The organism is Parabacteroides sp. AD58 (assembly GCF_023744375.2).
In the GTDB taxonomy this organism is placed as follows: Bacteria; Bacteroidota; Bacteroidia; order Bacteroidales; family Tannerellaceae; genus Parabacteroides; species Parabacteroides absconsus.
This window is the reverse complement of the sequence record NZ_CP146284.1, coordinates 2537672-2595342: the sequence shown is the minus strand read 5'-3', so window position 1 is coordinate 2595342 and position 57671 is coordinate 2537672. Positions and strand designations below refer to the sequence as shown.

The 57671-nt window shown below is 42.4% G+C and carries 49 protein-coding genes, 1 tRNA gene and 1 pseudogene (1 of these 51 cut by a window edge); 33 read left to right on the top strand and 18 right to left on the bottom strand.

Annotated elements, in window-relative coordinates:
• Positions 1 to 96: 96 nt before the first annotated feature.
• The 6 genes from NEE14_RS11205 to NEE14_RS11180 all read left to right on the top strand — a co-directional run bounded on the left by NEE14_RS11205 (position 97) and on the right by NEE14_RS11180 (position 6832).
• Complete coding sequence (locus NEE14_RS11205; RefSeq protein WP_251967816.1) at positions 97 to 1413, top strand: TolC family protein; 1317 nt, start codon at positions 97 to 99, stop codon at positions 1411 to 1413.
• 174 nt (positions 1414 to 1587) lie between these two features.
• Positions 1588 to 2817, top strand: coding sequence for an efflux RND transporter periplasmic adaptor subunit (locus tag NEE14_RS11200; protein ID WP_251967817.1), 1230 nt, complete (start codon positions 1588 to 1590; stop codon positions 2815 to 2817).
• Positions 2818 to 2854: 37 nt separating this feature from the next.
• Positions 2855 to 3595 (top strand): ABC transporter ATP-binding protein, encoded by a 741-nt coding sequence (locus tag NEE14_RS11195; RefSeq protein ID WP_251967818.1) that lies wholly within the window; start codon positions 2855 to 2857, stop codon positions 3593 to 3595.
• A gap of 21 nt (positions 3596 to 3616) precedes the next feature.
• Positions 3617 to 4837, top strand: a complete 1221-nt coding sequence (locus tag NEE14_RS11190; protein WP_251967819.1) for an ABC transporter permease — start codon at positions 3617 to 3619, stop codon at positions 4835 to 4837.
• Between the two features lie 157 nt (positions 4838 to 4994).
• Positions 4995 to 6089 carry a sensor histidine kinase gene (locus NEE14_RS11185; RefSeq protein ID WP_251967820.1) on the top strand — a complete coding sequence of 365 codons (1095 nt, stop codon included), beginning with the start codon at positions 4995 to 4997 and terminating at the stop codon, positions 6087 to 6089.
• Complete coding sequence (locus tag NEE14_RS11180; protein WP_251967821.1) at positions 6086 to 6832, top strand: LytR/AlgR family response regulator transcription factor; 747 nt, start codon at positions 6086 to 6088, stop codon at positions 6830 to 6832. The genes NEE14_RS11185 and NEE14_RS11180 overlap by 4 nt, the downstream gene beginning before the upstream one ends.
• On the opposite strand, the gene dacB is transcribed toward NEE14_RS11180, so the two are convergent.
• Complete coding sequence (gene dacB / locus NEE14_RS11175) at positions 6818 to 8275, bottom strand: D-alanyl-D-alanine carboxypeptidase/D-alanyl-D-alanine endopeptidase (RefSeq protein WP_251967822.1); 1458 nt, start codon at positions 8273 to 8275, stop codon at positions 6818 to 6820. The two genes, NEE14_RS11180 and dacB, sit on opposite strands and share 15 nt — an antisense overlap.
• 54 nt (positions 8276 to 8329) lie before the next feature.
• Here dacB and NEE14_RS11170 point away from each other — a divergent pair, with 54 nt between their 5' ends.
• Both NEE14_RS11170 and NEE14_RS11165 read left to right on the top strand, forming a co-directional pair.
• Positions 8330 to 9496 (top strand): AI-2E family transporter, encoded by a 1167-nt coding sequence (locus tag NEE14_RS11170; protein ID WP_251967823.1) that lies wholly within the window; start codon positions 8330 to 8332, stop codon positions 9494 to 9496.
• 94 nt (positions 9497 to 9590) lie between these two features.
• A tRNA-Lys gene (locus NEE14_RS11165) sits at positions 9591 to 9666 on the top strand.
• A 475-nt stretch (positions 9667 to 10141) separates the two neighbouring features.
• On the opposite strand, the pseudogene NEE14_RS11160 reads toward NEE14_RS11165, so the two are convergent.
• From NEE14_RS11160 to NEE14_RS11150, 3 genes and pseudogenes are all read right to left on the bottom strand, one after another.
• Positions 10142 to 10327, bottom strand: a pseudogene (locus NEE14_RS11160) (arsenate reductase ArsC); the annotation flags it as partial.
• Between the two features lie 100 nt (positions 10328 to 10427).
• Positions 10428 to 10757, bottom strand: coding sequence for an ArsR/SmtB family transcription factor (locus tag NEE14_RS11155; RefSeq protein WP_251967824.1), 330 nt, complete (start codon positions 10755 to 10757; stop codon positions 10428 to 10430).
• Between the two features lie 239 nt (positions 10758 to 10996).
• Positions 10997 to 11653, bottom strand: coding sequence for a TatD family hydrolase (locus NEE14_RS11150; RefSeq protein ID WP_251967825.1), 657 nt, complete (start codon positions 11651 to 11653; stop codon positions 10997 to 10999).
• 102 nt (positions 11654 to 11755) lie between these two features.
• On the opposite strand from NEE14_RS11150, the gene NEE14_RS11145 reads away from it, so the two are divergent.
• The gene (locus NEE14_RS11145) at positions 11756 to 13933 is read left to right on the top strand and encodes a DUF4838 domain-containing protein (RefSeq protein WP_422394706.1); all 2178 of its coding nucleotides are present in this window, start codon (positions 11756 to 11758) and stop codon (positions 13931 to 13933) included.
• A 130-nt stretch (positions 13934 to 14063) separates the two neighbouring features.
• On the opposite strand, the gene NEE14_RS11140 is transcribed toward NEE14_RS11145, so the two are convergent.
• A complete protein-coding gene (locus NEE14_RS11140) occupies positions 14064 to 16499 on the bottom strand; it encodes a hypothetical protein (protein WP_251967827.1) in 2436 nt (811 codons plus the stop codon).
• 59 nt (positions 16500 to 16558) lie between these two features.
• Between NEE14_RS11140 and NEE14_RS11135 the strand changes: the two genes are divergently transcribed.
• The gene (locus tag NEE14_RS11135; RefSeq protein ID WP_251967828.1) at positions 16559 to 16723 is read left to right on the top strand and encodes a hypothetical protein; all 165 of its coding nucleotides are present in this window, start codon (positions 16559 to 16561) and stop codon (positions 16721 to 16723) included.
• A gap of 141 nt (positions 16724 to 16864) precedes the next feature.
• The gene (locus NEE14_RS11130) at positions 16865 to 17641 is read left to right on the top strand and encodes a DUF6261 family protein (RefSeq protein WP_251967829.1); all 777 of its coding nucleotides are present in this window, start codon (positions 16865 to 16867) and stop codon (positions 17639 to 17641) included.
• 81 nt (positions 17642 to 17722) lie between these two features.
• Here the strand turns inward: NEE14_RS11130 and NEE14_RS11125 are convergent, their stop codons facing one another.
• A complete protein-coding gene (locus NEE14_RS11125; RefSeq protein ID WP_251967830.1) occupies positions 17723 to 19159 on the bottom strand; it encodes a Gfo/Idh/MocA family oxidoreductase in 1437 nt (478 codons plus the stop codon).
• Positions 19160 to 19339: 180 nt separating this feature from the next.
• Between NEE14_RS11125 and NEE14_RS11120 the strand changes: the two genes are divergently transcribed.
• Both NEE14_RS11120 and NEE14_RS11115 read left to right on the top strand, forming a co-directional pair.
• Positions 19340 to 20887 carry a glycine--tRNA ligase gene (locus NEE14_RS11120; protein WP_251967831.1) on the top strand — a complete coding sequence of 516 codons (1548 nt, stop codon included), beginning with the start codon at positions 19340 to 19342 and terminating at the stop codon, positions 20885 to 20887.
• 1 nt (position 20888) lies between these two features.
• A complete protein-coding gene (locus NEE14_RS11115) occupies positions 20889 to 21461 on the top strand; it encodes an FKBP-type peptidyl-prolyl cis-trans isomerase (protein WP_251967832.1) in 573 nt (190 codons plus the stop codon).
• 130 nt (positions 21462 to 21591) lie between these two features.
• On the opposite strand, the gene NEE14_RS11110 is transcribed toward NEE14_RS11115, so the two are convergent.
• Positions 21592 to 22650, bottom strand: coding sequence for a PDDEXK nuclease domain-containing protein (locus NEE14_RS11110; protein ID WP_251967833.1), 1059 nt, complete (start codon positions 22648 to 22650; stop codon positions 21592 to 21594).
• Positions 22651 to 23165: 515 nt separating this feature from the next.
• On the opposite strand from NEE14_RS11110, the gene NEE14_RS11105 reads away from it, so the two are divergent.
• The 8 genes from NEE14_RS11105 to NEE14_RS11070 all read left to right on the top strand — a co-directional run bounded on the left by NEE14_RS11105 (position 23166) and on the right by NEE14_RS11070 (position 33188).
• A complete protein-coding gene (locus NEE14_RS11105; RefSeq protein ID WP_251967834.1) occupies positions 23166 to 24413 on the top strand; it encodes an efflux RND transporter periplasmic adaptor subunit in 1248 nt (415 codons plus the stop codon).
• Positions 24414 to 24510: 97 nt separating this feature from the next.
• Positions 24511 to 25782, top strand: a complete 1272-nt coding sequence (locus NEE14_RS11100; RefSeq protein ID WP_251967835.1) for an ABC transporter permease — start codon at positions 24511 to 24513, stop codon at positions 25780 to 25782.
• 18 nt (positions 25783 to 25800) lie between these two features.
• The gene (locus NEE14_RS11095) at positions 25801 to 27060 is read left to right on the top strand and encodes an ABC transporter permease (RefSeq protein WP_251967836.1); all 1260 of its coding nucleotides are present in this window, start codon (positions 25801 to 25803) and stop codon (positions 27058 to 27060) included.
• Between the two features lie 120 nt (positions 27061 to 27180).
• Positions 27181 to 27849 carry an ABC transporter ATP-binding protein gene (locus NEE14_RS11090; protein ID WP_022454595.1) on the top strand — a complete coding sequence of 223 codons (669 nt, stop codon included), beginning with the start codon at positions 27181 to 27183 and terminating at the stop codon, positions 27847 to 27849.
• A gap of 105 nt (positions 27850 to 27954) precedes the next feature.
• Positions 27955 to 29223, top strand: a complete 1269-nt coding sequence (locus NEE14_RS11085) for an ABC transporter permease (RefSeq protein ID WP_251967837.1) — start codon at positions 27955 to 27957, stop codon at positions 29221 to 29223.
• Positions 29224 to 29227: 4 nt separating this feature from the next.
• Positions 29228 to 30505, top strand: a complete 1278-nt coding sequence (locus NEE14_RS11080; protein WP_251967838.1) for an ABC transporter permease — start codon at positions 29228 to 29230, stop codon at positions 30503 to 30505.
• A 97-nt stretch (positions 30506 to 30602) separates the two neighbouring features.
• Positions 30603 to 31904, top strand: a complete 1302-nt coding sequence (locus NEE14_RS11075; protein WP_251967839.1) for an ABC transporter permease — start codon at positions 30603 to 30605, stop codon at positions 31902 to 31904.
• Positions 31905 to 31931: 27 nt separating this feature from the next.
• Positions 31932 to 33188, top strand: a complete 1257-nt coding sequence (locus NEE14_RS11070; RefSeq protein WP_251967840.1) for an ABC transporter permease — start codon at positions 31932 to 31934, stop codon at positions 33186 to 33188.
• A gap of 258 nt (positions 33189 to 33446) precedes the next feature.
• Here NEE14_RS11070 and NEE14_RS11065 read toward each other — a convergent pair whose 3' ends face one another.
• Both NEE14_RS11065 and NEE14_RS11060 read right to left on the bottom strand, forming a co-directional pair.
• Positions 33447 to 33902, bottom strand: a complete 456-nt coding sequence (locus NEE14_RS11065) for a hypothetical protein (protein WP_243325782.1) — start codon at positions 33900 to 33902, stop codon at positions 33447 to 33449.
• Positions 33899 to 34354 (bottom strand): DUF3990 domain-containing protein, encoded by a 456-nt coding sequence (locus NEE14_RS11060; protein WP_251967841.1) that lies wholly within the window; start codon positions 34352 to 34354, stop codon positions 33899 to 33901. Before NEE14_RS11060 ends, NEE14_RS11065 begins: the two co-directional genes overlap by 4 nt.
• 237 nt (positions 34355 to 34591) lie before the next feature.
• Here NEE14_RS11060 and NEE14_RS11055 point away from each other — a divergent pair, with 237 nt between their 5' ends.
• Genes NEE14_RS11055 through NEE14_RS11040 form a run of 4 tightly spaced genes read left to right on the top strand, consistent with a single transcriptional unit; the run spans position 34592 to position 39650 of the window.
• The gene (locus NEE14_RS11055; RefSeq protein ID WP_251967842.1) at positions 34592 to 36079 is read left to right on the top strand and encodes a TolC family protein; all 1488 of its coding nucleotides are present in this window, start codon (positions 34592 to 34594) and stop codon (positions 36077 to 36079) included.
• A 12-nt stretch (positions 36080 to 36091) separates the two neighbouring features.
• Positions 36092 to 36994: a virulence RhuM family protein gene (gene rhuM, locus NEE14_RS11050; RefSeq protein ID WP_251967843.1), complete on the top strand. Its 903-nt coding sequence runs from the start codon at positions 36092 to 36094 to the stop codon at positions 36992 to 36994.
• The gene (locus NEE14_RS11045; RefSeq protein WP_251967844.1) at positions 36991 to 38361 is read left to right on the top strand and encodes a sigma-54-dependent transcriptional regulator; all 1371 of its coding nucleotides are present in this window, start codon (positions 36991 to 36993) and stop codon (positions 38359 to 38361) included. Before rhuM ends, NEE14_RS11045 begins: the two co-directional genes overlap by 4 nt.
• Complete coding sequence (locus NEE14_RS11040) at positions 38352 to 39650, top strand: sensor histidine kinase (RefSeq protein WP_251967845.1); 1299 nt, start codon at positions 38352 to 38354, stop codon at positions 39648 to 39650. Before NEE14_RS11045 ends, NEE14_RS11040 begins: the two co-directional genes overlap by 10 nt.
• A gap of 68 nt (positions 39651 to 39718) precedes the next feature.
• On the opposite strand, the gene nadB is transcribed toward NEE14_RS11040, so the two are convergent.
• The 8 genes from nadB to gpmI all read right to left on the bottom strand — a co-directional run bounded on the left by nadB (position 39719) and on the right by gpmI (position 50825).
• A complete protein-coding gene (gene nadB / locus NEE14_RS11035) occupies positions 39719 to 41302 on the bottom strand; it encodes an L-aspartate oxidase (protein ID WP_251967846.1) in 1584 nt (527 codons plus the stop codon).
• Positions 41303 to 41361: 59 nt separating this feature from the next.
• A complete protein-coding gene (gene ychF / locus NEE14_RS11030) occupies positions 41362 to 42465 on the bottom strand; it encodes a redox-regulated ATPase YchF (protein ID WP_251967847.1) in 1104 nt (367 codons plus the stop codon).
• A gap of 136 nt (positions 42466 to 42601) precedes the next feature.
• On the bottom strand, positions 42602 to 44584 hold the full coding sequence (locus NEE14_RS11025; RefSeq protein ID WP_251967848.1) for a glycoside hydrolase family 97 protein: 1983 nt from the start codon (positions 44582 to 44584) through the stop codon (positions 42602 to 42604).
• A gap of 198 nt (positions 44585 to 44782) precedes the next feature.
• Positions 44783 to 47059 carry a GH92 family glycosyl hydrolase gene (locus NEE14_RS11020; protein WP_251967849.1) on the bottom strand — a complete coding sequence of 759 codons (2277 nt, stop codon included), beginning with the start codon at positions 47057 to 47059 and terminating at the stop codon, positions 44783 to 44785.
• Between the two features lie 110 nt (positions 47060 to 47169).
• Positions 47170 to 48240: an S-methyl-5-thioribose-1-phosphate isomerase gene (gene mtnA / locus NEE14_RS11015; protein ID WP_422394705.1), complete on the bottom strand. Its 1071-nt coding sequence runs from the start codon at positions 48238 to 48240 to the stop codon at positions 47170 to 47172.
• 37 nt (positions 48241 to 48277) lie between these two features.
• Positions 48278 to 48877 (bottom strand): DUF3109 family protein, encoded by a 600-nt coding sequence (locus NEE14_RS11010; protein ID WP_251967873.1) that lies wholly within the window; start codon positions 48875 to 48877, stop codon positions 48278 to 48280.
• A gap of 41 nt (positions 48878 to 48918) precedes the next feature.
• Positions 48919 to 49227, bottom strand: a complete 309-nt coding sequence (locus NEE14_RS11005) for a four helix bundle protein (protein WP_251967851.1) — start codon at positions 49225 to 49227, stop codon at positions 48919 to 48921.
• 74 nt (positions 49228 to 49301) lie between these two features.
• A complete protein-coding gene (gene gpmI, locus NEE14_RS11000; RefSeq protein WP_251967852.1) occupies positions 49302 to 50825 on the bottom strand; it encodes a 2,3-bisphosphoglycerate-independent phosphoglycerate mutase in 1524 nt (507 codons plus the stop codon).
• 211 nt (positions 50826 to 51036) lie between these two features.
• On the opposite strand from gpmI, the gene NEE14_RS10995 reads away from it, so the two are divergent.
• Positions 51037 to 51738 (top strand): M48 family metallopeptidase, encoded by a 702-nt coding sequence (locus tag NEE14_RS10995; protein ID WP_251967853.1) that lies wholly within the window; start codon positions 51037 to 51039, stop codon positions 51736 to 51738.
• Between the two features lie 403 nt (positions 51739 to 52141).
• Here the strand turns inward: NEE14_RS10995 and NEE14_RS10990 are convergent, their stop codons facing one another.
• A complete protein-coding gene (locus tag NEE14_RS10990) occupies positions 52142 to 53587 on the bottom strand; it encodes a hypothetical protein (RefSeq protein ID WP_251967854.1) in 1446 nt (481 codons plus the stop codon).
• Positions 53588 to 54472: 885 nt separating this feature from the next.
• On the opposite strand from NEE14_RS10990, the gene NEE14_RS10985 reads away from it, so the two are divergent.
• The 7 genes from NEE14_RS10985 to NEE14_RS10955 form a co-directional block, all read left to right on the top strand.
• Positions 54473 to 55192, top strand: coding sequence for a hypothetical protein (locus NEE14_RS10985; RefSeq protein WP_251967855.1), 720 nt, complete (start codon positions 54473 to 54475; stop codon positions 55190 to 55192).
• Between the two features lie 20 nt (positions 55193 to 55212).
• A complete protein-coding gene (locus tag NEE14_RS10980) occupies positions 55213 to 55593 on the top strand; it encodes a YkvA family protein (protein WP_251967856.1) in 381 nt (126 codons plus the stop codon).
• Between the two features lie 2 nt (positions 55594 to 55595).
• On the top strand, positions 55596 to 55964 hold the full coding sequence (locus NEE14_RS10975; protein WP_251967857.1) for a hypothetical protein: 369 nt from the start codon (positions 55596 to 55598) through the stop codon (positions 55962 to 55964).
• A 343-nt stretch (positions 55965 to 56307) separates the two neighbouring features.
• Positions 56308 to 56532, top strand: coding sequence for a DUF6140 family protein (locus tag NEE14_RS10970; protein ID WP_251967858.1), 225 nt, complete (start codon positions 56308 to 56310; stop codon positions 56530 to 56532).
• Between the two features lie 241 nt (positions 56533 to 56773).
• On the top strand, positions 56774 to 57073 hold the full coding sequence (locus tag NEE14_RS10965; RefSeq protein ID WP_251967859.1) for a nucleotidyltransferase family protein: 300 nt from the start codon (positions 56774 to 56776) through the stop codon (positions 57071 to 57073).
• Between the two features lie 62 nt (positions 57074 to 57135).
• On the top strand, positions 57136 to 57525 hold the full coding sequence (locus NEE14_RS10960) for a hypothetical protein (RefSeq protein WP_251967860.1): 390 nt from the start codon (positions 57136 to 57138) through the stop codon (positions 57523 to 57525).
• Positions 57522 to 57671, top strand: partial view of a hypothetical protein gene (locus NEE14_RS10955; RefSeq protein WP_251967861.1) — the 5' portion only. The gene runs 138 nt beyond the window's last position; only the first 150 of its 288 coding nucleotides appear in the window; the start codon lies at positions 57522 to 57524; its stop codon lies off the right edge, out of view. The genes NEE14_RS10960 and NEE14_RS10955 overlap by 4 nt, the downstream gene beginning before the upstream one ends.

Here is a 57671-nt window from a genome sequence, read left to right as displayed (position 1 = left end):
ATCGGGAGTTTGTCGATAGAAAAAACGCCTCTTTCTATATTAATTGGTTAGGAAATGAGTGGCTTGTACTTTTGCTTTCGTAAAAAGAAAACAGATATGATGCGGACATTAATAATAGGTTTATCAATTGGACTGTTGGCGGCGGGTGTACAAGCCCAAGAAAAACCGGCAGAATGGACGCTCCGTTCGTGTTTGGATTATGCGTTGGCAAACAATATCCAAATTAAGAAGAGTCGGGTGAATGAATTATCGGGACTGGAAGATACGGAGCTGGCTAAGGCTCAGTTATTCCCTTCTTTATCGGCTTCGGTAACACAAGGTTTTGTAAACTATCCTTCGTCGGATGCAGAGAGTAACAATAGTTATACAGGTAATTATGCTGTCAATGCAAACTGGACGCTTTTTGATGGGGGACAACGATCGAAGACGATCAAGCAACAGAAACTGCAGAATGAAGTGGATAAGTTGTCGACAGAACAAAGTGAGGATGACATCCAGATAGCAATTGTCCAGACATATCTGCAAGTGATGTATGCGATGGAATCTGTAAAGATCAACGAAAATACAGTAGAGACTTCGAAGGCAGAGCGTGATCGGGCAGAAGAGCTGTATAAGGCGGGTTCGATTTCTTCGGTCGATCTGGCTCAACTGGAAAGTCAGTACAGTACAGATAAATATCAGCTGGTGGTTGCTCAGACGAACTTAGATAATTATAAGCTGCAGCTGAAGCAATTGCTTGAACTGGATATTACAGAAGATATTTCATTGAATATGCCGGATGTGGATGAATCGGAAGTAGTGACTCCTTTACCGGATAAAGAATCTATCTATCAGACGTCGCTGGCTGTCATGCCGCAGATCCGGAGCAGTGAGCTTTCTATTGAAGTAGCTGAATTGGAAAAGCAAAAGGCAAAAGCAGCTTATTGGCCTACCTTATCCATGAATGCGGGTATCGGAACAGGACATCTTTCTGGCACAAACTACACTTTTGGTAGTCAAATATGGAATAAATTCAACGAGAGTGTTGGATTAACAATTAATATTCCTATATTTGCGAATCGGGAAAAGAAGACAGCTTATAATAAAGCGCAGCTGGCCATTACAACCAGTCAGCTGGATTTGTTGAACGCTCAGAAAGATTTGCTTCAGACGGTTGAAGGCATTTATTTGGACGCCACATCTGCTCAGAGTCAATATGTATCAGCCGTTGAACGATTATCGTATATCGAACAAAGTTTTAAACTAACTGAAGAACAGTTTTTCCTGGGAATGAAGAATACACTGGAGATGCTGACGGAAAAAAACAACCTGTTGAGTGCTCAGCAGGAAGTTCTTCAGTCAAAATATATGGCAATCATGAGTATACAACTTTTAAACATTTATCAGAAGAAGCCCGTCGATATCAATATTTAGACGGGATATTCACTCCACTCTCTTTTATGGGGTTTCCTGCGACGTGAGTCGCGGGAACCTTTTTACCAAAATAAGTTTATAAGTTGATCAAGGTATGAGTTTTTGAGTTGACAGATTAAAATTGTCAGACTTGGAAACAAGCCTCATGTTCGGATAAAAAAGTAATCAAACAATATGAATAAGAAAAAAGTTATGATCGGCCTGGCCGGAATTGTGATTATCGCAGGAGGATTTTTCCTCTTTTCCGGGAAAAAGGCTGGAGGAAGAATGGTTTTGGAAACAGAAAAGGTAGGTCGCACGTCTATCACGAATGTGGTGACCGCTACAGGAACTGTCGAGCCGGTAACAGAGGTTGATGTAGGTACACAGGTTTCTGGTATTATTGACAAACTGTATGTTGATTATAATGATGTAGTAACTGCCGGACAGTTGATTGCAGAAATGGATAAGGTGACATTGGAGGCTGAACTGCAATCGGCTACCGCGCAGTTGGATAAAAGTAAATCGGAGTACGAATATCAGCAGAAGAATTATGCACGTAGCAAGGTGTTGTTCGAGAAGAAGTTGATCAGTGACACGGAGTATGAGACAGCAACCTATAACTACGAGCAGGCGAAAGCCAATTATGAAGAGAGCCAGGCCTCAATGGTTAAGGTTCGGCGAAACCTGGAGTATGCTACGATCACAAGCCCTATTAATGGTGTGGTGATCAATAAGGCGGTTGAAGAAGGGCAGACCGTAGCTGCCGGTTTCGAAACTCCGACTTTGTTTACCATTGCAGCCGATTTGACAAAGATGCAGATCATTGCAGATGTAGATGAAGCAGATATAGGTAGTGTTCAGGACGGACAGCGGGTTTCGTTTACTGTAGATGCTTATCCGAATGATGTCTTTGAGGGAAAGGTTGAACAGATCCGTTTGGGAGAAAGTAGCGATAGTAGTACCTCTTCTTCAAGTTCGTCATCGTCATCGACGGTTGTAACGTATGAGGTAGTGATTTCCGCTGATAATCCCGACCTGAAATTGAAACCGCGTCTGACAGCAAACATCACAATTTATACGATGGAACGGAATGACGTGTTATCAATACCGAATAAGGCTTTGCGCTTTATTGCTGATGCTAGTATGCTGGAGCCGTTGGGATTGACGGTAGAAAATCCAACCATGCAGGCACCCGAAGGAAAGCGCCTGGTATGGGTAGAAGAAGGAAATCAGTTGAAGCCAAAGGCTATTACGGTTGGTTCAAGCAATAATAATGTAACGGAAGTTGTTGATGGTCTGCAGGAAGGCGAAGTCGTTGCTGTTGATTTGTCAGCGGAAGCGCCTGCAGTTGAAACGGTTGGTGGACAAGAAAGAAGTCCGTTCATGCCGGGACCGCCTGATAGCAAGAAAAATAAGAAATAATATTCCATATCGGAGTAATTTAAAATGTACGTACGTCATGAAAGAGATTATAAGACTGGAAAACATAAAGCGTAATTTTATCGTGGGCGATGAAGTGGTTCATGCATTGCGAGGTATTAGTTTTACGATATATGAAGGCGAATTTGTTACCATAATGGGAACTTCCGGATCAGGCAAAAGTACATTGTTGAATACATTAGGTTGTCTGGATACACCGACAAGTGGTGAATATTACCTGGATGGTGTGTCTGTTCGTACGATGGGGAAGAACGCAAGAGCCACGCTTCGTAACCGGAAAATTGGGTTTGTTTTCCAGAATTATAATCTGTTGCCAAAAACGACCGCGATTGAAAATGTTGAACTTCCGTTGATGTATAATTCGGCATATAATGCAGCGCAGCGACGGGAAAAAGCGATCAAGGCACTGATTGCTGTCGGTCTGGGTGAACGTCTGAACCATAAGAGCAATCAGATGTCGGGTGGACAGATGCAGCGTGTGGCGATTGCCCGGGCGCTGGTGAATGATCCGGCAGTAATCTTGGCTGATGAGGCTACCGGAAACCTGGATACGCGTACCAGCTTTGAGATTCTGGTATTGTTTCAGAAGCTTCATGCGGAAGGACGTACCATTATCTTCGTAACGCACAATCCGGAGATAGCCCAGTATAGCAGCCGGAATATAATGCTGCGCGACGGGCATATTACATCGGATGTAAAGAATGAGAATATATTGGATGCAGCCGAGGCTTTGGCTAAATTGCCGAAGACAGACGACTGATAACAGATAGCTTATACAGATATGAATCTAACGAATTTATTCAAGATAGCCCTCCGGGCCTTGGCCAACAATAAGATGCGTGGTTTCTTGACGATGCTGGGTATTATTATTGGTGTGGCTTCGGTCATTACGATGCTGGCCATCGGACAGGGTTCTAAAAAGAGCATCCAGGCAGAAATCAGTGAGATGGGTTCAAATATGATCATGATTCAGCCGGGTGGTGATATTCGGGGCGGTGTACGCCAGGAAGCTTCCAGTATGGAAACCCTGAAGCTTCAGGATTATCAGAACATCGTAGATGAGACGCGGTATGTAGCTGCTGTTTCACCGTCGGTCAACAGTAGTGGGCAAGTCATTTACGGTGCCAATAATGCGCCGACGACTATCTACGGTATCAGTCCGGATTATATGGAGATTCGCCGTTATAAGGTAGAAGACGGAGAAATGTTCACGGAACAGGATATCGCTGTCGCAGCGAAAGTCTGTGTCGTTGGAAAGACAGTTGTCGATAATTTGTTCCCGGGCGGCGAGAATCCGGTCGGGAAAGTAATCCGTTTCCAGAAACTGCCGTTCAAAATCGTGGGTGTATTGGAAAGCAAAGGATATAATAGTATGGGAATGGACCAGGACGACTTGATTTTAGCTCCATATACAACAATACAAAAGAAAGTCTTGGCCATTACCCATTTGCAAGGCATTACCTGCTCGGCTCTGAAAGAGGAATATACCGAACAGGCCATTGATGAGATTTCAGAAATACTGCGTCGCAACCATAAGCTCAAAGCGGATGAAGAGGATGATTTTACAATCCGTAGTCAGCAGGAGTTGAGTTCGATGTTGACAAGTACTACGGACATGATGACCGTTTTGCTTGCGGCTGTGGCGGGTATTTCATTATTGGTAGGTGGTATCGGTATTATGAATATCATGTATGTTTCGGTTACGGAGCGTACCCGCGAGATAGGTCTGCGTATGAGTATTGGTGCTAAAGGAATCGATATTTTGTCGCAATTCCTGATTGAATCTATTCTGATCAGTGTGACGGGAGGATTGATTGGTGTGATTTTCGGAGTAGGTTCAGCTATTGTAGTCAATCAAGTGGCGCATTTCCCGATTTACATTCAGCCTTGGAGCGTACTTCTTTCTTTTCTTGTCTGTACGGCAACGGGTATATTCTTTGGATGGTATCCGGCAAAGAAAGCTGCCCAGCTTGATCCGATTGAGGCGATCCGGTATGAATAGCGGGAATGTAAATCAGATTCGTCCGAAGTCTTGTCTGGTACTTTCCTTTGCGGGTTGATATCGGCCAGGATTTCGGACAAATCTTTTTCATGTGGTGTTAACCTTGTATAGAATTATTATTATGATTATTTTTGACTATCTGATAACAGGCAGAATTATGACAGAAGAAACAAAGAAAGAAATCATATCAGCTTTTATCATGCCGAAAGGATTGGGCAAGGTAATTCATATTGTGGCGTGGGGAATCTTGTTCGGTATTCCATTCTTTTTTACCGGACGTGAGTCTGAAACGGTTTCAATCGAAAGTTATATGCGTTTCGTCATTGTTCCTCTTTCTTTTATGTTTGTCTTCTATATCAATTATTGCATTCTGATTCCCAAATATCTTTTTACACGGCGTCTTGCGGAATTCTTTATAGCTAATGTGGTATTAATAGCCTTTGTGATGATGACTGTACATTTTTTGATGGGCTTATTGCCCGAACCCGAACATATTCATCATCGGGATCCACATATGAAAGAAGAACCACCTTTGCGGAATATTATCGGTTTCTTCATGGGAAATGCCATGTTGTATGTGCTGGTATCAGGATTAAGCGTTGCCATACGGGTCACAGGAAACTGGTATCATACAGAATCCATGCGGCGGGATCTGGAGAAAAGCCGGGTTGAGGCCGAGCTTCAGAACCTGAAGAGTCAGCTGAACCCTCATTTCCTGTTTAATACACTGAATAATATTTATTGCCTGATAGCTTTTAGTCCGGATCGTGCTCAGGGTGCAGTTCATGACTTGAGCCGTCTGTTGCGCTATGTCTTGTATGACAGTAATCAGAAATATGTTCCCTTGGAAAAGGAATTGGATTTCATTCGTAATTATGTAGAGTTGATGCGTATCCGCTTGCCTGAACATGTATCACTTGATTTACAGATTGATGAGCAGGTCAAAGGTGGCAGGATGATTGCTCCGTTGTTATTTATTTCCTTGATCGAGAATGCGTTCAAGCATGGAGTTAGCAATAATCAGCAGTCGTTTATCCATATTTATATTACTTGTGCAGAAAGTTTGATACATTGTCGGATAGAGAACAGCTTCTTCCCAAAGAATAAATTGGATAAGAGTGGCTCAGGAATCGGACTGGTTAATCTGGAAAAGCGGCTCCAGCTGATTTATCCTTCAGCTTATTCATTCCGGTACGGACAAGAAGGAAATATGTATATTGCCGATTTACAAATTAAAACCAGTGAACCATGAAATTGACTTGTGCGATTATCGACGACGAACCGCTGGCTGCCAGTCTGTTGGAAAGCTACGCCATGAAAACTCCTTTTCTGGAAGTTAAGGGAAAATATAACAGTGCGCTGAATGCGATGAATTCTTTGCACAACGAGCCGGTGCAGGTTTTGTTTCTTGATATACAGATGCCGGAGCTGAGCGGAATGGAATTTTCGAAGATGCTTCCTCCGGAAACAAAAGTTATCTTTACAACGGCATTCGAGCAATATGCTGTCGACAGTTACCGGGTCAATGCGTTGGATTATCTGTTGAAACCGATCAGTTATTCCGATTTCCTGAAGGCTGCGCAAAAAGCTTATCAATGGTTTGAATTGCTTCAGCGGAAAAATGAAGAACCGGCAATGACTTCCGGCACTGAGAATGAAGTGGAACGTATCTTTGTCAAGACGGAATATAAACTGGTACAGATCGAATTGAATCGTATCTTGTATATTGAAGGATTGAAAGATTACGTGAAGATTTACCTGGAAGGCGAAACGCATCCGGTTCTTTCTCTGATCAGCATGAAAATGGTAGAAGATATGCTTCCGTCAAGCCGTTTTGTCCGTGTCCATCGTTCGTATATTATCCAGCTGGAGAAAATCAAGGTGATCGAGCGCAATCGTATTGTGTTCGGAAAGGAATATATTCCGATTTCTGATAATTATAAACAGAAATTCTTCGATTTCCTGGCACAACATAGCATTCTACTGGCCAAATAAGCCTAACAGGACTTGTTCAAGCCGTCGGCTGATGCTCCAGCTGTTCATCGAATAGTTGTTGGTGAGCAAGACGACGCTATAGATCTTTCCCTGATTTTTTACATAGCCGGCATAGCATCTGACGCCGCTCATACTTCCACTTTTCAGGAAGGCTTTCCCGGAAAGAGCTGTATCTTTCAGAAAATTGCGGACCGATCCTTCTACTCCGGCCTGGGGCAATGACGCTATAAAGGTATTGGCGTGTTTGGATTTTGCCATATAAACAAGAAGATCGTTCAGGAAATGAGCGGTCACTTTATTGGCCGGTGCAAGGCCGCTTCCGTCGGTGATGCGAAGAGATGAGATATCCAGTCCTTTGCTTTTCCAATAGCTTTTCATGACTTCTATACCTTTCTCGAAAGAGGAGATGACACGTTTCTGCGGATTCTTATAACGTAATCCGATAGTTTTCAGCAAGGCATCGGCAAACAGATTATGACTGACATGATTGGTCTTTTCTACAATCTGCTGTAACGTGGGGGAATAGGTCGTGATTATCTCTGTCCGTTTACCGGGTTTCCAGGCATTCTTTTCATACAGAATTCGGTAGCAGGTTGCTTCTTTCTGTATGGATATGCCGTCTTTCTCTAATTCTTTCTGAACATATTGGGCTAAATATAGGGCCGGTTCCGGAATATCTCCTTTGAGCCGGTAGGAAGTCCGGTTGGCCGGGACAACTCCGTACAAATACCGTTCGTCCGAAAATGGCATACCGACAATATAGCTGCTGTCGCTCTTAACAGTTGCAGCTTTGAGATAATTATGAAAGTCCAGGTCGATATCCGGTTCAGTCCGTATGATGTTCGGACGTGTTCCGGCAGCGCCACTCTTCAGATAAAGGGCATACAGATTATCGTGAAACGAAAGTCCGTAACTTCCGGCACCATAATAGCTGCCCAGGTCCTCGCGCACCCATTTCATGGATATGCCTTCATTGTCGAAGATGCTTTCGTCGGCAATTATCGCTCCTTTGATTTCCCGAATGCCTTTTTCCCGGATGGCTTCTTTCCATTGATTGATGAATGTTTCCGATTCAGGGGCGAAATGTGATGAGCCTAAGGTCGGGTCTCCGTGACCTTGAATATAGATATTCCCATTCAGTACCCCATTGGTTATTGTACCCTCATAGCTGATTGTCGTCGGAAAGCGATAGGATTCTCCCAACAGTTCCAGCGCTGTGGCGGTAGTCAGCAGCTTAAGAACGGAAGCCGGAGTGAGTTGCAGGTCCGGCTGGTATTTTCCGATTGTTTTTCCATTGGATATGTCTGTTGCTAGACAGGCAAACGAAGCATGTTCCATGCCCGGCTGGTTCAGGAAACGCTCGATGACATTTGCCTTTTGCCCGAATCCTGGAGTAAAGCATAAAATAAATGCTGCCAGAATAAATATTTTTGAAAGTTTCATTATGAAGTTTTAACCTTTATGTTACCTTTGTGAAAAACAAAGATAGAAATAATTATGGATTCCATGTTTGATAAACCGTTTACATTTGATCGTGTCGTACGCATTGGAATAGGCGTTTTGCTGGTCGGTGCGATATTATATTTGATTGTCACCCTGCGAAATGCCCTTTTACCTTTCTTAATTGCTTGGCTGATGGCTTATATGTGCCAGCCTTTTGTGAAGTTCTTCCAGTATAAATTGAAATTAAAGAGCCGGATTTTGTCTATTTTAGCGGTTCTGATATCAATTGCTTTGGTAATAACCCTGATTACCGTCATGGTTGTGCCGTCTATTTCGGAAGAAAGTGAACGTTTGTTGCAACTCTTGAATAACCGGCAGGCTGCTCCTGGTTATATTCCACTGATACCTAACAGTTGGGTGGAGTATTTGGAAAACAGTATTGATCCTGAAGCTTTGCGGGAATTTGTCAATCGGGAAAACATATTGCAGGCAATCAAACAGATTGCTCCGAAAGCCTGGAATTTGCTGACGAGTACTTTCTCGGTATTAGTCAGTGTGACGATTATATTTGTTATTTTCCTGTATTTTATCTTTATCTTGTTGGATTATGAAAAGATAGCGAGCGGTTGGCTTCGGTTGATTCCAGAACGCTATCGTCCGTTTATCAGTCAGCTGGCAGATGATGTAGAACTTAGTATGAACCGTTATTTCCGCGGGCAGTCGCTGATTGCCTTATGTGTAGGTATTTTATTGGCCATCGGATTTAAGATTATCAATTTCCCTTTGGCTGTTACCTTGGGCCTGTTTATCGGCTGTTTGAATTTGATTCCTTATTTGCAGACGATCGGATTGATTCCGATGGCATTGCTCAGTCTGCTCCGTTCGGCCGAGACAGGAGAGAATTTCTGGATCTTGTTTGGCTTATCGTTATTGGTATTGGGCATTGTGCAGGCCATACAGGATCTGTATCTGACGCCCCGTATTATGGGAAAGGCCATGGGGTTGAATCCGGCCATTATTTTACTTTCCTTATCCATTTGGGGTACATTGTTAGGTTTTATCGGCCTGATTATCGCTTTACCGCTGACAACGCTCTGCTTGTCGTATTATAAACGGTTTATTTTGATGGAAAATTTAGATATATCTCCAGAAAATGAGGCTACCGATTCTGAAAATAAGCCCGAAAAGCCGGTTCAGACGAAAGAAATAGAAGAAAAATAGGAGAGAAGAAGAAAAAAATCCCCTAAAAACTTGCAGAGTCAAAAATTATGACTACCTTTGCACTCGCAATCGGGAAACGATGCAATATAGGTTTGATTCGCTAGCTCAGCTGGTAGAGCACAACACTTTTAATGTTGGGGTCTTGGGTTCGAACCCCAAGCGGATCACCAAAATAAGCTCTTTAATCCATTTGGGTTAAAGAGCTTATTTTTTATATATGTATTAAGTCCTAATAAAACAGCATCACGGGCTTGAATCACCGCATCTTTCAGTTTTACAAAAAGATAGATAAAAGGTGAAAGATGATTTTTTAAACTGAATGTCTGGTTTGGTACGAAAATAAAACTAACGGGAATCAAAAACAGAAGTAACGAAGATTAAAAACGAACCTCGTTACTTCTGTTTTAATTCATGCCTACCTTTTGATCAAAAGCCGGCGTATTTTCATCAAAAGCTAGGCATGAATGGATTAAAAGCTAGGCACCTTTATAAGACGATGTTGAACAGGTAACCTAAGAAGATGATAAACAGTGTGATCACGCCACAGGCGCTAGGTCATGACTTCCTTGAGAAGAGTCGCTTCGGGAAGTGACAATCCTACTCCTGCCATCATGATTATAAGCGGATTAATGGTTAGACTGCTGGCATGTACACGTCGGGATATGTTGGTATGTGATGACTGATGTCTATGCCGGCTTCTTGCATAACTTCGACAGCCATGGGATATACTTTCTCGGCCGGCTTGGTTCCAGCCGAAAATACTTCTAAACTCGGGTCAAACGATTGAAGGAAGCCATGCGCCATCTGACTGCGGCAGCTGTTTCCCGTACAAGTTGGCGCAGCCTGTTCCTAAAATTTTAATTTCCATTGTATTGTATATTGTATATGCAATTCGTAAAACAACGAATAAAATGAAGAAAAAAAAGGGCTGTTATTCACAGCAACCCTTTGATTTGCATATATCCTGACTGAAGAAATCGGAAAAGAGCTGTCTTGCTAATTTCCAGTTTTCCTGATTAATGCAGTATTTTACTTTTGGGGTTTCCACTTCTCCCTGTATCAAACCGGCATCTTTCAGTTCTTTCAAGTGTTGGGAAACGGTCGCTTTGGCTATGGGTAATTCTTCATGAATATCGCCAAAGTAGCAGGTTTCCTGTTTGGCTAAAAAGTGCATAATGGCAATTCTTGCCGGATGACCTAAAGCCTTGGCAAAGCGTGCCAGCTGTCCTTGAGTTGCTGTATATTCCTTTTTTTCTCCCATATTCTTATTTGTTGTTCGCGAATGTATGAATAGCCGGCCATATTTCCAACTTTTCTGCCTGATTTTTGGGTTGATTGGTTAAATGTGGTTAAAATAGGCCGATTTTAGAAGAAAAAGTATTGACGAGCTATGTTACATAACATAAAATGTCTATATTTGCATCGTGTTTTTCATGGTATTAGATTTAAGGTTAACAATGGAAATTGGCTGTCTGTGAAGATAGCCTTTTTTTGTGCCCTTTACTCACCTGAAAAGAGCAAAGAAAGATTCTGCTCAATTTGTCCTGCTAATATCTCTATCGGAACGGATAAGGCTGCCGCAGCCTTTTCATATATTTCCCGTATGTCCAGTTTTGATTCGTCTGTTTCCAGAAAAAGATGAGTTGGCCAGGCTGTTTGTAGGGCTGCCGGCTGGAATTGTTCGCCGAACGAAAGATAGATGTTTTCTTTCAGCAGTTGTTCGGCTAATTCTCTTTTCCCGCGGAAGCCATGAATGAGCCAGGGCGAAAGCGGGCGGATTTTCTTCCGTAAGGCAATCAGTTCACTCCAGGCTTTTACACAATGGATGATAAGTGGCTTATGGAGTTCTTCGGCCAGCAGGACTTGTTGTTCAAACAGATCGAGCTGTCGTTCGAGTGGAGTCTCATGGAGTTTGTCGAGTCCGGCTTCTCCGATCATCCAGACTTCCGGTTGCTTGGCCTTTTCCCACAGCAGCTTGAGTAATTGATCATTGTTTTCTCCGGAAGGAATAAACCACGGATGGATACCAACCGAAAACATTTCTAAATGGGATAAATCGTCCAACGTTTCTTGTCCGATGATCCGGTTGTAAAAAGAGATACGGTTTTCCTGGGCTTTGGGAATAACTGTATGCGTATGTATATCGATATATTTCATCTTCCTGTTGTTTGAATGGGGCAAAAGTACTAATATTGTATGCAAGTTAAACGGAGAAATTTAGAAAACACAAAAACGAATTACATGAAACGAATAGGAAGAATGTGGGGCTTGGCAGCCCTTTCAGCTTTTTTATGGATGGCGGATGCCTCGGCTCAACTGACACTTGTCAAAGACGGAAAGGCGGTTTCGCGGATTGTCTTAAGCGAGAAGAACGATATAAATCATCAGGCTGCTGATCTGTTGCAGGACTTCGTGCAGCGGATCAGCGGGGCTTCGTTGCCGATTGTGGAAGGAAAAGCGAAAGCCGGCGATGTCGTGATCGGTGGAAAATCGGCAGAAGCTGGCGAAGATGGTTTTACTATTTGTACCGAACAGAACCAGTTGCGGATTACAAGCGGCGGAGATAAAGGCTCGATCTATGGCGTGGTAACTTTATTGGAAAAATACATGGGTGTTTCGTATTATGCCTACAAAGCCTATACATTGACGCCTTCGAAGACGATTACCTTGCCGGAGATCCATTTGTCGGAGACACCGGCTTTCCGCTATCGCCAGTCGTTTAGTTACGGTTGTGATGATCCGATTTACAAGATGTGGTTCCGCCTGGAAGAACCGGATGAAGTTTTCATCGACAATATGTGGGTACATACATTCGACCGCCTGATGCCTTCGGATGTGTATGGAAAGGAACATCCCGAATATTATTCGTATATCAACGGCGAGCATCGTCCGGGTAACCATAGCCAGTGGTGTCTGACGAATCCGGATGTCTATAATTTCGTGGTGCAGAAACTGGATTCTATATTCAAGGCGAACCCGGATAAGAAACTGATTTCAGTCAGTCAGAACGACGGAAACAATACCTTCTGTACGTGTGAGAATTGCCGTAAGGTGTACGAGGAAGAAGGTTCTCCGGCTGGTGCCTATATCCGTTTCATGAACAAGCTGGCCGAACGCTTCCCCGATAAGGAGATTTCTACCTTGGCTTATCTCTTTACCATGCATCCGCCCAAGAAGGTGAAGCCGCTGCCGAATGTAAACATCATGTTGTGCGATATCGACTGCAAGCGGGAAGTGCCACTGACCGACAATGCTTCTGGCCGTGAGTTTGTAGAGGCGCTCGAAGGCTGGTCGGCTATCTCCGATAATATTTTCGTGTGGGATTATGGCATTAACTTCGACAACATGGTATCGTGTTTCCCTAATTTCCATGTCTTGCAGAAGAATATCCAGTTGTTCAAGAAGAATCACGCAACGATGCACTTTGCGCAAGTGAACGGTACGAAAGGAACAGACTTCTCGGAAATGCGTGCTTATATGATCGGGAAACTGATGTGGGATCCTTATCAGAATGCCGATTCGCTGATGCGCAGTTTTATGAATGGTTATTACGGGGCAGCGGCTCCTTATCTGTATCAGTATCAGAAGATCATGCAGGGTGGACTGTTGGCCAGCGGTATCGATTTGTGGATTTATGATTCGCCGGTATCCCATAAGAACGGGATGCTGAACGACCGGCTTTGCAAGACCTACGATGAGCTGTTCGATCAGGCTGAGGCGGCCGTGGCTTCGGATACGACTCTGCTCAACCGGGTACAGCTGTCTCGTTTGTCATTGATTTATTCTGAGCTGGAAATAGCCCGTACCAAAACGAATCAGGATGTGGCCAAGGTTCGTCAGCAGTTGGATTATTTCCGTCAGCAATGCCGTAAGTTCGGTATCAAGTCGCTGAACGAACGCAACAATGCCCCCGTAGATTATTGTGATCTGTACGAAAAACGCTTCTTGCCTCAGGCCGAGAAGAGCAAGGCGCTGGGCTCGAAGGTGATCTGGCTGCAAAAACCGGGCGAACGCTATCAGCAAATGGCTGAGACGGCATTGACCGACGGCCTGTTTGGCGGTACGACTTTCGTAGAGAGCTGGGTCGGCTGGGAAGGCGTGGACGGTTCGTTCATTCTCGATCTGGGCGAAGAAAAAGAATTCAGCACTGTGGAAGCCGACTTCCTTCATCAGTTGGGGCAATGGATTCTTCTCCCCGAAAAGGTGACTTATTCGATTTCGGCCGACAACCAGACCTATCAGCCTTTCGGTTCATTCTCGTTTGCCGAAGACCGGGATCCACAAGTCAAGTTCGTAGGCGGGAAAGTTACTTCCGATAAGCCTGTCAAAGCGTGTTATATCAAAGTAGAAGTCGATGCCATCGGGATGTGTCCGACTTGGCACTATGGCGTAGGTCATCCTGCTTGGTTCTTTATGGATGAAGTAACAGTGTTGTAACGTATTTGTATAGTTTTCATATGGAAAAAGAAAAGCGTAGAAATGCCCACCTATCAGCGGGTAGCCGGGAAGTTTCGGGGGTAATTATTTTGCTAACCTATAAGTAGCATCGCCGTTTTTATAAGCGATGCTATTTTTTTAGGAAACCATATTCATATACTTTAGGCTCTATTTTTTGAGCAAGTGTTTTGAGGTTCTCTCGTAAAGTGGCGATCAATTGGGTATAGCGAGCATCATTACTGCTATTGTTCATCTTACCTTTCTCGTTTTTCCCTTGAAAATACAACCGGATATCATAGAGGGCTGCGTTTGGATTGGCGTCTGGTTGTGCATGATAATAACGCCACAATTCCCGTCCGGCATCCATCACCTCTTGTGCTTCTTCTGAAAATACCAAAGGGGTTATTTCGTTTTTAGTCTGATCGAATAGTTCAATCTGAGTATGCTCTTTTTTGCTGCACTTTCCTTGAATATAATTACTCATGAAATTGCTTTGGAATTTTTCTTTGGCATTTACCTCTTGTTCTGTAAAAGGAATCCAGTGGTTTATGCCGAATTCGCTTTGAATATTGTTGTTGAATAGTGTATAGGCCAAACAATCTGCTTGAAATTCGTTGTCTGTCTGCCATCCATCGTTCGGATAGAGGAACTGATCACGGTCGTTGAGCCATGTGGCTTCGATACTTTTACGAACAGCAAAATAAACAGCCGCCAACCCTACATTATCATAGTTGATGTAAAATTGTCCTGCTTCTTTGTTATAGATCATGTTCTGATGAACGATTTGGACCATATTCTGATTTTGAAAATCATTTCCTTTAAAAGGAAACTTTCCAATGATATTTGTTGCATCCTTTTTCCCTCTAAAAGGTTTTATCCATTCGTTCATATAGAGAGCCAGATCATAGGCTTGATATGTTTTTTTTGTAATAAAATCCCCTTTTCTATTATAAACATCGGCTTCGGCAGAGATAAAAGGTATTTTAATTTTTGTATCCCAAACCATGAAACCAATAGGGAATTGTCCTTTTACATTATCGAATGTGTTGGCCGGAATCACAAAAAATTGACCGAGCTTCGCTCGAAAAAATTTCCGGAAATCGGCGAAGTGTGGTCCTTGCAGAATTTTCAACTTTGAAAATTCTGCAAGGACCACTGAGGGGATTTCGAGGTATATTCGCGTGAAAAATTGTACGAATAGCTCTGCATTTCCTTGTCCAAGCAATGATTTATATTTTTTATTCACCATGCTTTGTTCTACTGCATTTTTACCTTTTCCTCCTTTTAACGTCTTGGTATCGCTTGCCTCCGCATACGGAGGATTGATATAGATGACAAGTTTCTTTCGTTTTTCTTCATCGTTGATAATATCCTGCAAGGGTTGTGGCAATTTAGTAAACGGGTCATTCAAGAAGTCGAATTGAAAGACATGGTTATGTAAAAGATTGGCTCCGTTTTCAATGCGGTCGTGCATCACATCCACATCTGCCTGATCGAGCGTTGATGCCCAAATGTTATATTTGTTGCTAAGCCCGTTCAGCAAATTACCTGTTCCTGCCGCACAATCCCATATATAATACTCGTCTTGCCAGTCTTCACCCAATTCGGCGGCCAGATATTCTTGTGATAACTCTACCCATTGTTGGGGCGTGAAGTATGAGCCTTTACGCTCGCGCACATCTTGGGGGACGAGGCGGTCGCGGCGGGTGACGATACTTTCCCAATATTCTTTCTTGGGCGGTCGGACATAATGATTCCAAAACTGGGTATGAGCTACGCCGCCGTCCATAAATTCAGCTATCTGCTGTTCTGTCAGTCCTGCATCGTTTATTTTCCGGTCTAATATATACCGGTTGTTTTTCAACAAAACAAATAGTTTGTCTTTCAGGGTCAGGTTATCTTTCGACAAGACATCTGCTAAGAAGAAATCCGCATCTAATATACCGCTGGCTTTTGCCGTATCCCAACTGATGTTGATCGACGGTTTTACCAATTTACACCAATGCTGGTAGATATGTGTCAGGTTTGAGAGATTGATACGCTTTTTGGTGACCCGTTTGATGTTTTTTTTGAAGTTGGCCCGGATAAAAGCGCGCAGTTCTTTGTTGTTATCTTTAAAATGGTAGAAGAGCAGGTTCTTTTCGATCGTTTCTTTTACCATGTTATATAATTGGCGGAATTCTTTGCTGTCGTGGTTGCTGGGCGTGACGTTCCAATTAAAATCATTCTGATAAAATACTTCGCTTACATTTTCGTAAGGCAGGAAAGCTATTTTTTCCGCATCAAATGCTCCTAAGAAGAAAGGCGGCTGGTAATGGTCGAAAGTACGGGCTTTGCCGATCGTCAGGATCAGTTGAACGAATGACTCGTAGATGTCTTTCTTCGTTCCGGCCTTCGCTTCTGCCCAAAGTAAATATTCCGTTTCGAACAAAGCTGCGCTATCGTGTGGCATAGCAATACAGAAATCTATTTTCCCGATGATTTGTGTGCTGTCGAATTCGGCAAAATAATCGTGTGCCACTTTGTTTTTCAATTCTTCCTCTTGCAAATGAATGTCGTATGCCATGTTTTTCCCTTTCCCTATTGTTATTTTGCAAATGTAATAAATGTGTAGGATAAAAAAAGATGAAAGAAATAGAGGTTTTAGTGTTGGGAAAGGTTTTTTGGGGAAAAAACACCGGGAACTCTGTCGCTAACCCATTTCCTCGTAAAAAAGGGCTTCCGAGCCCGTCGATTGCCTATTTTTTAGAAAAAATCGGCTTGCGATTGCGTCGACAGGGCTTTTTTTGAAAAAAATGGGGTGTCGACGGAGTTTCTGGTGCTTTTTTTCGGAAGAATGGATTATCGACGGAAAATAAGCCTTACAATCCTTTCTTTTGTAGGAATAATCTGTATATTTGCCTCAGTGTTAATTTAAAAAAGGAGAATATTATGGTAAAGATCATAACTTTTAATTTGGCTCACCTCCGCATCGAAGAAGACTTCGCTTTCCACCAACGTGTTCAGCAATATGCCGAAGAATTGCCTACGACCGGGGCTTTGATTGCCGAAGGTTTGCCGGAAACATCGGTTACTTTCCTGACGACGGGCGTGGATACGCACAAAACGGCGGTGGATGGTTTGGACAGTGCGTTGAAGGTCTCTACTACAGTGCCTTCGGCCAAACGGGTAGCGGAAAAGGATGCGGAGCGCGATTATGCGTGGACGGGATTATACAACTATATCAAGGCGATGACTGCCCATCCGGAAGAATCGGTGGCGGTTGCTGCCGAGAAAGCGTTGGTTATTTTGGATAAATACGGGAATCCGACAGCCAAGCCACAACTCGAGGAAAGTGGTATCTTGCATAATTTGTTGCAGGAATTGAACCAGACGAAAGAGATGGGCGATTTCACAGACCTGGATATCGAACCGTGGTTGACTCGCTTGGAAAATGCGGAAACTTCATTCTTAAACGCTACGGATGCCAAGGTGCAGGAAGAGGCTGCCCGCGAAGTGGGGCTTTCGAAGCAGGCGCGCCAAGCTGCCGACGATGCTTATCGGAAGTTGGTAGATATTGTCAATATGTTGGCAGCCATGCACGGCGATGAGAAATTCGCGACCTTCATCGGCAACGTGAATGCCCTCGTCGAACAACAACGGACGAAATTGAAAGCCCGTGCTACAAACAGCGCGAAGAAAGAAGACGAAGGCATGATCAAGTTCTAAACGGACAGATACATCTGCAAACAAGGTTTCAGACATATCAATGGAAGATGATCTGAAACCTTGTTTTCTTATAATAAGACCTTATACATTATAATACTGTTCCCAGCCTTTACGTGGCGGTTCGCCTACGAGCATCTGGTTGGCAAATGGATCGTTGGTGATCTGTTTAGTATCACGGTCGAATACCAGCTTGCGGTTCAGTCGCTGCGCCAAAACACCGAGGCAGAATACCTGACTTAACGGACCGGCGATCTCGAACGGCGAGCGGGTCTTTTCTTTTCCTTGGCAAGCCAGCAGGAAGTTGGCATAATGGTTCGACGGACTCTTCGGAACTTCCGGTAATTTGGATGCCATTTCTTTTGCCTTTTCTTCCGGAATGATCGACAACGTGCTGCCGTGTGAACCACCTTTGAAGGTCAATGTCTTCGAATAGATCTCTTTACCCGGATTCAACTTGGCGGGTTGTATCTTTCCACCGGCTACGGTCGGGATGTTCGGATCGATTTCCGAAACGCCGTAACCTTCAGGTACAGCCGGAATATTATCCAGTCCGTCGTACCAGGTAACATCTACAGCCGGCATGTTGCCGCGTTCGGGGAAGCGGAACAACAGCGTAGAAGACATCGGGTAGAAGAACGGATTATGATCTTTCAGATAAAGCGGATTGACTTCTGTAGGTAATCCTAAGTCGAGGAACTCGTGGGCTGTATCCAAAATATGTGCACCCCAGTCGCCCAAAGCTCCCATACCGAAATCATACCAGCAGCGCCATTGTCCTAAATGATAATCGTGGTTATAAGCATGATACTGGCAAACGCCCAGCCAGGTATCCCAGTCCATCGTTTCCGGAACAGGCTCGCCCATTGGCATGTGTTTGATATTCGGGTTCCAGCCGTGCCAGCGGCGCGGACTGTTCATGTGTGCCGTAATGGCTGTCACATCTTTGATGATACCCGCTTCTTTCCAGGCTTTAAACTGGAAATAATTGGCTTCGGAGTGGCCTTGGTTACCCATCTGGGTGACTACTCCGTATTTCTTGGCGGCACGCATCATAACTTCGATCTCATTGAAAGTACGTGCCATTGGTTTCTCTACATACACGTGTTTGCCGTGTGCCATGGCTTCAATGGTGATCGGGAAGTGTGAATGGTCGGGAACACCCACTGTAACGGCATCGATTTTGTCTGCCATCTGGTCGAACATCTGCCGGAAGTCCTGGAAACGGGGAACTTTCGGGAACATCGAGATGATTTCCTGGGTATGTTTGGCTCCCATATCCACATCACAGAGGGCAACTACGTTACACAGTCCGGTATTATACAATTCTTTGGCAATTTCACCACCACGGTTTCCGATACCGATAAAGGCAATATTTACTCGGTCATTGGCACTGACAAAGGGATTCTTAGGCATGGTATTAGCTTTTGCCGGAATCCAGAAGGAAGGAATCACTGAAGCAGCCGATAGTGCCAGCGCGCTCTTCAGGAACTTTCTACGGGATATTTCTGAATGCATCATGATTAAAGGAATGATTTAAGTCAACTATTATAGATAATTTTGTCGTAAAGATAGCATTTTTATGGAAGATTCATTATGTTTTCCAACAAATTACAGAAAGAAGTGATAAAATATTTTGAAAAAATCGCTTACTTTGCAAGCTGATAAATCAAGCTAGAAAAGATTATTAAAAGATTCGATATGGCACAAGAAGATGTTTTTAAGAAATTAGTATCGCACTGTAAAGAATACGGTTTCGTATTCCCTTCATCCGAAATTTATGATGGCCTGGGTGCTGTTTATGATTATGGACAGAACGGTGTAGAGTTGAAGAACAACATTAAGAAATACTGGTGGGATAGCATGACTTTGCTGCATGAGAATGTAGTGGGCATTGATTCGGCTATCTTTATGCACCCGACAATCTGGAAAGCTTCCGGCCATGTGGATGCTTTCAATGATCCGTTGATCGATAATAAAGATTCCAAGAAACGCTATCGTGCCGATGTCCTGATTGAAGATCATTTGGCTAAGATAGAAGAAAAGATAAATAAGGAAGTTGCCAAGGCAGCCAAGAAGTTTGGCGATGCTTTTGACGAGGCTCAGTTCCGTGCAACCAATCCGCGTGTGTTGGAGCACCAGGCAAAGTGGAACGAAATCCACGAACGCTATTCAAAGGATATGAACGAATCGAACTTCGAGGACTTGCGCCAGCTGATTCTGGATTGCGACATCGTTTGTCCGATTTCAGGTACGCGTAACTGGACAGACGTTCGTCAGTTCAACCTGATGTTCTCTACTGAAATGGGTTCAACAGCCGATGGTTCGATGAAGGTTTATCTGCGTCCGGAAACGGCTCAGGGTATCTTTGTAAACTTCCTGAATGTACAAAAGACAGGCCGTATGAAGGTTCCGTTCGGTATTGCCCAGATCGGTAAAGCTTTCCGTAACGAGATCGTTGCCCGTCAGTTTATCTTCCGTATGCGTGAATTCGAACAGATGGAAATGCAGTTCTTTGTTCGTCCGGGTGAAGAAATGGAATGGTTCAAGAAATGGAAAGCTACTCGTTTGAAATGGCATCAGGCTTTGGGGTTGGGTAATGAGAAATATCGTTTCCATGACCATGAGAAGTTGGCTCACTATGCGAATGCTGCTACTGATATCGAATTCGAAATGCCGTTCGGTTTCAAGGAAGTGGAAGGTATTCACAGTCGTACTAACTTCGACTTGAGCCAGCATGAGAAATTCTCAGGAAAGAAAATCCAATATTTTGATCCGGAATTGAACCAGAGCTATACTCCGTACGTCATCGAAACTTCTATTGGTGTTGACCGTATGTTCTTGAGTGTGATGGCCGGTTCTTATTGCGAAGAGACTTTGGAAAACGGCGAAACACGCGTCGTCCTGAAGTTACCGGCAGCATTGGCTCCGATCAAATTGGCTGTTCTCCCATTGGTAAAGAAAGACGGTCTGCCTGAAAAAGCAGAAGAAATCATGCAGATGCTGCGTTTGGATTTCCGTTGCCAGTATGATGAAAAGGATTCAATTGGTAAGCGTTATCGTCGTCAGGATGCTATCGGTACTCCGTACTGCATCACTGTCGATCATGATACATTGAAAGATAATTGCGTAACCATCCGTTTCCGTGATACGATGGAACAGGAACGTGTCAGCATCGACCAGTTGCATGACATTATCTCTGAGAAAGTAAGCATGAGAAGTTTGTTGAAGAAAATAGTAGAAGAATAACATGAAAAAGTATTGGCACATTACATGGATGTTGGTAGTCATGCTGTTCACTTTGGCGGCATGCAGTGATGATGATGATAAAATAGTAATTGATGAGGCTTGGAAAGAAATAAATCTGGCCGCCTTCGATGCCCGTTTACAGGATGCAAAGACTGATACGACCTTGTTTACCATCAATTCGGAAAGTGGTAACGGACAAATCATCTGCAAGATTCTGAAGAAAGGCGAAGGTACGGAGACGATTTATTACACCAGTAAGGTTAAATGTTACTACAAAGGCTGTTTTGTGACCAATGAAGATGGAAATGTTATTAGCGACCGGAATAATGTACTGGCACAAGGCGAAGTTTTTGACTCAGCTTTGAGAGAGAACAGCGACGATCCGTTAGAAACGTCGGTCAGTGGTGTGGTAGATGGTTGGACAACCGCTTTGCAGCACATGCACGAAGGAGATATCTGGGAAGTCTGGGTTCCTTATCAATTGGGATATGGCGTTTCTGGATACGGTGACAATATCAAGCCTTATACGACATTGGTATTCCAGGTCGAAGTAAAGGAAATCGTTGAACAATAACAACATTTGTAAAATAGCCGGTTTTTCCCCGGCAAAAGGTTATTCCTAAAAAAGGAGAGCCTTCACCTCAAAGAGTTTATACTTTCGGGGTGGAGGCTTTTTCATATACGATACAAGCGCTTCTCTGGATTTAAAGATTTTCATTTTGTAAATAGTAAATCATTTTCTGATTCTCTATTTCTGCCCTCAGTTCTTCTTCACTCGGAAGATAGAGTTTATATTTACTTGCAAATAGCTGTTCGTTTCCATGTAAAATGGAATATCTTGCTATATCCTCATCTGTATCTGCACAAAGCACAATCCCTAATGTTGGATTATCTCCTTCGGTACGTTTTAATTCATCATACATCCGAATATACATATCCATTTGTCCTACATCCTGATGAGTTATTTTGTTTGTTTTTAAATCAATTAGGACAAAACATTTCAAAATGTAGTTATAAAAGACAAGATCAATATAATAATCTTGTTTCTCTGTATGAATATGTTGTTGGCGAGCTACAAAAGCATATCCTTTCCCCATTTCCATGAGGAACTTTTGTAGATTATCGATAATTGCTCTTTCAAGGTTAGATTCAGTAAAATCCTGTAAATCTGTTGTTATCCCTAAAAATTCAGCGATAATAGGATTCTTGATGAATTCTAATTTATTAGATTGTGGGAGTGGTTTCGTATTTTGTATTATTTCCTGTTTCACCAGTTCTTTATGTTGTGATAAGAGCAATCTATGATAATATTGAGATGAAATGTTTCGTTGTAATGTTCGTACATTCCATGTTTGGATTAACGCTTCATTCGCATACCAATTTCTTACATGGGTGTCATTTATCTGTAATAATACACGGTAATGAGTCCATGAAAGAAGGTTTGTAGATGATTTTCCACTCAGCGAGTGGAAAATTTCTGGAAACTTTCTGAAAAAGTCCATGAATTGATAGAGATTTGTTTTCGTAAACCCTTTACCATATAATTTCGTTAGTTGTTCAGATAATTGTTTTATTAATTCAGAACCGTATTTAGCGCGTTCATCTCCTTGTAATATTTCTTCAGCTATACGTTTACCAAGTAGCCAATTACGTTTCACTAATGCTATATTGATAGATTGATAGGCAAACGACTGGGCTGTCTCGATGATTTGTTTTGTATCGTCAAGAATGCTATTGGTTTTATTATATTGTATATCCTTCATTTCTTAATGCAAATACTTGTTTTTATTATGTATTCTTCCCTTCACAAATATAGTAATTTCCAAAATCTGCGTTTGAAGCTTTAGCTCGAAAAGCAAAAATTATTACGTAACGAACCGTTATGTGTGTTGTATAAATTCATGCCTATGTTTTCATCATTTTGTGCCTACCTTTTTATCAAAACACGCCGGCTTTTTTCAGTATCCATATTATCACTGCTGAAATCCTCATTTGCGCAGCTAAAACTTCGATTTTAACCGTGAAAAGTGCACAAAGTAAAGTATAGTAAAGTATATTTATTATTGAGAGAGAGAGTAGCGCGCCCGCGCGCGAAAACAATCAATCATGTAGATTGAAAATTGATGGTTCTTTGTTGTCCATTGTCCATTCTCAATTGGTTATTGTCCGTTTCCGAACACTTGTTAGAAAAGCCTGTCTTGTAAATCAATGATTTATCTTTTTGGCACGGCTTTTGCCTCGTAGGTTGGCAAATAAGATCAGTTAAGAAGAAAGTCGTATGGATAGAGAAATATCAAAAGAACAGCGGAATCGGGAGAAACGCCGGATGTGGATGAAATGGGGCGGAATGGTTGTGGTTGGTATAGCAGCCGTGATAGCCTTGATGCAGCTGATGCAGGAAAGTCTGCATGAGCGGGATATTGTCTTTTCGGTGGTAGATGAGGGCAGTATCGATGTGTCGGTGAGTGCTTCGGGCAAGGTCGTTCCGGCATTCGAGGAGATTATCAATTCGCCCATTAATTCCCGTATTTTGGAAGTGTATAAGAAAGGGGGAGATTCGGTGGAAGTAGGGACACCGATCTTACGCCTGGATTTGCTGAGTGCGGAAACGGATTATAAGAAGCAGCTCGATGAAGTGCAGATGAATGAACTGAAGTTGGAACAGCTGCGCATCCAGAACCGGAGCAAACTGTCGGAAATGGAAATGCAGTTGAAAGTCTCTCGGATGGAACTGAACCGGAAAGCGGTGGAACTGCGCAACGAACAATACTTGGATAGTCTGGGTGCCGGAACGACTGATAAAGTGCGTCAGGTGGAATTGGATTACAATGTGAGCAAGCTGAAACTGGAAGAGGATGAACAGAAGTTTATCAACGAACAGGCAACAGCAGATGCCGACCTTAAAGTGAAAGAACTGGAATTGAATATTGCCCGCAAGACTTTGGCGGAAACCAAACGGACCCTCGATGATGCCCGGATCAAAGCGCCGCGGAAAGCAATTCTGACATATGTGAATACAGATATCGGTGCACAGGTGGCACAAGGAGAGAAGGTGGCGATTGTATCGGATTTGTCGCATTTCAAGATAGAAGGCGAGATTGCGGATACGTATGGCGACCGTATTGCTGCCGGCAGCCGGGCTATCGTGAAAGTCGGAAAGGAAGAATTGGCGGGAACTGTGACGGATGTTACTCCGTTGTCGAAGAATGGCGTGATGTCTTTCTCAGTCCGTTTGGAGCAAGACAATCACAAGCGGCTTCGTTCGGGCTTGAAAACGGATGTGTATGTCCTGACAGCCGTGAAGGATTCGGTGATGCGTATTGCCAACGGCAGTTATTACGTCGGTCCGGGTGAATACGAACTGTTTGTCCGCTCAGGAAATGAGTTGCTGAAACGGAAAGTCCAGTTGGGCGACAGTAATTATGAACTGGTAGAAGTCGTCAGCGGACTGAAGCCCGGCGATCAGGTCGTTGTTTCAGACATGAGCAATTATAAGAATAAGAGAAAGATGAAATTGGAGAAATAGAGGAAACAAGTTGACAAGTTAACAAGGTCATGGAAAGGTGTTCAAAACCTTGTCAACTCGTCAACGGGTTAACTTATTAACTATAAACCTAACATATATGCTTAAACAATACATCAAACAGGCATTTCAGATGCTGAAAGAGAACCGGCTGGTGAGTACGATCTCGATTATAGGAACGGCCATTTCCATTACGATGATCATGATGGTCGTGCTGGTGCTGCAAGTTCAGGTAGTCAATTATTATCCGGAAGAACATCGTGACCGGATGCTTTATGTGGAAGATGGAACTTGTGTTAAAAGTGAGGAGTCACAAAATAACGGTAATATGTCTGACGAAGCTGTGAAGGAATGTTTCTATTCCCTGAAAATTCCAGAGGCTGTAACTGCTTATGTGAAGGAGACGGAACCCGTCTCTACTTTGGATAAGCGTAATTATACAGCTTATACCGTGAAGATGGTGGATCTTAATTTCTGGAAAATCTTTTCCTTCCATTTCATCAAAGGTGGACCTTTCACAGAAGCTGACTTTGAGTCTGGTATCCGACAGGTGATTGTTTCGGAATGGATGGCCAGAGAGTTGTTTGGAACGGTTGATGTTGTCGGAAAAGAAGTAAAGCTTAATGCGGGTATAGGACGTATTTGTGGAGTTGTGGAGAATGTCAGTAAAGCTGCTGCGACTGCCTATGCAGATGTTTGGTATCCTTATACTGCCTGGCCTTTATTGAAGACTTCGCAGGACTTGGAGAATATGATTGGAAATTTCAATGTTGTTCTGTTAGCAAAGAAGTCGAGTGACTTTGATGCTATCCGGAAAGAGTTACAACAGCAGATTGCCCGGTATAATGCCACTAAAGAGAAATATTCAATCTCGTTCTTTGAGAATCCCATTACGCAATGGGACAAGGCAATGGGGTCAATTGGACAGATTTATGTGGATTGGAAAGACTTTTGGTTGGAAACAGGTGGGGCAATGCTCTTCTTGTTGCTTGTTCCGGTATTGAACTTGTTGGGCGTGACGCAATCGTCCATCCGAAAGCGGCAGGCGGAAATTGGAGTCCGTAAAGCTTTCGGAGCCACGAGTGTACAAATTGTGCGCCAGGTCCTATATGAGAACGGATTGATGTCATTACTGGGCGGTATGTTGGGATTGGTATTTTCCTGGGCCTTGTTTCCTTTGTGTAAAGACTTCTTGCTTAAGGCAAGCAACACGGAGTTGAGAGCCGAAATGCTGTTCCGCCCCGAGGCTTTCGTCCTTGCTTTGCTCTTTTGTATGTTGATCAATCTGCTTTCGGCAGGATTACCTGCTTGGTGGATTTCGCGTAAGCCAATTTGTGAGGCCTTGAAGAATGGAGAAGAAACGAATAAATAACGATAAAACAGGATTTATATGATAAAGCATCTTTTGACTTTGATTTGGAACCAACGAAGCGGGAATGTTTGGATCTTCCTGGAATTACTATTGGTAACGGCTATGTTGTGGGTGATGGCCGATTCTTTATTGGTTGATGCGTATACCTATCGGCAACCTTTGGGATATGACATCACGAATACGTATAGTGTTGAATTTAACAAGGAGTTCGACTCCTCATCACCTGATTCTTTACAAGACGCGGAAAGTGATTCCGAAAATTTTCTTCGTTTACTGGATAATCTACGACATTGTCCGGAAGTGGAGGCTGTTGGTTTATCGGCTGCAGCCATTCCTTATACCTACAGTCGTAGATTCAGAAATGGGTTGATATCGGAGAATGATACAGCCTATAATTCGCAAGTGTGGAGATGGTATGTCGCTACACCGGATTATTGTCGGGTATTTCGGATGAAAACGCCTGACGGGAAACCTTTATACGACGAAATTATGCGTCATCCGGGAAATGTAGTTCTTCCTGAGAATGTAGTGGAAGGATTGTTTGGTACATCCATGGCTGTTGGTAAGAAAATAAAGACAGATCCGGAATCTAACCCGATGGAAGTAGCTGCCGTGATGCAGCCAATGAGGGAGAGAGAATTTGATAAAGCCATTGGTCATTATTTGACTTGTCTAAAGACCGATCAGGAAGTGAGCGATCTGATCACTGAACAAGGTGTTTATTATATCCAATGTCTTCTTCGGATGAAAGACGGCTTCAAAGCAGAAGATATGAATGCATTCCTGCAAGCGCAAGGAGATCGGTTACAAGTTGGGGATTTGTATGTTTCCACCCTGAAACCCATCAGTGAATACCGGGCTGATATGTTGAAGCCTCGTTTGGACAATCAGAAGAAAAAGATTGCCATGGTCGGGTTCATGCTGGTGAATATCTTCTTTGGGATTGTCGGTACCTTCTGGTTACGCACGCAGTCACGGCGGGCAGAAATCGGGTTGCGGGCAGCTGTCGGTGCCTCAAAAGCACAGTTACGCCGGGAATTATTCCTCGAAGGGCTTTTCCTGTTGGCGCTGACTTTACCTTTCCTGCTGATCTTCTTGGTAAATATGTTGTATCTGGATATGCCCGATACGTATCGGCTGGCTTATACCTGGTGGCGCTTCCTGATTACCTTATCGGTTTCTTATCTGTTGATGGGCGGTATGATTTACCTGGGTATTCGCATTCCAGCCAATAAGATTACCCGAATGAATCCGGCAGAAACATTGCATTATGAATAGAAGAAACAAGGGTACGAGTTGACAAGGGGACAAGGTCAGAAAGGTGTTCAAAACCTTGTCAACTCGTCAACTGGTTAACTTGTCAACTTATAAACTAACAAACTTTAAAACTTAAATAATATGATCACATTAACAAATTTAGAGAAAGTATATCGGACAAAAGAGATTGAAACCGTAGCCTTGGAAAATGTAAATCTGACAGTAGATAAAGGTGAATTCCTGAGTATTATGGGACCATCCGGTTGTGGAAAGTCAACCCTGCTGAATATTATGGGATTGCTTGATCAGCCAACGCGCGGAACGGTAGAGATTGCCGGTGTACAAACCGCATCGATGGACGATAAGCAACTGGCGGCCTTCCGTAACAAGACACTGGGCTTTGTCTTCCAGTCTTTCCATCTGATCAATTCCCTCAATGTATTGGACAATGTAGAGCTGCCGCTTTTGTACCGGCCGCATGTATCAGCCAAAGAACGCCGGGAAGCAGCCATCGCCGTCTTGGAGAAAGTCGGTCTGTCACATCGTATGCGTCATTTCCCGACACAGCTTTCCGGAGGTCAGTGTCAGCGTGTCGCTATTGCCCGTGCCATTATCGGGAATCCGGAAATCATCCTGGCCGATGAGCCGACCGGTAACTTGGATTCCAAGATGGGAGCGGAAGTAATGGAAATCTTGCATAAGCTGAATCAGGAAGACGGGCGTACCATTGTCATGGTAACACACAATGAAAACCAGGCAAAGCAGACTTCACGCATTGTGCATTTCTTTGATGGACGTCAGATTCAATAACGGAGGTACAAGTTGACGAGTTGACAAGGATACAAGCTATCGGATAAAGTGCCTTCTTGTTAACGGATAAACTAACAAACTGACAAACTTAAAAACTTACCAAGTATGCCAAGCATAAACTCATATATCAAACAATCCTGGCGGTTGCTGCGGCAAAATCGGCTGGCGGCCTTGCTTTCCATCTTAGGAACGGCTTTGGCGATTTGTATGATCATGGTCTTTGTGATCTTGTTCATAGCCAATACAGCAGCCTTTAAGCCGGAAAGCCACCGTGCGGATACCTATTACGTCACGTATGTAAAGACGGAAGGAAAAGCTGACGGGCGACGCATCGCCATGACGGGCTTAGGTTTACCTTTTATCAAAGAATGCTTTTATCCGTTGCAATCAGCCGAAGCTGTCACGGCAGTGGTGCGTGACATCTGGCAGAAACAAATCTTGCTGTCGATGGATGGAAGGAATACAGTTACTGCCTCTATTCTGGAAACTGATACGGCTTTCTGGCATGTGTATAACTTTGACTTTGTTACAGGAAATCCTTTCTCGAAAGCTACTTTTGAGAGTGGGTTGCACGAGGCTGTTATCAGTGAAAAAGTGGCCCGTTCCATATTCGGCACCGAACAGGTAGTGGGAAAAGAGCTGAAGATTAACTTCCAAGTGTATCGGGTGTGTGGCGTGGTGAAAGATGTATCGCGCTTTGCCGACAAAGCCTGGGCAGATGTGTGGATTCCTTATACAGCCGGAACGCATCTGTTTTATAACATGGAAGGAATAGGAGGATCCTTCGAATGCTATATGCTCTTGAAGAAAGGACATAACCGGGAAGATTTGCGGCAGGAACTACTGAAGCGTATTGACAACTTTAATGCCGGTCTCTCGGATGTGCAGGCCAATATCCTGCATCAGCCTTTCTCTCATCTGGAAAAGTGGATGGGTGGAGAAAATTCGGAAGTATCGGTAGGAAAAGTGTTTCTGCGGTTTGGGGTGATCGCGTTTATCATCCTGTTGGTGCCGGCATTGAATATTTCCGGTATTATCCTGGCATGGACACGTAAACGGATTCCAGAGTTTGCCTTGCGACAAGCTTATGGAGCCACACGGCAGCGTATTATGTCGCAAGTTCTGCTGGAGAATCTGTTAGTGACATTGATTGGCGGCTTGTTGGGATTTATACTTTCGTATGTTGCTCTTGCCTGCATGAGCGACTGGCTGATGATTACCTCGTTGGGACAGGAACAGCTTTCGCTCCAGATGGTAAACGGCTGGGTATTTATTGCCGTTTTTATTCTTTGTCTATTGTTAAACCTGCTTTCGGCTGTATTCCCGGCCTGGAAAGCGACTCGGCAGCAAATCTCCGAGGCTTTAAACAGTTAATGGTATGATCGCTTCAATGATTCGACAAATGTGGAACGAGCGGAAAGCCAATGTGCTGATTCTGCTGGAACTGCTGGTTGTCTTCAGTTGTCTGCTCTATGCGGCAGATTATCTGTATGTGAAATACAAGGAATACAAACAGCCTTTGGGATTTGACATTTCGCATGTGTATAAAGTCTGGTTGGGTGTTGTACCGGAAACGAGTGCGGATTATGATACAACCGCCGTGCACACGACGAATGGAATGGATGATTTCTTCACAATCGTAGACCGTTTGGAGAAGGATTCGCGTGTGGAAACTGTAGGTTATACTTCCGGTAATCATTTCCATTATATGTATTTCAATCGGTTCGCTACTTTTCATGGTATTAAAATGCAACGATATGGCTTTGTCCGGGATGTTGATCCGTCTTATTTTCGTGTGTTTAAGGTAAAGACTGCCGACGGACAATCGTGGGAAAAGCTGGAAAATGCACTTCGTAACAATCAGATTGTTGTGACTGCTACCGTAGCGGAGAGATATTTCGGTAAGGCAACAGAAGGACGGGGAAAAGATATCTGGATTACCAATCAGGGTGATGCAGATAGTATCGTCTATCACATTGGTGAGGTTTGCGAACCTCAGCGGTATCAGGAATTTTCCTCTTACGATTATGCTTATTACCGGAATCTCGGCGGACGGGATGAGTTGAAGAAATACGGGATTGAAATACTTTCAGGGAATATAAACTTGTTCGTGCGTATGAAACCTTCGGCAGACAAACCTGAGCTTATGCAGCAGTTCAGGAAAGATATGGAACAGCAACTGAGACTGGGAAACATATATCTGTCTGATGTCACTCCTATGAGTTATTATCGGGAAGAAGTGTTACGCTCTGTTTTGGACAATATCCGTTTATATGTGGTCGCTGTATGTTTCCTGTTGTTTAATGTCTTGCTGGGTGTTGTCGGAACATTCTGGTTCCGTGCTCGTCAGCGTATTCCGGAGATTGGTTTGCGCATGGCTGTCGGTGCTTCCAGAATGGTAATCTTTATCCAATTGATAGGAGAAGGTTTGATGCTGCTGGCTGTTGTCACCTTACCAGCTGTACTGATTTATGTCAATTTGGGTCAATTGGATGTGCTGACTACTACTTCGATGGATCTTTCCATGATAGATCGCCTTGTACATAGTTTTCTGATTGCTTTCCTGACATTGGCCATGATGATTGTAGCGGGTATCGTATTTCCGGCAAAACAGGCAGCCCGGTTAAATCCGACAGAAGCCTTGAAAGATGAATAAGGTTGACAAGAGAGCAAGTTAACAAGGTTATAAAAAACTTGTCACTTTGTTGGCTTGCTACCTCGAAAACATAAAACAATTAAATAAACGGACTAAAATGATAACCATAAATCTGTATTTCAAACAAGCCTGGCAACTGATGAAACAAAACCGTTTCTTCAGTGCCGTTTATATCATCGGAACCGGACTGGCGATTTCGATGGTGATGGTGCTAGCGGTAGTGTATTATATTCGTACTGCTAATATAGCGCCGGAAGTACATCGGGACAGGATGTGTTATCTGGATTTTGTCATCTACAAGTATAATGAAGGTAATGGCTCATACAGCAGCTCATTAGGTATACGTTATGTAAAAGATGTGGTTCTTACATTGAAAAAACCTGAAGCGATAGCCATAACAACTTCTCCAATATATCAGTATTTCCAAGGTGGTGAAATGTTTGCTTCTGTAGCTGGAAACGATGATGAGGCGAAGATTTCATATATGGGTTGTAATGATGTATTCTGGAAAGTTTATGAATTTCATTTTCTCTATGGCAAACCTTTTACTGAGTCTGATTTTGAATCAGGATTGAAAACGGTTGTTCTTTGTCGTTCAATGGCGAGGAAATTGTTCGGAAAAGAAGATGTTATAGGGCAAACAGTAATGCTGAATGAGGTGGAATATCGTGTTTGTGGTGTGGTAGAAGATGTGTCTGGTACTTTGGAGCATACTTATTCACAAGCATGGATGCCTTATACTTCCATGTCGAATGTTATTACAGAATCAGTAGATGAAAGAGAAAACACGGTAGGTAAATTACAGGCAAATATCTTGCTTCGCGACAAGCATGATATTACAGCCGTGCAGGCAGAATTGGAAGAGGCTGTAAAAAGGTATAATACAACATTGGTTGGAGGCCAGGTTACTGATCCTAAAATCAAACCGGCCACACTGACCATTATGGGAGTGAGTAGTTCCAAGGCGTATCTGGCGATTGTTCTATTCCTTTTACTCTTTCTGTTGGTTCCGGCACTGAATATTTCCGGACTGAACGCTTCTCATATTCAGGACCGTCTGGAAGAGATTGGTATCCGTAAGGCCTTTGGTGCTCCACGTGGAACTTTGTTTATGCAAATCTTTGTGGAGAATCTGATCCTGATGTTTCCGGGAAGTCTTGCCGGTTTGCTGTTTTCTTATGGATTGGTAGATATGTATAAGAATATATTACTTGCAAACAGTTACCAGCAATTTATAACGGAAGATGCAGATGTAATTACATTGTCAGCTGGAATGCTGATGAACTGGCAGGTTTTTCTTTATGCAGTTACTGTATGCCTTTTACTGAATCTGCTTTCGTCGATGGTTCCGGTCTGGAATGCCATAAGGGAGAATATAGTAAGCGCATTGAATAAATGAAAACAAACTCATAAACTCTAAAAACGTATGATAAGACATATTTTGAAGATTATACAGGCACAATTCCGTGGTAATCTGTGGATATTGGCTGAGTTGATGGTGGTGTTTGTCGCTTTATGGATTATGACTGATTATTTCATCGCCCAATATACTCTTTATCATCGTCCGGTTGGATTCGATACAGACCGTGTATATCAAGTGACCGTATCTAAACGATCTGTTGATGCTCCTCAGTTTATCGTTTATCCGGAAAACAGTGAAGAACCGAAGCAGAACTTCGATCGTATCGTGGAACGTATCCGGCAGCATCCGGATGTGGAAGCTGTGGCTTTATCGATGTTCTCGTTGCCCTATACACATTCCAATACTACGTATGGCTTTCGGAAAGACAGTGTAGAGTTATGGAATATTCGGCGGTATAATATCAGTCCAGACTATTTCCGTGTCTTCGATATTCGTCCGGCGGCAGGCGGTTCTCCGGATGAACTGGCGCAACGACTTGTTCAACCGGGATTGGTTATCTCGGCAAACTTGGCTGAAACCTTTTTCGGTCGGACCAATGTCGTGGGTGAAGAGTTAATACAAGGAGAGGATACACTTAAAATTGTAGCTGTCACGGAATCTGTCCGTAATGATGAATACAATGAAAGGTTACCTTATGCTTCGTTTAGCCAAATAGAGTTTCCTCGTGATGGTATTGTTCCGGAAAGTACATGCATTCAAATGCAAATCACTTTCCGTATCCGCCCGAATGTCGAGACGGCAGGTTTTGAGGAACGCTTTATGAAAGAGATGCGCCGCCAGTTACAGGCGGGGAATTTCTGGGTGTCTGATGTACAGAGTTATAACGATATTCGGGAGCAGTTCCTGGAGAGGACTTCCAATTCGAGCGGACAACAGGTGATTTCGTCAGTGATGCTCTTCTTGCTGGTTAATGTATTCCTGGCAGTTATCGGTTCATTCTGGTTCCGTGTGAACCGCCGGAAGGAAGAATTGGGATTACGTATGGCGATGGGCTCGTCGCGTGCCGGCTTACTTCGGTTTACCATCACCGAAAGTTTGCTGCTCCTTACACTGGCTGCGCTACCCGCCCTCTTCATTTGTGGTAACTTGGTGTATGCCGATTTGGTATCAGCCTCGGCAGCCGACGAACGACTTCTCCGCTTCTTGGAAGTCTCGTTGATCACCTGGCTGTTATTAGCCTTTATCATTGTCTTAGGAGTCTGGTATCCAGCACAAAAGGCAGCCCATATAGCACCTGCCGATGCCTTGCGGGCAGAGTAGTGTAAAAAGCTGGCGTATTTTTGTCAATTTACGCCGGCTTTTGATGAAAATACGCCGGGAAATAATCAAAACACTAAGCCTTTGTTTTGAAAGCTCGCGAGAATCAAAAATGAAAGTAACGAGAATCGGAATGGATATTCGTTACTTTTATTTTTATGTATTCTTATCATCCCGGAAGTGACTTTACTTTCAGTTTGTCAAATCATCTTTCGTCTTTTATCTATCTTTTTGTAAGACTGATAGATGATGTGATTCAAGTTATAAAGCATGTCCTGCTTGATAAGATGCGTATTGATAACTGGTATTTTCGTAATACATGGAGCTGTTGTAATTGTCAATTTTAGGAACAATCCATGAATTATAAACCTCAATAAGAGTAGTGATAATATCTTTATGAGACCTGCGGGCAACTTCAGAGATAAGCCGTTGCATTACTTTTCCAATATCCCAATAAGTCGGAATATTGTCTTCAGCATCAGCAATGTTGTTGTAGTTGCCGTTTGTAATACCATATTTTGTTACAATCTCGTGGGTTACTTTGTCTATATTTTCGCAGTGATAGACTTCTGCAAGTTCGTAATAATGTTTTATCCCTTTTGGACCTAACGCGTTTACGATGGTTTTCCGTTCATTGTTTGTTTGTCGCCCCACATACTCAATTAAGCTACATACAAAAAACAAATCGTTTAATTGTTTATCTTCTCGTCCATTCATTTTTTTATCTCCTCATATCCTTTAAATGTGAGACATGTCAATGCTTGAGATGTACAAAAATTAATTTGATGCGTTGGATATTTGAACTTGGCTAATACCCAAAATTGCTCTCGGGTAATTACACCATTCATAAAATCTGCTACATAATTATATATCTGATCATTAGCCATGGCTCCAATAACAATATCAAAAGTATGTGATTCCCCATTGCGACAGGCAATAATGAAATCAAGCCATTCATCTGTCATTTCTTTAAAGTAAAGAGTTTTCAGATGATTATTGGGTTGATATTCATATATGTTTACGATGGGAGTATCATAGCGCTTTGCCCATTTCTGAGCCTGTTTTCTTATCTCGGTACAATAGAATCCGTCTCCAAAATCTTTCGTAAATGGACCTTTCAAGATTTGGGGTGAAAGAATCTTTGTATAACTTCCATGATATATTTCCATATAGTTAACCTATGAATGATGCGTCATAATGTATTTGTGAATAAATATCCTTAGGATTATACAAAGATATAAAACTAACTATATATATCTAATGAGTATATTTAAAAAAATCCTCTGTCGTCCGAAAGTGAACCAACTGTCCGAAACCGAACACTATGATTATCCGCCTTGGATTGATAATCAGTTAGATATATTTATGGCATAGCATTTGCTTCTATCCAGGAAAATGAAATGGATATGAAACGAATTTGGATTTTGTGTTTAATTTATATCATAGGAATGTGTGATAACGGCTATGCTGATGACGTGGAGACTCGGACTGTCTCTCTTTCATTGACAGATGCTATTCGGTTAGCACAATTGCAGTCGGTCGATGCGGCAGTCGCCTTAAATGAATTGAAGACGGCTTATTGGGAATACCGGACACACAAGGCGGAGCAATTGCCGGAGATTATCTTCACCGGCACATTGCCTTCGTACAGCAAGCAATACTCCAAATACCAGCAGTCGGACGGATCTTATACGTATGTACAGAATAATGTCTTAGGTCTTAATGGAGAAATCTCGATAGAGCAGAATATCGCCCTGACAGGAGGTAAGATTGCCTTGAATACATCATTGGATTTTACCCGCCAATTGGGGAAAAGTGCTTACAATGAATTCATGAGTGTTCCGGTCAGCCTCACATTGACGCAGCCGATATTCGGAGTGAACGATCAGAAATGGAAGCGGCGTATCGAGCCGGTCCGTTATGAAGAAGCGAAAGCTGCTTTTATGGAAAGTGTAGAAACGGTGACCATTACAACTATTACGCATTACTTTAATCTGCTGCTGGCGGAAGATAACCTGGCCGTTTGTAAACAGAACTTAGAGAATGCCAATAAGCTTTATGAGATAGCAATTGCCAAACGGAAGATCGGCCATATCTCGGAAATCGAACTGATGCAGCTCAAACAGTCGGCCTTGCAGGCAAAGGCAAAGGTAACGGAGGCACAGTCTAATCTGAATTCGATGATGTTTCAGCTGCGCTCTTTCTTGGGATTAAGTGAACGGGACCGGATTGAGCCGGTTTTGCCCGAAGTCATTACCGGTGTGCGTCTGGATTATCAGCAGGTATTGGCACGGGCTCAAGAGAATAATTCCTTCTCCAAGAATATTCTGCGTCGTCAGTTGGAGGCCGATTATGATGTAGCTACGGCCAAAGGAAACCAGCGAAGCATCAATTTGTTTGCCTCGGTTGGTTATACAGGGAAAGATCTTTCCTTTTCGGGAGCCTATAATCCGCTGAAAGATAATCAGGTGGTGCAAGTAGGCGTTTCGATTCCGATACTGGACTGGGGCAAGCGGAAAGGAAAAGTAAAAGTTGCCGAATCTAACCGGGAAGTCGTGCTTTCGAAAATCCGTCAGGAACAGATGGATTTCAATCAGAATATTTTCCTTTTGGTAGAGAATTTCAATAACCAGGCTGCCCAATTGGAAATTGCCTCGGAAGTAGATTCTCTGGCAGAAAGCCGATATAAAACTTCTATAGAGACTTTTATGGTAGGGAAAATAGATATTCTTGAATTAAATGATGCCCAAACGTCAAAGGACAGTGCCAAGCAGAAACACATTGAAGAGCTGTACTATTATTGGCGTTATTTCTATAATATCCGTAGTCTGACGTTGTATGATTTTCTGAATAATTGTACATTAGATGCAGAATTTGAGAAGATCGTCAGATAAACGGAATATTACATGGATGAAGGGGAGATTGTATTATATCAGCCGGATGAGATAATAAAACTGGAAGTTCATTTGAAAAATGAGACCGTCTGGTTATCTATTGAAGAGATGTCTCAACTTTTTGGACGAGACATCAGTGTGATAGGAAAACATATTCGTAATATATTCAAGGAAGAAGAGCTGGTAAAAGATTCAGTTTGGGCAAAATTTGCCTATACTGCGTCAGACGGAAAGACGTATCGGGTGGATTATTATAATCTGGATGTGATTATCTCGGTGGGTTACCGGGTAAAGAGCAAGCAGGGCACCCGCTTCCGTCAGTGGGCCAATCAGATACTGAAAGATTACGTACTGAAAGGTTATGCGATGAGCCCGTATTCTCATCGCCGGATAGAAGAAAGATTGAATGATCATGACCGGCAGATCCGGGAACTGACTGATAAAGTAGATTTCTTTGTACGGACTTCCCTGCCTCCGGTAGAAGGGATTTTCTATAATGGTCAGATCTTTGATGCGTATAAATTCGCTGTAGATCTGATCCGGTCGGCCAGGCATTCGCTGGTACTGATCGACAATTATGTAGATGAATCGGTGCTGTTGATGTTGAGTAAGCGCCGGACGGATGTATCGGCTGTGATTTATACACAACGGATCATGCCGCAGATGCAGTTGGATTTGGAAAAGCATAACAGCCAGTATCTGCCGGTTGAAGTGAAGACGTACCGGGATTGCCATGATCGTTTCCTGCTGATCGACGGTCAGGAAGTTTATCACATCGGCGCGTCGTTGAAAGATTTGGGGAAGCGGATGTTTGCTTTCTCCAGGTTATCTATTCCGGCGAAAGTAATTACAGATTTGCTGGCAGCTGATGAGGGAAAAGAAGAAGTTATAAATAAAGAAGAAAAGATAATATGACAGATACTAAAATTCTGGTAGTTGATGATGATGCCGTGGTACGTTCTTCGCTGACGTTCCTGCTGAAGCGGGCCGGTTATCTGCCAGTAACGGTGGATGGACCGAAGGACGCACTTCGTCTGGTTCGCGAAGAAGAATTCCGGTTGGTACTGATGGATATGAATTTTACCCTGACAACAACCGGGGAAGAAGGTATCCATCTGCTGAAACAGGTCAAAGTGCTGCGCCCGGATTTGCCGGTTATCCTGATGACGGCATGGGGCTCTATCTCTTTGGCTGTACAAGGCATGCAGGCCGGCGCTTTCGATTTCATCACGAAACCATGGAATAATCTGGTATTACTGAAGGCGATCCGTAATGCTTTGGATTTATATGCGCCGGCAGAACCGGCAACATCAGAATCGGATGCCGGGCGTGCTCATCCGTGTTTTGATAAAATCATAGGGAAAAGTCCGGCGTTGCTAAGCCTGTTGGATACCGTGGCGCGTATTGCTCCGACAACAGCCTCTGTCTTGATTACCGGAGAAAGCGGAACGGGAAAGGAACTGATTGCCGAAGCCGTCCATACACACAGTCGCCGGGCAAAAGAGCCTTTTGTGAAAGTAAACTTAGGCGGTCTGTCGCAAAGCCTGTTCGAGAGCGAGATGTTCGGACATAAGAAGGGAGCATTTACCGATGCCTACATGGATCGGACCGGCCGTTTTGAGATGGCTGATAAAGGAACAATCTTTCTGGATGAGATCGGAGACCTGGAATTGTCCAGTCAGGTGAAGCTATTGCGGGTATTGCAAGACCAGACCTTTGAGGTGTTGGGCGATAGTCGTCCACGGAAAGTGGATGTGCGGGTTGTCAGTGCTACGAATCGGGATTTGTCGGCTATGGTACGCGAACATACGTTCCGTGAAGATCTGTTCTATCGTATTAACCTGATCACCGTCCATTTACCGGCTTTGCGTGAACGGCGGGAAGATATTCCGCTTTTGGTACGTCATTTTGCCCAAAAGCTGGCAGAGACGAATGGCCTGCCGCCAGTTGAATTTACTTCCGAAGCATTTACCTATTTGCAGCAATTGCCTTTCCCGGGTAATATCCGCGAGTTGAAGAATCTGGTAGAACGGACGTTGTTGGTATCCGGACGGCAGCGGATCGATGCTTCCGACTTTGAGCAGTTCGGAATGCCGCAATCTTCTTTATCCGCTTCTACCTCACTGGAAGGATTGACGCTTGAAGAGCTGGAGCGAAAAAGTATCCTCCAGGCTTTGGATAAATATGAACACAACCTGTCGCGAACCGCTGAAGCCTTAGGCATCAGTCGGGCTGCATTGTATCGGCGACTGGAAAAATATGGCATTAAGGTATGCGATTAAAGAATATCTTCCTCGGATTCCTGCTGTTGCTGGCAGTCTTGTTTGCCTTGATCTTCTTTCTTTGGAGCGGGGAAAACGCTGAGTGGATTTTCTTTGCCCTCGAAGGGTGGATTATCTTGCTATTGGTTTATCTGTACTATTTCTATCGTCGCATCATCAAACCGCTTTATACCTTGAGTAATGGTATGGACCTGCTGAAAGAGCAGGATTTTAGTTCGCGATTGGGGCATGTGGGGCAAAAGGAAACCGATCGTATTGTGGATGTCTTCAACCGGATGATGGAACAGCTGAAGAACGAACGCCTCCATGTGCGTGAACAGAATCATTTCCTGGACTTGCTGATACAAGCTTCTCCAATGGGTGTTCTGATCCTCGATTTTGACGGTCGGATCTTGTCGGTTAATCCGGCTGTTTGCCGCGTACTGCATCTGACTGATGAGAAAGATTTGCTTGGTTTACCCTTGGCTTTGTGTACACAACCTTTATTAGAAGAAATCCGGAACATACCACTTGACAGCTCCCGGAGCATCCGGTTGAGTGATGCCAATATTTATAAATGTTCGCATTCTTTCTTTATGGATCGAGGATTGCGCCATGAATTCTATCTGATAGAAGTATTGACGCATGAGGTCTTTAAAGCCGAGAAGAAAGCTTATGAGAAGGTGATCCGGATGATCTCGCACGAGGTGAATAATACCACAGCCGGGATAACTTCTACATTAGATACATTGGAGGCGTCATTTCAGGGCATGGAAGATATGGCAGAAGTGAGTGATATCTTGCGGGTATTGATTGAGCGTTGTTACGGGATGAGCCGCTTTATTACGAACTTCGCGGATGTAGTACGCATACCGGAGCCGCAGATCAAGTCGGTTGCATTAAATGAACTGGTCTCATCGTGTAAGCGTTTTATGGAGAACCTGTGTGTAGGAAAGCAAATCCGGATTCATATTGAGCTGGAAGAGGAACTTCCACCTGTCAAAATAGATCCGATCCTGTTCGAGCAGGTCATGGTCAATATTATTAAGAATGCTGTTGAGGCAATAGGTGAAAATGGTGATATTTATATTCGGACTTCTCATCATCCGCTTTGCCTGGAAATAGGTGATACGGGAGCTGGTATCTCGAAAGAGACGGAAGCTAAGCTTTTCAGTCCATTCTTCTCAACCAAGCCCAATGGGCAAGGTATCGGATTGATATTTATCCGCGAGGTTTTACTGAAGCATGGTTGTTCATTTTCACTCAAGACTTACTCGGATGGCGTGACTCGCTTCAAGATTTGGTTTTAGGAGATATAAAAAGAGGTACCAGGAGATTATATATTTCTTGGTACCTCTTTATTCAGATATATAAAGGATTAAAACTGATGTTCATGTGGAACAGGAGGATAATCCAATGTATAATGCAAACCACGGCTTTCCTTACGTTCGATAGCTTGGCGGGTGATCAGATAACCTACATTGATCATATTGCGCAACTCGCAGATTTCGCGGGAAGCGATAGAACGCTTGAACAGGCTTTCTGTTTCTTCATACAACAGATCCAAACGGTCCCAGGCACGTTTCAGGCGCAAGTCTGAACGGACAATACCTACATAGGTGCTCATGATCTGTCCGACTTCCTTCACACTTTGTGTGATCAGAACCATTTCTTCCGGCAGACGAGTACCTTCATCATTCCATTGCGGAATATTCTCCTGATAAGAAAGCGAGTCAAGGATACTCAAGCTGTGTTTAGCTGCCGCATCTGCATAAACTACGGCTTCGATCAGTGAATTAGAAGCTAATCGGTTACCTCCGTGCAATCCGGTGCAAGAACATTCACCTACCGCATACAGGCGGTTGATTGATGAACGGGCATTCAAATCGACTTTGATACCACCACACAGATAATGAGCAGCAGGAGCAACCGGAATATAATCTTTCGTGATGTCAATACCCAGACTCAGACACTTTTCGTAGATATTTGGGAAATGTCTCTTCGTCTCTTCCGGATCTTTATGTGTTACATCCAGATAAACATGATCATCGCCTCGGTTCTTCATTTCTGTATCGATGGCACGTGCTACGATATCACGTGGAGCCAGAGAAAGACGTTTATCATATTTCTGCATAAACTCTTTACCATCCATAGTACGCAGAACGCCTCCGTAACCACGCATGGCTTCAGTAATCAGGAATGAAGGACGATCGCCCGGATGATACAAGGCTGTCGGATGGAACTGAACGAATTCCATGTCTTTTACCGTTCCTTTGGCACGGTAAACCATAGCAATACCATCACCGGTAGCTACCAGCGGATTGGTAGTTGTCTGATAAACGGCTCCGATACCTCCTGTAGCCATCAGTGTGATTTTAGAAAGGAAGGTGTCAATTTTGCCCGTCTTCATATCCATGATATAAGCACCATAACATTCGATATTAGGAGTATGGCGGGTAACAGTCACTCCTAAATGATGCTGTGTCAGAATCTCAATGGCAAAATGGTTCTCGAATACGGTAATGTTCGGATGCGTCTGTACAGCGCGGATCAAGCTGTCCTGAATTTCAGCACCGGTATTATCCTTGTGGTGCAAAATACGGAATTCAGAATGTCCTCCTTCACGGTGTAAGTCGAAATTACCATTGGCATCTTTATCAAAATCGACACCCCAGCTGATCAGCTCCTTGATTTGTTGAGGTGCGTTACGGACAACTTGTTCTACGGCTGCCCGGTCGCTTAACCAGTCACCCGCAATCATGGTGTCTTGAATATGCTTGTCGAAATTATCAACAAGCAGGTTGGTAACAGACGCTACGCCTCCTTGGGCAAAATAGGTATTTGCTTCTTCGAGACCGGATTTGCAGACGAGGGCTACTTTCCCTTTATGTGCCACTTTTAGGGCAAAACTCATTCCGGCTATACCGGAACCAATAACTAAGAAATCAAATCGCTGTACCATTATGTTTATATTTAAGAAATCCCGCGAGTACTGGTTCGTACATGCGGGATTTAAGTTTGTTATACGTTAAAACGGAAGTGCATGATGTCGCCATCCTGTACGACGTAATCCTTACCTTCCACACTCATCTTGCCTGCTTCCTTGACAGCTGCTTCTGAGCCATATGAAATGTAGTCGTCGTATTTAATCACTTCGGCCCGGATAAATCCGCGTTCAAAATCTGTGTGGATTACACCGGCGCATTGCGGTGCTTTCCAGCCTTTATGGAATGTCCAGGCACGAACTTCATCAGGTCCGGCAGTCAGGAAGGTTTGCAGATTCAACAGCTTGTAGGCCGACTTGATCAGACGGTTGACACCCGATTCTTCAAGACCTATTTCCTGCAGGAACATCTGGCGTTCGTCGTAAGTTTCCAGTTCGGCTATTTCGCTTTCAATCTTAGCGGCAACTACCAGGATTTCGGCATTCTCGTCTTTTACTGCTTCACGCACGGCATCAACATATTTATTGCCGTTAACGGCACTGGCTTCATCCACGTTACAAACATAAAGAACGGGTTTGTTTGTCAGAAGAAATAAATCATGGGCTACTCTCTCTTCTTCTTTCGTCTCAAACGAAACGGTGCGGGCGCTCTTTCCCTGTTCCAAAGCAGCCTTATACTTACATAATACTTCGTAAGCGATTTTGGCTTGTTTATCTCCACCGGTCTGTGCTTGTTTCTGTACTTTGGCGATACGGCTGTCTATCGTTTCCAAGTCTTTGATCTGGAGTTCCATGTCAATGATTTCTTTATCCCTTACCGGATCAACGGAACCATCTACGTGAACAATGTTATCGTCGTCGAAGCAGCGCAGTACATGCAGAATGGCATCCGTTTCACGGATATTGGCCAGGAATTTATTTCCCAATCCTTCTCCTTTGCTGGCGCCTTTCACCAGTCCGGCGATGTCGACAATCTCAACCGTGGTTGGGATGACACGCTGCGGATGTTCAATTTCAGCCAGTTTGTTCAGGCGTTCGTCTGGTACGGTAATGACACCTACATTCGGCTCGATCGTACAGAACGGAAAGTTGGCCGATTGTGCTTTCGCGTTCGATAAACAGTTGAAAAGAGTGGACTTTCCGACGTTAGGAAGTCCGACAATGCCACATTGTAATGCCATAATCTATATGATTCGTTTTATTATCAGTTGATTTAAACCACAAAGATACGAATTCTTTGGCAAATCATCCGATGCTGTCTGCCATAAAAAATCCCTGACATCTATTTGATACCAGGGATTTGTATAGGAAAATCAATTATTCTGTCATCAAACTGAAGCCGCCACCAGGTGCCAGGTGGATCTTCAAGCTATTGGCAAGAGTAATGCTCTCCTTCTTATAGTCACTGGCCTTGCGATGAGCATTTGTTCCGTCTTGGAAAAGTGTCGCTTTCTTACCAAATATTTTTAGCGGATTCAAGTCAATAGTCAGATCTCGTGCATTCCAATTGGTGATACCTCCGATATACCAAGTATCTCCATGCCGGCGTGCAGTGACGATATATTCTCCTATTTTCCCATCGAGAATGATTGTTTCATCCCAGACCGTTGGGATTTTGGCGATATATTCCAGTGATTCTGTTTCACGCATGTAATTTGTCGGAGCATCACAAAGCATATTGAGCGGTGATTCAAGAACAACATAGAGAGCCAGCTGATGACAACGGGTTCCCTGACTCATCGGTTCACTGTTGCAAGGATAATAATTCTCGCGGGTAGCGTTGCGCATAGAGCCTTGTGTATAATCCATCGGACCGGCTACCTGGCGGATAAATGGAATAGATGCGTCATAGGTCATCTGGTCAACAGTATTAGGAGACCATTTCATTTGTTCCAGACCATGTACGCCCTCGAAGTTCAATACATTGGGATAAGTACGATTCAGACCGGACGGCTTGTACATGCCATGCAAGTCGAGCAGTAATTTGTATTTGGCACAAGTGGCTGCAGCCCGGTTATTGAAGGCAACCATTTCCTGGTCGTCACGATCCATAAAATCGACCTTGAAACCTTTTACACCCATATCAGCGTAATATTTGCATATATTCTCCATATCGCGGTTGAATGCGTGATAACCTGCCCATAAAATAATGCCTACATTCTTGCTTTTTCCATAGTCAACCAATTCTTTCATGTTGATTTCGGGAACGATTTGCATCATATCAGCTTTTAGGTTGACAGCCCAACCTTCATCGAGAATAACATATTCAATGCCATGATCGGCTGCAAAGTCGATGTAATATTTATAGGTTTCGTTGTTGACTCCTGTTTTGAAATCAACGCCTTGCAGGTTCCAGTCATTCCACCATTCCCAAGCAACTTTTCCGGGTTTGATCCATGAGATATCATCCAGTCGTGACGGTTCTGCCAGGCGGTAAGTAATATCTGTATTGGCCAGTTCCGCGTCTGTCCGGGTTACAATGGCTACACGCCAGGGGAAAGTGCGAGGACCATCTACTTTGGCAATATAGTTTTCCCGTTCTTTCACGACGAACTGCAGCATATTATGTCCGCCTTGTTCTGTTTTCTTCGGATAGGCAGCCATAACTCCGGTTAAGGCATTTGTTTTATCTTTGTTAGTAAGAAACATTCCCGGATAATTTTCCAGATTAACTTCGGAAATACAGATGTTTATTCCATCATCTGTTGTAGCTACGAGTGGAAGGATCATCAACCGCCCTTTATTCTGGGCAGATAATTTCTTCACTTCATACGTATTCTCGAATGAGTTCATGAACTGTGAATTAAAATCACCATCCTTTCCCCGGTTAGAGTAAGCAATGTGTGTCATCACATCCGAATCGAACTGATAAGCCACTTCTTCCTTTTCAATGGTGAAAGGTTGTTTTCGCTGGTTGACGAAACGATAGGCTATACCATCGTTATAGGCACGGAATTCAATGCCCCATTGTTTTTTGAATGTAAGTGACAGTTGATTGTACTGATCGGTAACCTGATCTCTTTTGTAGAAAGGAGAAGGAATTGTTTGATAGACACTTGTCTTTTTGCTTTTGGAAAGTTTAGCCTTGTCTCCCCATACTTCTCCATCACTTAACGTAATGGAAATAGGTGAAGGCGCTAAAACCTGTTTCCCGTCCACACTGATGTTGTACGTCAGTTTATCACCGATTTCGATATTGGTTTTAATACTTCCGTCGGGTGACGTCAATTGGAATTGTTTTTGGGCCCATGTCATGATGCTCATGGTGAATCCGCACAATAGTAGAAGAATCTTTTTCATGTGTAATAGGTGTTTTAAGATATAGAATTTGCATAAAGGTACGATAAAAACAATAACTATTGTAATAGTTATGTCATTTCTTTTTATTGTGACTGACAAATGAGAGCATTTGGCTATGTATTGTAATAAAAAGAGGCTGTCATAAGCTACAACTTACAACAGCCTCTTGATATGTTCAATAATTAATAATTATTATTCTTAAAGCGATGTTGGGCGATCAGCCGGAGCTGCACCGAAATCTTTATTCGGTGTATTACCCATTTCGAATGTCAGGTTACCACCTTTCATAACATCTTCGTAGGTGATGTATGATTTTGTATAAGGCTGTCCGTTCAAGGTAACAGACTGGATATAGATATTGTCGTGGCTGTTGTTGTGAGCAACAATCTCGAATGTCTTACCTTCCGGTAATTGGATTGTGGCTTCATTGAACAACGGACTACCAAATACCAGAATACCATGTGACGGATTTACCTGATAGAATCCTAATGCCGACATAATGTGCCAAGCCGACATCTGACCGCAGTCCTCGTTTCCAATCACACCTTCCGGTTTGTCTGTATAGAATTCATCCTGAATGTAACGTACTTTCTCGGCTGTCTTCCATTGTTGTCCGGCATACGGATACAGATAAGCAACATGGTGGCTCGGTTCGTTTCCGTGTGCATACATACCAATCAGTCCGCTGATGTCGCTGGAGGCTTGTTCTCCCATATCACCGTCGGCTACAAACAGAGAATCCAGTTTAGCATTAAAGGCGTCATCGCCACCCATCAAAGCGATCAGTCCTTCCGGATTCTGGGGTACGAAGAAGGTATAATGCCAACCATTGCCTTCGCAGAAGTCGCCTACACCGTGAACAGAACGGAACGGATCATACGGTGTGCGCCAAGAACCGTCGTCCATCTTCGGACGGATGAAGTTGATGCTCTTGTCGAAGTACTGTTCGTAGTAATGACCGCGCTTGAAGAATTCCTGATAGTCGGCTTCTTTTCCCATCTGCTTTGCCATCAAAGCGATTCCCCAGTCGCCAACGGCATATTCCATGGCGATAGAAGTAGCTTCGTGGAGCTTGTCACATGGAATATATCCTTTTTCCATCACATAAGGAACACCCTTCTGCTTGTCGTAAGTGGCCGAAGAAGTCATCGCTTTGAATGCACGTTCCGCATCAAATCCTTTGATACCTTTCAGATAAGCGTCGGCAATGATAGGAATAGAGCTGTAACCCGGCATACATTCAGTTTCTCCACCAACCAGTGGCCAGATAGGCAGTTTACCTTGCTGATCGTATATGCTCAACATCGAGTTGACGAAATCAGGAACATACTGCGGTTTGATGATGGTAAACAACGGATTCAACGTACGATATGTATCCCATAACGAGAAGGTAGAGTAGTTTGTCCATGTATCTGCCTTATAGACTTTATCATCATGTCCGCGGAACTCACCGTTCACGTCGCAGTATAATGTCGGTGCAATGAAGGCATGGAACATACTCGTATAGAAAATCTTCTTTGCCCGTTCATCGTTGGTATTGATGTCAACACAAGCTAACTGATCGTTCCACTTCTGTTTAGCCTGTTCGCGCACTTGATCGAAGTCCCAACCTGCCAGTTCTGCATCCATATTTGCCTGGGCATTGGCACAGCTAACGGATGAAATGGCGATCTTGCATTTTACTTCCTTCGGTGCATCCTTGAAAGTCAATACACCTTTGACCGATTCTCCTGTTAATTCGTCATTGCCTGCCGGCGTATCATCGTTGAATACTTGCAATGATTGAACCGGTTGTTCAAACTTCATCACGAAGTATACCTTATGGCGCGGGCTCCAGCCTTTTGAGAAGCGATAACCTTCAACGGTGTTATCGTCTACTTTCTTCAGGTAGGTGTCGTATGCCTCATCTCCGTTGCCTTCTTTCAGGTTAATCAGTAAATGACTTTCTCCTTCCGGATATGTATAACGGTGGATAGCTACACGTTCGGTAGCCGATAATTCTACTTTCACACCGTTGTCCATTAATAATGAATAATAACCCGGAGCTACTTTTTCATTCGCATGTGAATAGTAAGAAGAACAAGCGCCTTCGATATTGTCCTGTTCTCCGCGTTTGGTACGAACTTCGCCCATGAACGGCATAACCAGTACGTCTCCCAAATCAGCACAACCGGTTCCGCTCAGGTGTGTATGACTGAAACCGATAATTACGCTATCCGAATAATGATAACCCGAGCACCAGTCCCATCCTTTGTGAATATTCTGCGGACCTGCCTGAATCATTCCGAATGGAACGCTGGCTCCTACAAAAACATGTCCGTGTTCTCCTGATCCGATATAAGGATCGACATACGCTGTGTAATCTACAGCCTGGCTTGTCGCTTCTGCTTTCTTGTCTCCCGAAGTGCAGGACACAGCCCATAGTGCCTGGCATCCGATGATGGCAGCCACTGAAAGTTTTGTTAATAAGTTCATTGTATAATAGGTATATGTTTTAAGCGTTATGCAAACATGGTATATTTAATATGTCCCTGCTTTAAATCTGTTGCAAAGGAACGTATTTTTCTTCAAAGATGAATCGTTTTTCAGTGGAAATCTTCTATCTGTCGGAAAACACCTTTCTCTGTAATATACGCTGTGACTAACTCAGCCGGAGTCACGTCGAAGGCCGGATTATAGACCTGTACATGCTCGGGTGCCATCCGGTGTATATAATGTAAATCAGTGACTTCTGAAGCTGCCCGTTGTTCGATGACAATATCTTTCCCTGTCGGTGTATGCGGATCGAAGGTACTGGTCGGACCTAAGACATAAAAGGGAACATGATAATGATGTGCCAGCACTGCTACTCCGCAGGTGCCGATTTTGTTGGCTACGTCGCCATTGGCAGCAATGCGGTCGCAACCCACCATGATGAGATCGATCATTCCCTGACTCATTAAAGAGGCTGCCATGTTATCACAGACCAACGTCGTGTTCACGCCGAACTTCATTAATTCGTAGGCAGTAAGGCGGGCTCCTTGCAACAAAGGCCGTGTTTCGTCGGCATAGACTTTCGGATTCAATCCACAGGCTTGTGCCAGGTAAATCGGTGCCAGTGCCGTTCCATAACGGGAGACTGCCAAATGTCCTGCATTGCAGTGTGTCAGGATACGGCTTCCGGAAGAAATTAATCCGACCCCGTGCAAGGCTATCTGTTTGCACATTTCGATATCTTCTTCTTTGATGCGGACAGCTTCTGCCCGTAAAAGGTGTTTTATCTCCTGGAAATCGGACATGCTTATCTTGTCTTTACCGGCTATCCATTGCTTGAACAGGACTGTCATCCGATCAAGTGCCCACGAAAGATTGACGGCTGTCGGGCGACTGGCGCGAATCCGGTTGGCCAGAGCCTGGAATTCTGTCTGCATGAGTTGGGCAGAGGTCATATTCGCCAAGGTGCGGGCAAAACAAACATATAAGCCTGCTGCAGCAGCCACACCGATTGCAGGCGCTCCTCTGACCTTTAAACGGACAATGGCATCAATGAGTTCCTCTTCTTTATTTATTTTCTGGAAGACTTCCCGCGCAGGAAGCTGGGTTTGGTCGAGGATGACCAGACTATCTTCTTCCTCACATAAAGAAACCACATCAGGTAAGGAAAAAGTCTGTTCCAGTTTTTCTAATCCTATTTCTTTTGGGTTCTCCATCGTCTTAATATTTTTCTTCGTTTTCGCCCATGTTCTGCTTCGTCCACTCATCGGCACAGTCTGAGAGCATCTGATACCATTCTGCCCCGAATTTCCGGATTAAAGGTTCTTTCAAGAACTGATAAACCGGAACACCTTTTAGCTTTCCTAAAACGACTGCTGCCTTACATACGTCCCAGCGGTGATAATTGACGGCTGTATAAGGACCGTAATTCTCTATCCGTATCGGATATAAGTGGCAGGAAACAGGCTTGTAGAAATTACATTTCCCTTCGCGATAGGCTTTCTCGATGGCACAATAACAGCAGCCTTTCTCGTCGTAGCAAGTAAAGACGCAATTTTTGTTCCCTACAATGGAAGTTACCAGATCACCATCCTGATCGGTATAAACAACCCCTTGCTTCTTGATAACGGCTTGTGCTTCAGGGGAAAGTTCGTCCCAAATAACCGGAAGAACTTTTTCCAGTTCGGCAACTTCGTTTTTCTCGACGGGAGCTCCGGCGTCGCCTTCTATACAGCATTCACCTTTACAAGCCTCCAGGTTGCATATAAATTTTTCTGTCAGGACATCGCTCGAAACGACGATATCCTCAATTTGAATCATCATATTATTGAAATTGAAAGTTGAAAATTGAAAATGGAAAATTATTTATTGAGCTTTGATTTGGTGGATTTGACAATCGAAGCAAGGATTGCTACAATTTCAGTGCAATCATTGTTTATAGATTGATAAATAGCCTCATCCAAATATCCAGTGTCTTTCAGGAGAGAAATCCAATATAATGTTTCGTTGGCCTCTTTCAAAGCAATGTTCATTTTATTCAAGAAATCAGCTTCACTTTGTGCATGTTCAGCTTCTCTGATTAAGGCTCCTATGGATGTTCCGCATCGTAAAAGCTGTTTGGAAAGAACGAACTCTCGATGGGTTTGTCCTAAAAACTTGTATGCGTTCACTATACGGATAGCGAACGCATACAAATTTTTAGGACAATATTGTCTCGACTCACTTAATTTTCAATTTTCAATTCTCAATTTTCCATTATTAAGTCTTTTCCCGTCATCTCAGCCGGCTGTGCCATACCTAAGATGTGCAGGATAGAAGGAGCTACGTCAGCCAGTACACCGTTTTCTACTTTGGCAGCTTTGTTTTCTGTTACGTAGACAAACGGAACCGGATTCAGTGAGTGAGCTGTATTCGGAGTACCGTCAGCATTCAGGGCATGGTCAGCGTTACCGTGATCGGCGATGATGATCACTTCGTAACCGTTTGCCTTGGCTGCTTCTACGGTATCTTTTACGCAGTTGTCGATAGCAACGACAGCCTTTTCGATTGCTTCGTAAACACCTGTATGACCAACCATATCTCCGTTGGCATAGTTGACAACGATGAAGTCATATTTCTGCGTACCGATAGCTTCTACCAGTTTGTCCTTTACTTCATAGGCGCTCATCTCCGGTTTTAAGTCGTAAGTTGCTACTTTCGGAGACGGAACCAGAATACGGTCTTCGTTTTCATACGGAGTTTCGCGACCACCGTTGAAGAAGAAGGTTACGTGTGCATATTTTTCTGTTTCGGCAATGTGCAACTGAGTCTTGCCGTTTTTAGCCAGATATTCGCCTAATGTATTATGTACATTTTCCTTGTCGAACAGGATATGTACGCCCTTGAATGAAGCATCATACGGAGTCATGCAATAGTACTGCAATCCCGGGATTGTCTTCATGCCCTGTTCCGGCATATCCTGCTGTGTCAGTACAATTGTCAATTCCTTGGCACGGTCGTTACGGTAGTTGAAGAAGATAACTACATCACCTTCTTTGATGGTTCCATCGACAGAGGCATTGTTGATCGGTTTGATGAATTCGTCAGTAACGCCTTCATCATACGATTCCTGCATAGCCTTTACCATATCGTTTGCCTGTTTGCCTTTTCCTTCGATCAACAGATCATAAGCTTCTTTGATACGTTCCCAACGTTTGTCGCGGTCCATAGCATAGAAACGACCTACGATAGAAGCGATCTGACCGGCTGATTTTGCGCAATGAGCTGTCAGTTCTTCGATGAAGCCTTTACCGCTCTTCGGGTCGGTATCACGACCATCCATGAAACAGTGGATGAAAGTTTTACCAGTCAGTCCGTATTCTTTAGCGATATCGCACAGTTTGAACAGATGATCCAGTGATGAGTGAACACCTCCGTTGGAAGTCAGTCCCATGAAGTGGATATTCTTTCCGTGTTCTTTGGCATACGTGAAAGCAGAAACCACTTCCTTATTTTGCATAATGCTGTTGTCGGCGCAAGCACGGTTAATCTTTACCAAGTCCTGATAAACAATACGACCGGCTCCGATATTTAAGTGACCTACTTCAGAGTTACCCATTTGACCGTCGGGAAGACCTACGTTTTCACCACTGGCCTGTAACTGAGAGTGAGGATAGTTTGCCAATAAAGAGTCCCAATACGGTGTTGGAGTGTTGAAAATGACATCATCTTTTTTGTGGTCGCCACAACCCCAACCGTCAAGAATCATTAAAAGTGCTTTCTTAGCCATAATTGTAATTTTTATATATGATAAGTAATCTGTTATTTCGTTTCTTTAGTTTGTTCGTTTCTAAGTAACTGTAAGCATCCAACTTAGTCGCCCGAAAACAAACAAACTTATCTACTTATATATGTTTGTCCTTATTTTCAATTCGCCTGCAAAGATAACAAATTCGGATGTATTATTGTTAGATCCAAAGTATTACTTTTGCCTAAGAATTATGGAAAAGTATTTTGATGATAAGGAATTAGGACGGGTCGTTATCCGTTACAGTGAGCGGGCACGTAATTATACGCTCAAAATAACCAACGGTCAGGTATTTGCAACCATGCCGGTTCGGGGAAGCGAAGAGAAAATGCTGACTTTTATCCTCGGTAACCGGGAGAAAATCAAGGCGGCTTTGAAGAAACATCCGGCCAGGCCTTTATTGAATGAACAGACCGATTGGCAGACGGCTACTTTTCGGGTACGAATTGTCCGTACCGAAAGGGATAATTTCTACATGACCCTCAAGGATGGTGTTTTGCAAATCTCCTGTCCTCAGGCCACCAACTTCGCCGACGACGAAGTCCAACAACTTCTCAAACAAATGCTGGCCAGTGCATTCCGCCATGAAGCCAAGCGATACTTGCCCGGACGTCTATCGGCTTGGGCTCAGAAATACGGCTTTGTTTATAAACAAGTAAAAATCAATAGTAGTCAGACGCATTGGGGCTCATGTACATCAAGCAAGCATATCAACCTTTCTCTCTACTTAATGCTTCTTCCCTGGCATCTGATTGACTATGTTCTCTTACATGAACTCTGTCATCTGAAGGAAATGAGTCATAACGAACACTTCTGGAACTTGTTGGACCGACTGACAGACGGGAAGGCAAAAGCCTTGCGAACAGAACTGAAATTATATCACATGTTGAAGTAAGGATTGAGGCCTCCTGTTGATAAATCCCTTCTTAACTCCTGAATAACCTACTTATATTCTTGTATTTACAAAGAACAATTCCTCTTTTTCCTACTATATTTTAATTAATTCACACATGTGATGTAATTGAATCACCATAATGAATTGATTGCATCACCTCTGTGAATTAATTGATTCATATTAGTGATTCAATTAATTTGTCGGCATGAAAATAGGAATTTGTAACGGATTTGTAATAGTTCTCAATGCTTTTGTGAGAGCTGATTTTTTAGGTCTAAAAGCTTGGAAAAAGGTAATATGGTATTGTATCTTTACCTCAAAGAGAAACTGGTTACTTTCTTGATATATTTGCCTTTGCGCTCTTTGACATGTTGATAAATGAAATAAGAAATGGATAAACTGATCATTCTGAACTAACATTCAGCTCTTCAAAATCAGACAATGGAATGGCGTATCCTAAGTAGGACCATTCTACGAAGAGTTCATCCTTATGTTTGCAAATAATCAGTTCGTCAAAAACAGATAATCCTTTTAGGAAAGAATAGCTTTCCAATGAGATTCGATATTGTTTTTGCTTTTCATTTTCACCGATTACCAAAGAGAAAAAAGTTCGATTTAAACATACATCTTTTATGGGATACTCATCATCTAAGTATTCTACGTCTAATGTACGACAAAGACTTTTTACAAATATCTCCAGTGCATTGCTGTTATCAAATTTACCAATGAAGTGAGACCAGACTTTTTCCTGGGATTTTGTAGGTACGTCAAAACGGATTCTTTTTAGGCATAAAGGTAATTGATAGATATTATCCTCTTCGTTCGGGAAAGCCATCCACATTTCATCTGCCTCTTTTTCATATTTATATACACCATAATAGATGTGATATGAGTGCTTTTCGGTTGGTTTGGATTCTGAGATTTGTACGATGGCATCATAATCTTCATCATCATTTTCTTTATTCAAAAAGAGAATATTAAAGATTTGTTTATCAATAAAGGTTTCATTATCATTCCCTATTTCAAATTCTTGGACAATATAGCTACCATGATAAATGGAGTCTGATTCCCGACTCATGAATAACCAGAATCTGCTTCCTTTAGTGAAGTTTTCGTCTGCGTCATGCCAATAGCTAAAATCGCCCCATTCATGAAATATAGTTCCTCCACGGAGTGCTGCATTCAAAAAAAGAGGATCTGCATAATATTGCAAAATAAGTGTTGGATTTTCTACCAGACCCCATGTACAAGGAGGGACTACATCTAATAATGTTTCCGAAGTTAATGCCTGAATGGCTTTATAGGCTACATCATTTTCGGGATGTACGGAATGAAAATAATTATTCAAATGGATAATCAGATCAGACAATGTCTGTTTGAAAAGAGAATTGTAAGGATCCAGTTGTTTCGCTTTTACGTAAAACAACATAAGCATACCAAAAAATATATCTTTATTGTCTGTTTTCAAATCCTTTAGTAGAGGAACTACCTCCTTTACAAACGAGGTTGGTAAGTTTGCGTAATTTTCATCTATTAGCGCACAAAGTAATTTTTCAGTCCATAAAGGATCTTTCTTGTCAAATGAATATGACGCTACTACGGTAGTAAACCATTTTGCCTTTTCAACCGTAATGGCAACTTCAATTAATCGCTCATCCGTTAGGGCAAAGCTGTTACATACATCATTCCAAATATTATTTACAGTTTTTGGGGATACAGTTCCTTTCATAAACCGGTAAATACTACTTCTGCTTGTAGCTTCCAGGCTGGCTGAAAAAGTTGATGCCGATGAAGCAAAAATACAATTTTCAATCAGAAATTTCAGAATGCTTTGTTTAGTTTCAATCATAATTTGTATCAATAAACAGGCTTTTTGGTACAAAAAGAGACTTCTTTCAAAATAGAAATAGTGAGCTATTGGATGGCTAACAAGACTCTTTTATTTTTGTACCTGACAGGTGTAAAGGTAAATAAAAATCCCTTACGGGCGTCATGTAAAAGAAAAAATGTATATTTGCGATACGAAGGGAAGAGAAATACCCTTTCGGTTAGAAATGCGTTCTTTCATCTTTTATTCTAAGAAACGAAATCGCCAATTTCAATAAACTCAGACGGATAAAAGAAACATGACGCTCATCTGTATTGTCTATGCAAGCTTTTTGTATAGTCCGTATGGATTATACTTTTTGCATACCAAATATGGCGTGGGATTTTTGTTTTCGCTTGTCTCTGAGTTGGCGTTTGGCGATGCCTGTTTCTTGACAAAAGGAAAGAAGTCCTCACGCCTTTTTTATTATAAACAAGCTGGTTTCAGGGGACTTATCAGCATATAAAATAAAAGAATGATGTAACACACAGATGTAGAAATGCAGTAAAGAAACGTTTTTTGAATCATATAACGCTTTTGCATCGATTGAAGAAATAATTGTTATTAGGAGAGCGTCGTATTGAACAAGAAATGTATATTTGTATTAAAACAGTCGGAACAATAACTGATGTAATAATCACTTCTAAATATTGTAGAAACTGTTAATGGAAGAGTTGACCAGATATTGAGAATTAAAATGTACGATATTGAATTATCCTAATGGTTTATAAATTATTAGGATATAAACGTTGTATTTAGTTGTCGGGTTATAGATGTTGAAACTGTAGTCATTCTTGAGTATGAAATTATTATTGTAATAAATGTAGATATGTTTGATATATAAAGAACAAATAAAATATTTATAATATGGATGCAAATATTGAATTGTGGAATAAGGCCTTAAAAGGAGCTATGGCAATTCCTTTCGTAAAAGTTGATAGAGAGTCTTTTCTGAGAAAAGAATTATCAATTTATTGTAATGAGGATCAAATCAATTTAGCAATTTCAAATTCGCCCACTAAGGTCTTAACAAATAGACAAATGTCGAAAATAGCTAATGGTTGCATTAAATATCATTTAACATTGGTGTGTAGTGCTTCTGCATTAGCCGGATTACCAGGAGGATGGGCATTGGCTGGTACTATTCCTGCAGATATTGCTCAATTCTATGCTCATGTGTTTGCCTTGACACAAAAATTACTTTATATCTATGGATGGCCTGATTTGCAAAATCAAAATGGTGAATTGGATGATGAGACTGCGCAAGTTCTTACTTTATTTACTGGAGTGATGATGGGCTCTCAAGCTGCTACAGAAGCTGTAAGGAATTTAACAAAAGCTTTTGCGGGGCAAATTGCAGTTCGTCTGCCTAAACAAGCTTTAACAAAATGTGCCATATATAATGTTGCTAAACAGGTGGCAAAATGGATTGGAATAAAGTTAACTAAAGATAGTTTTTCTAAGGGAATAGCTAAAGTGGTTCCTTTGATAGGCGCTCCTATATCAGCAGGATTAACTTATTGGACATTTAAACCTATGGCTAATCGATTGAAAAAGCATTTAGATGAGCAAATGGACCTATGTTGAATAAATTGAAATTTTCTATAATGGATAAAAATGAAGTTATTCGTATATTTAAGAAAGACTGGTTATCTAAAGCAGATGATTATGTCCATACGCCAAAGAAGCTTCAATTTCTGATTCCTGAAATTAAAAATTATGTGTGCAAGAATGGCATTAAAGATGCTAAAGGTGAAATCACTCTTATTATTTCTTATATAAGAGATATATCTACTGGAAAGTATTCGGATTATAATGGAAAGAGTTTATTAATGCTTGTAGCGGGAATGATTTATTTACTAACTCCATTAGATATTGTCCCCGATGTTCTCCCTTTGGTTGGATTTGCTGATGATGCTGCAGTTATCACTTGGCTTTTTAAAGAATTTAGAGAAGAATTGGATCATTATAGAAATAAAAATATATAATTATGTTGCAAAAATATTTTGCCAAATGGGGAGATAAAATGTTTGAAGATGATATGGCTAAAATAGTTAGAAAACATTCTCTTTATGCTGCTATTGTTATGGCAGTTCCCCTCTTTGGATTAGGGATTTTTTTCTTTATTTACATTTTATGGCATATGTATTTTAAACTATGCGAAAAGTGTGAAACTACATTAAAGTTAAGTACGGTTATAGTTGGAATAGTTATAAATGCAATAATTGCAATAGCCGTTAACCTATTGTTGATGGCTTTGCCTATAATAGGATGGTTAGGAACAGGTTTTATTGTTTATGTTCAGTTTTATTTCTCTGGAAAAGCTTATATTGAAACATTAAGAAAAATATTGTCTTAAATTAAATGTAATGATGTGGAAGAATCGAAAAGTAAAGTATAAATCTGGAATTTGTATCTAAACAGGTATACGAAATATTATAAATAAGGATCTTAAGTTTGATATTACTTATGCTATAATATATATATGCAATATTTTTAGTTTATAAAAGTATTGCCAGTTTTTTATTTTATTGGTTTTATATGCTTTTGCCATTTATGTTTACTATAGGAATATTTCTTACTATTTAACAATTGATAATTGTTATTGGAAGAATTTGATGAGAAATCAATCTAAATATAAAGGGTTGGTTTTATTATAAAATGTTGTCAAAAATATTTGGTTTTTAACTATTAATGTAACCATGCCATTATTCAGAGTAACCGTGAAGACCGCGAAGAATAGTAACGGAATTCGCATTGAGAAAGGAATGAGTGTAGAAGTTGTGACTCCCTCAACAAGTAGTAATCCGTTAACAACCAATGGCGGTCAGGCTGTAACCGATGCTTTTATGCGTATATATGGCATTGATGCTAAAAAAGCGGGTATATTATCGACTGTATACTTAGATGTGCAACGGATTGGATGAAGATTTGTTTCCTCAAGGGTTTGATGTGATCAGCCCTTGGGGAAAATGTTCTTGCAATCGATAAGACCTTCCCTGGTACGTTTCCCGTAGAACAGTGCACCAGGGAAGGTTTTCGTGTTTTTTAATGATTAGATTAAGCGAAATGGAATCATCATTTTTGAATAAAGAATAAAGAAAAACCAGTGTATTCTGTCGTGAATGAAGTGATAAGTATTACCTTTGCGACAAACAGTGAAGGAATATGAAGACGATAGAGGAATGTATTCGTATAATTAATTCGCGAAAGCAAGAATTACAGCAAGAATATGGAATACGTTCTTTGCGTATATTTGGTTCTGTGGTAAGAGGTGAGCAGACCGAAGGCAGTGATGTGGATATCTGTATTGACGCAGATCCCACAGGCCTTATTCACTTTGTGCACTTGAAACATTTTTTTGAGAGTATGTTGGGCTGTCCCGTCGATCTTATTCGAATGAATCGGAATATGGATGTGTTTTTTAAAGATCAGATTGAGCAAAATGGAATCATCGTCTTTGGATAAGGACTAAAAGTCTTACATATACTTGACCAAGTAGAAAGAGTTGTCATTATTAAATGATGTTTATGAGAAAGATATTAAATGTAGTACATTCGTTTCTAATGGATGTGGAAAAAATAGAATTGGAATTAACCTGGATTAGAAAAGTATGGTATGTGGTAGTGTTGGTAGGAACAAGCATCTATGTTTTTAATAATTTCCACGAGTTGATAAATTTTACATTCTTCGATCAGTTTAACGGCAAAAACTTGATATTCATTTTGTGGTTAGCATTAATATTAATGCCTTTGTTTGATAATTTCGAAGGCTTCGGTATTCGTTTTAATACACATAAAATGATTGAATCTAATAAGATTTCAAGTCAATTGGCAGACGATGTGTTGAAAAAAGGACAAAAGACTTCTGATGAATTAAAAAGTGAAATGGAAAAAATTATCTCAAACGAAGAAAAATGATGAACAATTATTATAATCGAGATTTAGCTCTCAGATATATAAAGGATGTAATTGATGATGGCTTACAAAAAATGGGAGATAGTACTCTTTCACTTGAAGTGTGTAATGCCTGGATTGAATATTCAAAAAAGGTGTTGGAGTTGACA

Excerpts from the sequence above, each read along its gene's own strand:
- NEE14_RS10975 (WP_251967857.1), top strand. The coding sequence starts at position 55,596 with ATGTTGCAAAAATATTTTGCCAAATGGGGAGATAAAATGTTTGAAGAT.
- NEE14_RS11020 (WP_251967849.1), bottom strand. The coding sequence starts at position 47,059 with ATGAACTTATTAACAAAACTTTCAGTGGCTGCCATCATCGGATGCCAG.
- NEE14_RS11105 (WP_251967834.1), top strand. The coding sequence starts at position 23,166 with ATGGATAGAGAAATATCAAAAGAACAGCGGAATCGGGAGAAACGCCGG.
- NEE14_RS11190 (WP_251967819.1), top strand. The coding sequence starts at position 3,617 with ATGAATCTAACGAATTTATTCAAGATAGCCCTCCGGGCCTTGGCCAAC.
- NEE14_RS11200 (WP_251967817.1), top strand. The coding sequence starts at position 1,588 with ATGAATAAGAAAAAAGTTATGATCGGCCTGGCCGGAATTGTGATTATC.
- NEE14_RS11085 (WP_251967837.1), top strand. The coding sequence starts at position 27,955 with ATGCCAAGCATAAACTCATATATCAAACAATCCTGGCGGTTGCTGCGG.
- NEE14_RS10980 (WP_251967856.1), top strand. The coding sequence starts at position 55,213 with ATGGATAAAAATGAAGTTATTCGTATATTTAAGAAAGACTGGTTATCT.
- NEE14_RS11205 (WP_251967816.1), top strand. The coding sequence starts at position 97 with ATGATGCGGACATTAATAATAGGTTTATCAATTGGACTGTTGGCGGCG.
- NEE14_RS10990 (WP_251967854.1), bottom strand. The coding sequence starts at position 53,587 with ATGATTGAAACTAAACAAAGCATTCTGAAATTTCTGATTGAAAATTGT.
- NEE14_RS11140 (WP_251967827.1), bottom strand. The coding sequence starts at position 16,499 with ATGGCATACGACATTCATTTGCAAGAGGAAGAATTGAAAAACAAAGTG.
- NEE14_RS11170 (WP_251967823.1), top strand. The coding sequence starts at position 8,330 with ATGGATTCCATGTTTGATAAACCGTTTACATTTGATCGTGTCGTACGC.
- NEE14_RS11145 (WP_422394706.1), top strand. The coding sequence starts at position 11,756 with ATGTGGGGCTTGGCAGCCCTTTCAGCTTTTTTATGGATGGCGGATGCC.
- NEE14_RS10995 (WP_251967853.1), top strand. The coding sequence starts at position 51,037 with ATGGAAAAGTATTTTGATGATAAGGAATTAGGACGGGTCGTTATCCGT.
- NEE14_RS10985 (WP_251967855.1), top strand. The coding sequence starts at position 54,473 with ATGGATGCAAATATTGAATTGTGGAATAAGGCCTTAAAAGGAGCTATG.
- NEE14_RS11010 (WP_251967873.1), bottom strand. The coding sequence starts at position 48,877 with ATGATTCAAATTGAGGATATCGTCGTTTCGAGCGATGTCCTGACAGAA.
- NEE14_RS10970 (WP_251967858.1), top strand. The coding sequence starts at position 56,308 with ATGCCATTATTCAGAGTAACCGTGAAGACCGCGAAGAATAGTAACGGA.
- NEE14_RS11110 (WP_251967833.1), bottom strand. The coding sequence starts at position 22,650 with ATGAAGGATATACAATATAATAAAACCAATAGCATTCTTGACGATACA.
- NEE14_RS11130 (WP_251967829.1), top strand. The coding sequence starts at position 16,865 with ATGGTAAAGATCATAACTTTTAATTTGGCTCACCTCCGCATCGAAGAA.
- NEE14_RS11150 (WP_251967825.1), bottom strand. The coding sequence starts at position 11,653 with ATGAAATATATCGATATACATACGCATACAGTTATTCCCAAAGCCCAG.
- NEE14_RS11080 (WP_251967838.1), top strand. The coding sequence starts at position 29,228 with ATGATCGCTTCAATGATTCGACAAATGTGGAACGAGCGGAAAGCCAAT.
- NEE14_RS11060 (WP_251967841.1), bottom strand. The coding sequence starts at position 34,354 with ATGGAAATATATCATGGAAGTTATACAAAGATTCTTTCACCCCAAATC.
- dacB (WP_251967822.1), bottom strand. The coding sequence starts at position 8,275 with ATGAAACTTTCAAAAATATTTATTCTGGCAGCATTTATTTTATGCTTT.
- NEE14_RS11095 (WP_251967836.1), top strand. The coding sequence starts at position 25,801 with ATGATAAAGCATCTTTTGACTTTGATTTGGAACCAACGAAGCGGGAAT.
- NEE14_RS11185 (WP_251967820.1), top strand. The coding sequence starts at position 4,995 with ATGACAGAAGAAACAAAGAAAGAAATCATATCAGCTTTTATCATGCCG.
- rhuM (WP_251967843.1), top strand. The coding sequence starts at position 36,092 with ATGGATGAAGGGGAGATTGTATTATATCAGCCGGATGAGATAATAAAA.
- NEE14_RS10965 (WP_251967859.1), top strand. The coding sequence starts at position 56,774 with ATGAAGACGATAGAGGAATGTATTCGTATAATTAATTCGCGAAAGCAA.
- NEE14_RS11065 (WP_243325782.1), bottom strand. The coding sequence starts at position 33,902 with ATGAATGGACGAGAAGATAAACAATTAAACGATTTGTTTTTTGTATGT.
- NEE14_RS11045 (WP_251967844.1), top strand. The coding sequence starts at position 36,991 with ATGACAGATACTAAAATTCTGGTAGTTGATGATGATGCCGTGGTACGT.
- gpmI (WP_251967852.1), bottom strand. The coding sequence starts at position 50,825 with ATGGCTAAGAAAGCACTTTTAATGATTCTTGACGGTTGGGGTTGTGGC.
- NEE14_RS11125 (WP_251967830.1), bottom strand. The coding sequence starts at position 19,159 with ATGATGCATTCAGAAATATCCCGTAGAAAGTTCCTGAAGAGCGCGCTG.
- NEE14_RS11120 (WP_251967831.1), top strand. The coding sequence starts at position 19,340 with ATGGCACAAGAAGATGTTTTTAAGAAATTAGTATCGCACTGTAAAGAA.
- NEE14_RS11090 (WP_022454595.1), top strand. The coding sequence starts at position 27,181 with ATGATCACATTAACAAATTTAGAGAAAGTATATCGGACAAAAGAGATT.
- NEE14_RS11155 (WP_251967824.1), bottom strand. The coding sequence starts at position 10,757 with ATGGGAGAAAAAAAGGAATATACAGCAACTCAAGGACAGCTGGCACGC.
- NEE14_RS11070 (WP_251967840.1), top strand. The coding sequence starts at position 31,932 with ATGATAAGACATATTTTGAAGATTATACAGGCACAATTCCGTGGTAAT.
- NEE14_RS11075 (WP_251967839.1), top strand. The coding sequence starts at position 30,603 with ATGATAACCATAAATCTGTATTTCAAACAAGCCTGGCAACTGATGAAA.
- NEE14_RS11195 (WP_251967818.1), top strand. The coding sequence starts at position 2,855 with ATGAAAGAGATTATAAGACTGGAAAACATAAAGCGTAATTTTATCGTG.
- NEE14_RS11040 (WP_251967845.1), top strand. The coding sequence starts at position 38,352 with ATGCGATTAAAGAATATCTTCCTCGGATTCCTGCTGTTGCTGGCAGTC.
- NEE14_RS11100 (WP_251967835.1), top strand. The coding sequence starts at position 24,511 with ATGCTTAAACAATACATCAAACAGGCATTTCAGATGCTGAAAGAGAAC.
- NEE14_RS11025 (WP_251967848.1), bottom strand. The coding sequence starts at position 44,584 with ATGAAAAAGATTCTTCTACTATTGTGCGGATTCACCATGAGCATCATG.
- NEE14_RS11135 (WP_251967828.1), top strand. The coding sequence starts at position 16,559 with ATGAAAGAAATAGAGGTTTTAGTGTTGGGAAAGGTTTTTTGGGGAAAA.
- NEE14_RS11180 (WP_251967821.1), top strand. The coding sequence starts at position 6,086 with ATGAAATTGACTTGTGCGATTATCGACGACGAACCGCTGGCTGCCAGT.
- NEE14_RS11115 (WP_251967832.1), top strand. The coding sequence starts at position 20,889 with ATGAAAAAGTATTGGCACATTACATGGATGTTGGTAGTCATGCTGTTC.
- NEE14_RS10960 (WP_251967860.1), top strand. The coding sequence starts at position 57,136 with ATGAGAAAGATATTAAATGTAGTACATTCGTTTCTAATGGATGTGGAA.
- NEE14_RS11055 (WP_251967842.1), top strand. The coding sequence starts at position 34,592 with ATGAAACGAATTTGGATTTTGTGTTTAATTTATATCATAGGAATGTGT.
- ychF (WP_251967847.1), bottom strand. The coding sequence starts at position 42,465 with ATGGCATTACAATGTGGCATTGTCGGACTTCCTAACGTCGGAAAGTCC.
- nadB (WP_251967846.1), bottom strand. The coding sequence starts at position 41,302 with ATGGTACAGCGATTTGATTTCTTAGTTATTGGTTCCGGTATAGCCGGA.